A 55,895-nucleotide genomic window follows, 5' to 3' on the forward strand; every position below is an offset into this window, starting at 1 on the left:
GCTGTCGGCGGCAGCCTCGGCCGCGAGGCCCTGGTCGCCCCGGTGACCGGCGTGGTCAGTGCGGCCAATGCCGCCGTCGGTCAGGTGGTCGAGGCGCGGGAAGTAGTCTTCGAGGTCATCGATCCGCAGCGGCTGGCGGTCGAGGCATTGGCCTATGATCCCCTGCTGCTCGATGGACTGAGCAAGGCCAGCGCGCCGATTGCCGGCGGCGTGCTCGACCTCGCCTTTGTCGGCCTGGGGCGCAGCTTGAAGGACCAGGCCATGCCGGTGCTGTTCCGCGTCGAAGCGCCGAAAAATGGCGCGGGCGAACTCCCCGCCGTGGCCGTCGGCCAGACCCTCAAGGTCATCGCCCAGACCCGGGCCAGGCAAGCCGGCGTGGCGATTCCCGCCGCCGCTGTGGTGCGCAACGCGGCCAATGAATCGGTGGTCTGGGTGCACGAAAGCGCCGAGCGCTTCGTCGCCCGCAAAGTCAAGACCGCGGCGCTGGACGGCCATACGGTGGCCGTCACCGACGGCCTGAGCGGCGGCGAGCGCGTCGTCATCCAGGGCGCCGCTGCCCTGGCGCAGATCCGCTAAGGGGGCCGCGTGTTCGATTTCGTCATCAATGCGAGTCTCAAGCAGCGCCTGATCGTGCTCGGTGTTTCACTGTTGCTGGTCATTTACGGGGCGCTGACCGTGCGCAACATGCCGGTGGACGTTTTCCCCGACCTCAACAAGCCCATGGTCACGCTGATGACTGAAGCCGGCGGCATGGCGCCGGAAGAGGTCGAGCAATTGATCACGTTCCCCGTCGAATCGGCGATGAACGGCATGCCGGGCGTGACGCGGGTGCGCTCGGTGTCGGGCATCGGCCTGTCGGTGGTCTATGTCGAGTTCGAGTGGGGCAGCGAAGTCTACCGCAACCGCCAGCAGATCGCCGAGCGGCTCAACCTGGTCCGCGAACAGTTGCCGCAGGGAATCGTGCCCCAGATGGGTCCGATTTCGTCGATCATGGGCGAAATCCTGCTCATCGCTTTGCCGGCCGATCCGGAAAAAGCCAGTCCGATGCAGGTGCGCGAATACGCCGACTGGGTCATGCGGCCGCGGCTGTTGACCATCCCCGGCGTCGCTCAGGTCATCCCGATCGGCGGCCAGGTCAAGCAGTACCGCGTCGAACCCGACCCGGCCCGCTTGCAGGCAGTCGGCGTCACGCTGGCCGAGTTGGAAGCGGCGCTGAAGAACTTCGGTGGCAACACGGCCGGCGGCTTCGTCGATGCCGCCGGTCGCGAATACCTGATCCGCAACATCGGCCGGACGACCCGGCTGGTCGATCTGCAGAACCAGCCGGTGGCGACACGCAATGGCCAGCCCATCCTGCTGCGCCAGGTGGCTGCCGTCACCTTCGCCGCCGGCGTCAAACGCGGCGACGCCAGTTTCAAGGGCAAACCCGCCGTCATTCTGTCGGTGCAGAAGCAGCCGACGGCCGATTCGGTGGCATTGACGCGGGCCGTCGAACAGGCCTTGGCCGAGATGGGCAAGAGCTTGCCGCAGGGTGTCGACACGCCGCAGTTCCTGTTCAAGCAGGCCAATTTCATCGAGGCCTCGGTCAATAACGTCGAAGAGGCGCTACGCGACGGCGCGATCATGGTCGCCGTCATCCTCTTCTTGTTCCTGGCCAATTTCCGCACCACCTTCATTTCGCTGACTGCCATTCCGGTCTCCCTGCTGGTCACGGCGCTGGTCTTCAGCTATTTCGGTCTGTCGATCAACACAATGACGCTGGGTGGCCTGGCCATCGCCATCGGTGAGCTGGTCGATGATGCCGTGGTCGACGTGGAGAACGTGTTGCGCCGCCTGCGCGAAAACCGGACCTTGCCCAACCCCCGGTCGGCGCTGGAAGTGATTGCCGCCGCCTCGAAGGAAGTCCGCTCCGGGGTCGTCTATGCGACGCTGATCGTCGTGCTGGTGTTCATTCCGCTGTTCGCCCTGCCGGGAATCGAGGGCCGGCTGTTCACGCCGCTCGGCGTAGCCTACATCGTGTCCATCCTGGCCAGCATGGCGGTGGCGATGACCATCACCCCGGTGCTGTGCTACTACCTGTTGCCGAAGATGAAGCACATCGATCATGGCGACAGCGCGCTGGTCAAGAAACTCAAGGCCTGGGACGAACGCCTGCTCAACTGGTCGTTTGACCGTGCTCGCCCACTGCTGATCGGCGCCGTTGTCATCGTGGTCGTCGCGCTGGCCTCGATCCCCTTTTTCGCGAAATCTTTTTTGCCACCATTTAACGAAGGCACGCTGACCGTCAATGTCGTCCTCAACCCTGGCTCATCGCTGGCCGAATCGAACCAGATCGGTACGCAGGCGGAAAACATCCTGCTCGCCGTGCCGGAAGTGACCGAGGTCGGCCGCCGCACCGGTCGCGCCGAACTGGACGAGCATGCCGAAGGCGTCCATTACAGCGAGATCGAGGTCGATCTGAAGGCTTCCGAGCGCGACCGGGAGGCGATCATCGCCGACATCCGCCAGCGCCTGGCCGTCCTGCCCGCCGTGGTCAACGTCGGGCAACCGATTTCGCACCGCCTCGACCATTTGCTGTCCGGCGTCCGGGCGCAGATCGCGCTGAAGATTTTCGGCGACGATCTGGACACCCTGCGCGGCCTGGCCGGCGACATCAAGGAACGCCTGGCCAAGATTCCCGGCATCACCGACTTGCAGATCGAAAAGCAGGTGCTGATTCCCCAGTACAAGATCCATCTCGATTACGACGCCGCCGCCCGCTACGGCGTGGCTTCCGGCGAAGTGCTGCAACGCCTGGAACAATTGCTGGCCGGCGAGCGGATCGGCCAGGTCATCGAAGGCAATCGCCGCTTCGACCTGACCCTGCGCTTGTCGGAAGAAGCCCGCGGCGAGCGCGGCCTGGAAAATCTGCTGATCGAGACCTCGACCGGCCGCGTGCCGCTGTCGCTACTCGCCCGTATCGAGGATGGCGAGGGGCCGAACCAGATCGGCCGCGAAAACACCCGGCGCCGCATCGTCGTCTCGGCCAACACCGACGGTTCCGACATGAGCCGGATCATTGCCGACATCCGCGCCGAAATCGACAAGAAACCCATGCCGGCAGGCTATTTCCCGCTGCTCGAAGGGCAGTTCCAGGCGCAGGAACAGGCGGCCAAGCTGATCGCGCTGCTCGCTGTCGTTTCGTTGACGATGATTTACCTGGTGCTCTACAGCCGCTACCGTTCGGCGGTACTGACCGCCATCATCATGGGCAACGTGCCGCTTGCCCTGGTCGGCTCGGTCGTCGCGCTGTGGATTTCCGGCCAACCGCTGTCGGTCGCCGCTCTGGTCGGCTTCATCACGCTGACCGGCATCGCCACCCGCAACGGTATTCTGAAAATCAGCCATTACATCAACCTGTGCGCTTTCGAGGGCGAAGTGTTCGGCCGCAAGATGATCGTCCGCGGCTCGCTGGAACGCCTGACCCCGGTATTGATGACGGCGCTGGTCGCCGCCTTCGCGCTGACCCCGCTGCTCCTTTCCGCCGACGCGCCGGGCAAGGAAATCCTGCATCCGGTCGCCGTCGTGATTTTCGGCGGCCTGATCAGTTCCACCTTGCTCGATACCTTGCTGACCCCGGTCATGTTCTGGCTGTTCGGCGAGAAGCCCCTGCAACGCCTGCTCGCCGAAAAGGCGCAAGAGTCTTTCTAACTCCACACGATGAGGAAATATCCGTGAAACTCCCCCTGATTCCCAACCTGGTTTTATCTGCTGCATTGATCTTCGCCGGCAACGGTGCTTTCGCCCACGACGATGCCACGCTCGACAAAATGAAGGCCCCGAATGGCGGCCAGCTCCGCATGGCCGGGCCTTATCACTTCGAATTGCTGGTCGACAAAAACAATAAGGAAGCAAAAGACAGTCCGGTCACCGTCTATCTCACCGACCACGGGGCGCAGAAGATCCCGGCAGCCGGTGCAAGCGGCACGGCAACGATTCTGGCTGGCAAAGCGAAAGTGACGGTGCCGCTGTCGCCAGCCGGCGACAACAAACTGACCGGTGTCGGCAAGTATGTCTCCGATGCCCATATGAAGGTGGTTGTTTCTGTCGTGTTCCCCGACAAAAAGACCGAGCAGGCGCGATTTGCACCGTTGGCGGCAGGCCATGCCGACGACCATATGCACCATTGATCAACCCAGGGGCGCCTCAGAAAGCCGGAAAATAAAGCACGCTAAGCGCGGTTTGTTATCCGCAATATCCGCGCTGCTGCTGGATTGGCTGGCACTTCACCGAGCCAAACGAGCAGAACACGCAACAGTCACCCGGACTGGGGCGCAGCAGCGCGTGGCAGTTGCTGCACTCATAGTAAAACTGGCACGCGGGTGGGCAGGGTTTCGTGTTTGGCGAAGCCCTGCATTCGTAGTCGCCTGAATCAGCGCCTCCGGCTGGGTCTTGTCCAAGGCGAAGGTAACGATGGCCGTTTTCTTGTCGAAATCGCGGCTGATCCCTATTGTTCGTCGCCTCTGTAGCCTCCAACGTTGACGCTGTCAATGGGAATGGTTATCATTTGCATGGTTTTACGTTTCCGGCGAAACGTTACGCTCGTTTAATCCATCCCCAGCCAGCCAGCCGCAACCCTAGCGTCAAGCCAGCCAAATAACTGACGCAAGGAGTTTCAATGAACTGGCAGCCCCCCAGAAGACACGACAGCAAGAAATTCGGCAAGACCAAGTTGGCCTTGGCCATGGCCCTCGTGATGAATATCCCGGCCCAGCTTGTCGCCGCCGAAGTCGAACTGCCCGGCATCGACGTGGTCGGCAAAGGCGAGCAGGCGATCGCCAAGCTGCCCGGGGCAGTCGCCGTCATCAGCAAGGAAGATCTGGCGCTCCGCCAGCCGCTGTCGGTCCAGGATGCCCTCAAGGCGGTGCCGGGCATCGTGGTGCGGGAAGAGGAAGGTTACGGTTTCATTCCCAACATCGGCATGCGCGGCCTGGATCCCAACCGCAGCCAGAAACTGCTGGTGCTGGAAGACGGCGTGCCAGTCGCCCCCGGCCTGTTCCTGGCCAATGAATCCTATTACAGCCCGCGCATCGAGCGCATGGAGAGCATCGAAGTGCTCAAGGGGGCCGCCGGCCTTCGCTACGGCCCGACCACGATCGGCGGCGTGATCAACTACAAGACCAAGAAGCCGGAGGATGGCGTCAAGGTGACCGCCAAGGCGGGCTCCCATGGTTACTGGCTGCTCGGCCTGGATGCCGGCGGCGCCGCACCTTCAGGCGAGGCGATCGGCGGCATCAGCCTGGTCACCTCACAGGGTGACGGCTTCCGCCGCAACGCCTTCGACATGAACGACATCGTCGTCAAGGGCGGCATGGCGATCGGCGACAAGCAATGGGTTAGTCTCAAGTTCTCGCATTACGACAACGACATCAATACTTCCTATGTCGGCCTGCGGCCCAACGAATACCGCAACAATCCGACCAAGAATCCGGCGCCCGACGATTATTTCCTGAACCAGCGCAACGCGTTCGATTTCAATCATGAAATCGAGATAAACGAAGACGTCAAGCTTAAGACCCTCGTCTACTGGGCCCAACTAGACCGCGACTACTGGCGGCGCGACATCGCCGCGCGCAGCGCCGACGGCACGACGTTTGTCGCGTGCACGGGTGTCGCCTATTGCATGTCCGGTCGCAACCGCTCGTTCGAGATGGCCGGCATCGACAGCCGGCTGTTTGTCAATTTCAACGGCTTCGGCATCAAGAACGAGGCGGAGATCGGTATCCGTCTGCACAGCGACTTCCTGAGCAACCAGACCGTCCGCTCGAAAACCAATCCCAACGCCCGTTCCGGGGAACTGACCGGCGACGACTCGCAGGATGCCAAAGGCATTGCTTTCTACGGCCAGAACCGCTTCGTTATCAGCGAAACGCTGGCCACCACCGTCGGCTTGCGCATCGAATCGTATGACCAGAAGCGCAAGGACGAACTGAACGGCGTTTCCGGCAAGTCCAGCAATACCGAAGTGATGCCCGGGCTCGGGCTAACCTGGCAACTGATGCCGCAGGCGCAACTGTTCGCCGGGGTTTACAAGGGCTTCTCGCCGGCCATGGTGGCGACGGCGATCAGCGCCGGTGGCGTCGATCAGGAACTCGATGCAGAACGCTCGACCAATTTCGAAATCGGCGTGCGCGGCACGGCAAATCGCTGGAGCTACGAAGCGACCGCCTTCCGGATGGACTTTGCCAACCAGATTGTGCCCCAATCCGAATCCGGAGGCGTCGGAGCCACCGTCACCAATGCCGGCGAAACCCTGCACCAGGGTCTCGAAGGCGCGCTCGGTTTCGACATCGGCGGTGGCTGGAGCGTGGCCGCCAACGCAACCTATGTGCCGACGGCGAAGTACAACAGCACCAAGGTTGTCGGCGGCATCGACCGCAACGGTAACCGTCTGCCGTATGCGCCCGAGCTGACCGGGAACCTGGCGCTGAACTACCAGGCCGGACCGCTGAAGACCGGCGTCAGCGCCTACCACGTGTCCAGCCAGTACGTCGATCCGGAGAACACCGAGGCTGAAAGCAGTGATGGCCGGCGCGGCAAAATCCCGGCCTACACGACCGTCAACCTGAACGCCCAGTACAGTCTGAGCAAAAAGTGGAATGTGTTCGGCACGGTGCGCAATCTGTTCGACCGGAAATACATTGCCAGTCGCAACCCGGATGGGATCTTCCCCGGAGTGGAGCGCAATTTCGAAGTCGGTATGAGCTACAAGTTCTGAGACCGAAGGCTCTCTCAGCCCGTGGTGAGTCGCTCCAACCTGAAGACCGGAGCGACTTACCGCCGGTGGTGCTGACCCCGGTGCGCTTTCACTGAGCCGCCTGCCGAGTGGCCAGAAAGGGAATGCTACGGTCGACCGGGAAAAATGGTCGAAAATGAAAAAATGGCGCGAATTGAATTCACGCCTTTTTTTTCGACATCCGGTGGCAAGCGAATCTCGGCATCGAATTAATTCCGGGTTGATCAAACCGGGGTTGCTGTTAAAAATTACCGAAATGTAATCTTATGGTCAGTGTTTTGTTGGTCTTGCATGGCCATACTGCCCTCAATCAATTGAACGAGGAGTGATTTCCATGGTAAAGCCGATAACTGTTCTGCTGACACTGTTTGCCCTTGGCGCGGTGGTCAGTCTGCCGGCCGGCGCGGTTGATGCGGTCGACGTCTATAAAAGCCCCAATTGCGGATGCTGCGAGAAATGGGTCGAGCATTTGCGCCAGGCGGGTTTCGCGGTGCGCACCCACGACGTCAATGACGTGCCGGCGGCTCGCCAGCGCCTCGGCATGCCCGAGCGCCTCGGTTCCTGCCATACCGCCAAAGTAGGCGGCTATGTCGTCGAAGGGCACGTCCCTGCCGCCGACATTCAGCGTCTGCTCAAGGAAAAACCGAAAGCCATCGGTCTGGCGGTGCCTTCGATGCCGCCCGGCTCTCCCGGGATGGAGAGCCCCAAGCCGGTTCCCTACAGCACGCTGTTGGTCCGAACCGGCGGCGAAATCACGGTTTTTGCCAAACACTGATCCCTGATCCACCTAAAGGAAAAACTCATGAAAGCACTGATTACCTCGACCCTGATCCTCTTCGCTTCCCCGGGCGCTGTTGCCGCCCAGGCGGCTAGCGACCATGCCGGCCCCAGCATGGCGAGCCAGGCCGTGGCTGCGACCGAAATGCAAATGGTTGATGGCCAGGTCAAGAAAGTCGACAAGGCAGCCGGCAAGGTGACCTTGGCGCATGGTCCGCTGGTCAATCTGAGCATGCCGGCGATGACCATGGTTTTCCGGGTCAAGGATGCGAACTGGCTTGATCAGATGAAGGCAGGCGACAAGATTCGCTTCATGGCTGACAATGTCAATGGCGCGGTAACCATTGTGCATTTCGAACCGACCAAATAACAACGAGGGCGATGGCATTACGGGGTAAGCCACCCGGAGTGCCCATCGCTTTGTGAAGTCGCGTTTCACAGGGAGGTCGTATGCGACGATTCAGGCTTGCCCCCATTTTCGCCGTGCTAATGGCCATCGGCTTGGGCATGCCCGCACTGGCTCAGGAACCGGCTATCGGCGCTTCGGTCGATAGCCTGCTCGATTTCGCCAGGACGCGGAACCCCGAGTACGCGGCAATGCAGGCGGAAGCGGAGGCCTCCGGCCAACGCATTACATCGGCCGGGGCGCTGCCCGACCCCAAATTTCGGGCCGAGTTGCGGGACATTACCCGCATGGGCGAGCAGAACGCCACGCTGTCCCCAAGTCGCGTCGGCAGTACCAAATATCTGTTGATGCAGGATATTCCCTGGTTCGGCAAGCGCGACCTGAAGCGAGAAATTGCCGAGTTCGAGGCCGAAGGTGCCAAAGGGCGGGTTATGGGGACATGGGCCGACATCGCGGGCCGGATCAAGGTCAACCATGCCCAGTTGTACTACCTCTACGGCAGTGAACGGCTGACCCGCGAAATCCTCGACCTGATGATCCGTCTGGAAAAAATCGCCCAGGTCCGCTACGCCGGCGGCCTGGCCGCTCAGCAGGACGTCATTCGCGCCCAGGTTGAACAGACCACGATGCGCAATGAACTGATCGCGCTGGAAACCGAGCGTCATCACCTGCATGCCCGCCTGAACGCCTTGCTGGCCCGGCCGACTCGGGCGCCACTGGCCGAGCCAAGCCAACTGCGGCCACTGCCCGCACCAGCCAGACTCGACTATGTCGCCCTCGAAGAGCGCGTCCGCGCCAGGAATCCCCTGCTATTCGCCGACGAGTCGCGGATCAAGGCTGCGGAAAAAACCCGCGATCTGACCTACAAGAATCGCTATCCCGATGTAACGCTCGGCGTCTCGCCCATCCAGTACCGGAACGAGGTCAAGGAATGGGAGTTGATGCTGGAAATGAACATCCCGCTGCAGCAGTCCTCGCGCCGCGCCCAGGAACGGGAATCCGAATCCATGGTAAATGCGGCCAGGGCGCGCAAGGAAGCGACAGCAAACCAGGTGGTCAGTGACCTCGCGGAAAGTCTGGCCGGCATCGAAGCCGCCCGCCAGACCGAAAATCTGCTGAGCAACAGCCTGCTGCCGCAGGCCGAACTGACTTTCCAGGCCGCCATTGCCGGTTACGAAACCGGCAAGGTCGATTTCGCCACGCTGCTCGATGCCCAGCGGCAAATCCGCCAGGCCAGACAAAATCGGATCAAGGCACAGGCCGAGGCGCAAATGCGTCTGGCCGAAATCGAACGACTTTTAGGGGAAGACTTATGAACAAGGGTGCAGGACTGACCATCGGCGTCATCGCGGTCGCCATAGCAGCCGGCGGCGGTTATTGGCTGGGCGGAAAAGGCGGCACCTCCCACGGTGAAACAGCAGCACCGGCGGCAGCCACTTCCCCAGAGCCGGCCAAGAAAGAAAAGAAGCTACTCTTTTACCGCAATCCGATGGGGCTGCCCGACACCTCCCCGACGCCCAAGAAAGACCCGATGGGGATGGACTACATCGCCGTCTATGAAGGCGAAGCGGACGACGAACCGGCGACCGCAAATCAGATCAAGATCAGTACCGACAAGGTGCAGAAACTGGGTGTGCGGACCGAAGCCGCCCAACTCCGCGCCCTCGACAAGGTGGTGCGCGCATCCGGCCGAATCGAGCCGGACGAGCGCCGCCTTTACGCGATTTCGCCCAAGTTCGAGGGCTATGTCGAGCGCCTGCATGTCAATGTGACCGGCCAGCCGGTCGGCAAAGGCCAGCCGCTGTTCGAGGTCTATAGCCCGGAGCTTGTCTCCGCCCAGCGTGAATATGCGATTGCCGCCCAGGGTGTCGAATCGCTGAAAGAGGCCGGCGGCCCGGCGCGGGACGGCATGAAGCAACTGGCCGATTCCAGCCTGCTGCGCCTGAAGAACTGGGACATCTCGGAAGAACAGGTCAAGGCCCTCGCCAAATCCGGCGAAACCAAGCGGACGATGACTTTCCGCTCGCCGGTGGCCGGCATCATCACCGAGAAGAAAGCCGTTCAGGGCATGCGCTTCATGCCCGGCGAGGCGCTCTACCAGGTGGCGGACCTCTCCTCGGTGTGGGTTGTCGCCGACGTCTTCGAACAGGATATCGGCCTGGTCAAATCCGGCGCCAAGGCCAAGGTCATGATCAATGCCTATCCGGGCAAGACTTTCGAAGGCACGATCAGCTATGTCTATCCGACCTTGAACGCCCAGACCCGCACGGTGCCGGTTCGCGTCGAACTGGCCAATCCGGGGCTGCTGCTCAAGCCGGCCATGTTCGCCCAGGTCGAACTGCCGGTGGGCGCCAAAGGCCAGGTGGTCACCGTGCCGACCTCCGCCGTCATCGACAGCGGCGCCCGCCAGATCGTGCTGATCCAGCAAGGCGAAGGCCGCTTCGAGCCGCGCGAGGTCAAACTCGGCGCCCGCAGCGACAACCATGTCGAAGTGCTGGAGGGGGTCAAGGATGGCGAGCAGGTGGTGGTCGCCGCCAACTTCCTGATCGATGCCGAGAGCAACCTCAAGGCTGCGGTCGGCGGTTTCGGCCACGCCGCCCACGGCGCCGCCCCAAAAGAAGGGCAAGCGGCGGCACCCGGACAGCCAGCCACCAAAGGAGCTAGCCACCAGGCCGAAGGCACGGTGGATGGCATCGACGCGACAGCCGGCACGATCAGTCTCAATCACGGCCCGGTCGCCAGCCTCAAGTGGCCGGCGATGACCATGGAGTTCACGGCCGCCAATGCATCGCTGCTGCAAGGGCTGAAACCCGGTGCCAGAGTCGCTTTCGAGTTCGTCGAACGGCAGCCCGGCGAATGGGTGATAACGGCCGTCAAACCGCTGCCGGCAAGCCAGGGAGCCGGAATGCCGGCCGCCGGTGCCAACCCGCACGCCGGTCACTGACCGAGAGCCACGGAGAGTCGCCCCATGTTGGCCAACATTATCGAATGGTCGGGCCGGAACCGCTTCCTGGTTCTGCTCGCCACCCTGTTCATCACCATCGGCGGCATTTATGCCGTGTTGCGCACCCCGATCGATGCCTTGCCCGACCTCTCGGATGTCCAAGTCATCGTCTATACCGAGTATCCGGGGCAGGCGCCGCAGGTGGTCGAGGATCAGGTCACCTATCCGCTGACCACAGCCATGCTGTCGGTGCCGAAATCCAAGGTGGTGCGCGGCTTCTCGTTCTTCGGCGCCTCCTTCGTGTACATCATTTTCGAGGACGGTACTGACATCTACTGGGCTCGCTCGCGTGTGCTGGAATACCTGAATTTTGCGTCCAGCCGCATGCCCAAGGGCGTCACCCCCTCGCTCGGACCGGATGCCACCGGCGTTGGCTGGGTCTACCAGTACGCGCTGCTCGCCAAGGACAAGACTCTGGCCGAACTGCGCACCATCCAGGACTGGTACGTCCGCTATCAGTTGACCAAGGCGCACGGCGTCGCCGAAGTCGCCTCGATCGGCGGCTTCGTGCAGACCTACCAAGTAACCGTCGACCCGGTGAAACTGCGTTCCTACGGCATTCCGCTGATGAAGGTGGCGCAGGTGATCCGCGACTCGAACCGCGATGTCGGCGGCCGTGTCGTCGAGATGGCTGAAACCGAGTACATGGTGCGCGGCAAGGGTTACCTGCGCGGTAAGAGCGACCTCGAAACTCTGGTCGTCAAGAGCGAGCAGGGCACGCCGGTGCTGATCCGCGACATCGCCCGCGTCGAACTGGCGCCGGACGAACGGCGCGGCCTGACCGAACTCAACGGCGAGGGCGAAGTGGTCTCGGGCATCGCCATGGCGCGCTATGGTGCCAACGCGCTGGAGGTCATCCACAACCTGAAAGCCAAGATCGACGAAATCGGCGGCGGCTTGCCGGCCGGCGTCACGGTGCAAACGGTGTATGACCGTTCCGAACTGATCCATCGCGCCATCGATACGCTCAAGCGCACCTTGCTGGAAGAAGCGGTCATCGTCGCGCTGGTCTGCATCGTGTTCCTGATGCACGTGCGCAGCGCCTTGGTCGCCATCCTGATGCTGCCGGTCGGCGTGCTGATCGCTTTCATCGCCATGCGCTCGCTGGGCATGAACTCCAATCTGATGAGCCTGGGCGGCATCGCCATCGCCATCGGTGCGATGATCGACGCCGCCATCGTCATGATCGAGAACGCCCACAAACACCTGGAGCGCCTGCCCGAGGAGCACACCAAAGCTGAGCGTGCCGACGCCATGCTCGCCGCCTGCAAGGAAGTCGGCCCGGCGCTGTTCTTCTCGCTGCTCATCATCACTGTTTCCTTCCTCCCAGTGTTTGCCCTGGAAGGCCAGGAGGGCCGGCTGTTCTCGCCGCTGGCCTTCACCAAGACCTTCTCGATGGCCGGCGCGGCGCTACTTTCGGTGACCCTGGTACCGGTCCTGATGATGCTGTTCATCCGCGGCAAGGTCATGCCGGAATCGAAGAATCCGGTGAATCGTTTTCTGATCTGGGCCTACCGGCCGATCATCGCCGGCGTCATGCGCTGGAAAAAGCTGACCATCGTGCTCGCCGTGCTGGCGCTGGGGGTCTCGGTCTACCCGGCATCGCAACTGGGTTCCGAGTTCATGCCGACGCTCAACGAGGGCACGCTGCTCTACATGCCGGCTTCGCTGCCCGGCATGTCGATCACCAAGGCCGCCGAGCTTATGCAGACCCAGAACAAGATCATCAAGAGCTTCCCCGAGGTCGCTTCGGTTTATGGCAAGGCCGGGCGCGCCAACACGGCGACCGATCCTGCGCCGACCGAGATGTTCGAGACGGTGATCAACCTGAAGCCGGAATCCGAATGGCGCGCCGGCTTGACCACCGACAAGCTGATCGCCGAACTCGACAAGGCGCTGCAATTCCCCGGCGTCGCCAATGCGTGGACGATGCCGATCAAGGCGCGCATCGACATGCTGTCTACCGGCATTCGCACGCCGATCGGCATCAAGGTCTTCGGCAAGGATCTGGGCGAGATGGAAAAAGTGGCCAAGGAAATCGAGGCCGTGGTCAAAGCTGTCCCCGGCACGACCAGTGCCTTCGCCGAGCGCATCACTGGCGGCTTTTATCTCAATATCGAACCGGACCGCGAGCAACTGGCCCGCTACGGCCTGGCCGTCGGCGACTTGCAGGATGTGATCGGCACAGCGCTGGGCGGTGAGATGGTGACGACCACGGTCGAGGGGCGGGAACGTTTCGGTGTCACCATCCGCTATCCGCGCGAACTGCGTTCCGATCCGCAGCAGATCGCCCGCGAGGTGCTGATCCCGACCATGGATGGGGCGATGATTCCGCTCGGCCAATTAGCCAAGGTCGTCGTCGCCAAAGGCGCGCCCAGCATCCGCACCGAAAACGCCTTGCTCTCTGCCTACATCTATGTCGACATCCGCGACCGCGACATCGGCAGCTACGTCGCTGACGCCAAGAAAGCGGTTGCCGAACAGGTCAAATTCCCGCCGGGTTACTACGTGACCTGGAGCGGCCAGTTCGAATACATGGAGCGGGCCATCGAGAAGATGAAAATCGTCATCCCGGTCACGTTGCTCTCGATCTTCCTGCTGCTCTATCTCAACTTCAAGCGCATTACCGAGACGCTGATCGTCATGCTTTCGGTTCCTTTCGCGCTGGTTGGCGGCATCTGGTTGATGTGGTGGCTCGGCTATAACCTGTCGGTCGCCGTGGCGGTTGGCTTCATCGCCTTGGCCGGGGTGGCGGCCGAAACCGGTGTCATCATGCTGATCTATCTCGATCATGCCTGGGAGGAACTGAAGGCCAAGCGGCGTGCCGAGGGCCAGGTGCCAAGCCTGACCGATCTTTACGAAGCGATCATGGAAGGCGCCGTCGAGCGCGTCCGGCCGAAAATGATGACCGTGGTGGCGATCATGGCTGGCCTGCTGCCCATCATGTGGGGTACCGGTACCGGTTCGGAAGTAATGAGCCGGATCGCGGCGCCGATGGTCGGTGGCATGGTCTCGTCGACGGTGCTCACCCTCGCCGTGATTCCGGCGATCTATGCGCTGGTCAAACAATGGCGCCTGCGCCGGGGTATCGAGGACTGAATCGAGCAGTCCATGCGTCTGCTCTGTCCGCTGATCTGCTTCTGCGGCCAGGGCGGGCGTGGCCGAAACGACGTTATGTTTGTTGCCGCACAGACGTCGATCTGTAGGTCAGCGCAAAGTAGCCTGAACTTGCGCGTGGAGAAGTTCATGAAAAACTTGCTTGCGATCACTGTTGGTATGACGTCTACGTTGCTCATCGACAGCGCGTTGGCGCAGAACGGCAACATGATGAACGGTGGTATGTCGGGCGCTGGCTGGATGGGTGGTTACGGTTGGGCATGGGGTCCGATCTCGCTTCTGATCGTTGTCATCGGCCTCGTTGTTTGGGTTCTCCAGCGAAAAGGCAAGTGAGTGAGATCGAAATATCTGATCACGCCTTGGCTGCCAGCAGTAGGCAGTACGGAAACATTGATTTACCCACCCTTAAAGGAAAAGCCACCATGAAAATCTCAATACTGCTTGCCGCAATCCTTAGTGTTGCCCTGTCTGCACCTATTGCCTCCGCACAGGAAACATCCACGCCCGCCAAGCCGGCGATGGGCATGGACATGGACATGGACAAACAGATGCCGCAGATGCAGGGGAACATGAAGAAAATGCAGCAGCAGATGGAAAAAATCCGGGCGACCAGCGACCCGAAGGAGCGCCAGAAGCTGATGCAGGAGCACATGCAGACCATGCAGGAAAACATGAAAACAATGCACGGCATGGGCGGCCCGATGATGATGGGCGGCGGTCAGCGTGGCGGAAAAATGATGGCGGACAAGAAAGGCGGCATGGCGGAAGGCGACATGATGAAGCGCCACGAAATGATGGAAAAACGCATGGACATGATGCAGATGATGATGGACCAAATGATGCAGCACAATCAGGCCATCGAGTCGATGCCCGGCAAATGACGTCGAATCCTCGGTCGGCGTTTTGAACAAGGAGTCAATTCATGTACGGATTCAGTACTCAACTAAAGGTACCGTTCGATACCGCAATCGCGAAAGTCACCGAAGCCCTTAAAAAGGAGGGATTCGGCGTACTAACCGATATCGATGTCAAAGCGACGCTGAAAGCCAAGCTCGATATCGAACACCGGCCGTATCGCATACTTGGCGCATGCAACCCGCCGCTGGCACACCGCGCGATCGAGGCTGACCCCGACATTGGCTTGTTGCTACCATGCAACGTGGTCGTGCGCGAAGAAGTCGATGGCGCCATAACCGTCGCGTTCATGGATCCCGAGATCGTTTTGCGGTTGGTCGACAACCCGGCAGTGCATGCGCTTGGCACGGAAGTTCGGGCCCTTCTGCAACGGGTCTGCACGAGCCTCAAGTAATGGTGCGTGCCGGCCTCTGGTCGGCGCTCGCCTTTGTTTTGAATCTGGTGTGGAAATCGCACAGGTCAGGCTGTACACGATCTGGATGCGGCAGCGAGTGATAGCCAGGATGATTCAAGAGGCACGCAAGGGACTGAGCGCTTCGGCCGAACTTGCTTGCTGGATTGCGGGCCAATCCCCGGATTCTCACGGAAGGAAATTCGATGAAAACCAGTGTTGGAAGTTGCGACCGCTTGATCCACAGTCTGATTATGGCGGCAACATTTTCCCTTCTGTTAGCCGGATTCGGCACGCTTCAGGCCGCCGCTGAAACGAGCGGTGGGCTACGCGTCTATGGCCCTGGAGGCCCCGCACCGGCAATGAAGGAGGCAGCAAAGGCATTTGAACAGAAAACCGGAACACCCGTTGCTGTAACGGCCGGGCCTACTCCGGAGTGGATCGAACAGGCGAAAAACGATGCGGATTTGATCTACAGCGGGTCAGAAACCATGATGACCGACTTCGCCCAAGCGATGGAGGCTAAATTCGATGAGACCCGCGTTGAGCCACTCTATCTGCGTCCTCTTTCGATCCTGGTGCGCCCCGGAAACCCGACGGGCATCAAAGGATTGCGTGATTTGTTTCGTCCTGGCCATCGCGTCATCGTCGTGAATGGAGCGGGTCAGAATGGCGTATGGGAGGATGCAGCCGGTCGTCAGGGGGATATTGAGTCCGTGCGCGCACTGCGTAAGAACATCGTGAAATACGCCAAAAACAGCGCTTTGGCCAAACAAGCCTGGATCGAAGACCCGTCATTGGACGCTTGGCTCATCTGGAATATCTGGCAGGTGGCCAACCCTGCCTTGGCCGATGTCGTACCCGTTGAAAAGGAATATGTAATCTACCGGGATACCGGCATCGTCGTTACCAAGAAGGGGGATCAAAGCCCGGCGGCGCAGCAGTTCATGCTCTTTTTGAAATCTCCGGACGGCGCAGCGATATTCCAGAAATGGGGTTGGATGACAAGCGCAAACAAGCGGGTGTCCCAAAAATAGCTTAAGGAAATGCCGGCCAGATCGGCGCCGCTGCACACAGGCCGTTGGCTGATTTTGGGCATGCGCTGCCTGACGCAGCAATTGATTCACCACTCTGTTCCCTGGCGAACAGAGTGTTCGCGGCAGGGTGATGAAAATGAGGGTGGCGAATATCCGTCACTACCCGGGAGAACCCATGATGCGTCCAACGGAAACCGAATGCCTTAGCGCTTGCAATGCGTGTGCGGCGGCCTGCCTTCAGTGTGCATCTGCCTGTCTTCAGGAGGACGATCCAAAATCGATGGCACAGTGCATCGCACGGGATATGGAATGCGCTGATGTTTGCCGACTGGCCGCAGCGTCAATCGCACGCGGCGACCAGAATATGCAGGCGGTGTGTTCGCTTTGTGCGGACGTCTGCGACGCCTGCAGAACGGAATGTGCGAAGCACACGATGGACCACTGCCAACACTGTGCCGAGTCCTGCCAGCGCTGCGCCGACGCTTGTCGTAGCATGGCTCAATAGCTCCCCGACGCACACCAAAGGAAAAACCAATGAAACGCGAAACATGCAAATCGATCAGGGCATTATGTCTTGCTCCCGTCACTGCGCTTTATCTTGTGTCAGCTTCAGCACAGGCGCAAACCGCTCCAGCAGTTCCTCCTTCTGCCGGCATGCACCAGGAACACATGCAGAAAGGCATGGGTGGGTCGGCTGATATGAAGCAGTCGATGATGACGGGAATGGACAGCATGCAGAAGATGCCGATGTCCGGCGACACCGACAAGGATTTCGCGATGATGATGAAAATCCATCATCAGCAAGCCGTGGACATGGCGCAAATGGAACTGGCGCACGGCAAATCACCGGCGATGAAGGCAATGGCCAAGCAGATCATCGCGGCGCAGAAAAAGGAGATCGCCAAGTTCGATCAGTGGCTCGCCAAGCAGAAGTGACTTCGCCAGCGGCGGGATACCATGCGCCGCATTGCCTCGAAACACGAAGTGCCAACCAAGGCCTGTCTACCGTGAGTAACAGCAAAGGTCCTGCTGTAAAAGAGAGTCCCCTGGCGGGCAAGCCGGCCGCGCCGGCAATGCTGGTCGACGTACCCGGTCTGGTTACGGCCTACTACACGGGCGTGCCTGATTATTCAGTGGCGGAGCAGCGGGTTGCCTTCGGCACTTCGGGGCATCGCGGTTCCGCCTTTGAAAACACCTTCAATCAATGGCATGTTCTGACCATCAGTCAGGCGATTTGTGATTACCGCAAGCGGCAGGGCATCGGTGGCCCGCTGTTCCTCGGCATTGACACGCACGCGCTGTCCGTGCCGGCTCGGGCCAGCGCACTCGAAGTGCTGGCGGCCAACGGCGTAGACGTGATGCTTGCGGAACACGACGAATACACGCCAACGCCCGCTGTTTCGCACGCCATACTGAGCTGTAACCGCGGGCGCAGCGCCGGCTTTGCCGATGGCATCGTCATCACGCCGTCGCACAATCCGCCCGATAGTGGCGGCTTCAAGTACAACCCGCCGAACGGCGGGCCGGCCAATGCCGACGTGACCGGCTGGGTCGAAGCGCGGGCCAATGAGTTTTTGAAAAACGGCTTGCAGGGCGTGCAAAGAATTCCTTACGCGACCGCCCTGCGCGCCAGCACCACCCACCGCCACGACTTTCTCAACGCGTACGTCAGCGACCTCGGCAAGGTGCTCGATATGGAGGCGATTCGTGGCGCCAAAATTCGCATGGCTGTCGATCCGCTCGGCGGCGCGGGCGTCCACTACTGGCCTGCTATTGCCGAGCGCTACGGCCTCGATCTGACCGTGGTGAACACGGAAATCGATCCGACGTTTCGTTTCATGACGCTTGATCGGGACGGCCGGATTCGCATGGATCCGTCCTCGTCTTACGCCATGCGGAATCTGGCGGGCTTGAAGGACCGCTTCGACATTGCCTTCGCCTGCGATCCCGACCATGACCGGCACGGCATCGTTACCCGCAGCGCGGGATTGCTCCCGCCAAATCACTATCTTGCCGTTGCCATCGACTACCTGTTCCAGAATCGGCCAAAGTGGGGCAGGCATGCCGCAGTGGGCAAGACCGTGGTGAGCACCGGAATGATCGATCGCGTGGTCAGCAGGCTCGGCCGGAAGCTTTACGAGGTGCCGGTCGGCTTCAAGTGGTTCGTCGATGGCCTGTTTGACGGCTCGCTCGGTTTCGGCGGCGAAGAGAGCGCCGGCGCAACTTTCCTGCGCCTCGATGGCGCTGTGTGGACGACCGACAAGGACGGCATCGTTCCGGCGCTGCTCTCCGCGGAAATCACTGCGCGGCTGAGCCGCGATCCCGGCGAGATCTACCGCCAACTGACGCGCGAGTTCGGCGAGTGTCTCGCCGACCTGGTCGATGCAGCCGCCACCCCGGAACAAAAACGCTTGCTGTCGCGACTTTCGCCGCAACAGGTAAGCAGCAAGGAACTGGGTGGTGAACCGATCTTGAGCATACTCAGCCGCGCACCCGGCAATGACGCGCCGATCGGTGGCTTGAAAGTGATTGCCGAGAATGGCTGGTTCGCCGCGCGTCCATCCGGCACGGAGAATATTTACAAGATTTATGCCGAGAGCTTTCGCGGCGAACAACATCTGCGCCGCATCGCAGAGGAAGCGCAGTCGATTGTCGATACGGCTTTGGCCGCGGGTGCTCAGGCCGGCGATGCCGCGATGGAAGGTACATGAGCATGACAACAGGTAGCCCGCCACTGACGCAACCTGCGCCGTAGCCGCGACGAAAATGTGCCTGTTGTGAAAACCGATGCCGATCCGGAAAAACTGCAACGCGAAACATTCGGCTATTTCTTGCATGAAACGAATCCCGCCAACGGTCTCGTGATCGACAAGACCGCGGCGGATTGGCCGGCGAGCATTGCCGCGACCGGCCTGGCGTTAGCCTGCTATCCGGTCAGTGTCGAACGCGGATTCATGCCGCGCGCGGCGGCGGTGGAACGTACGTTGAATACGCTGCGTTTTTTCTGGAACAGCCCGCAAGGCCCCGAACCCGATGCCACCGGCTATAAGGGGTTTTACTATCATTTTCTCGACATGCAGAGCGGGCGGCGCGCTTGGCAATGCGAGCTGTCAACGGTAGATAGTGCTTTCCTGCTGGCCGGTGCGTTGACGGCAGGAATGTATTTTTCCGCCGCTACGCCGGACGAACATGAAATCCGCACGCTTGCCGACGCGCTCTACCGCCGCGCCGACTGGCCGTGGGCGCAAAACCAGGGGGCAACGGTGACGCACGGCTGGAAGCCGGAAAGCGGCTTCCTCGACTACCGATGGGAAGGCTACGACGAGGCCTTGCTGCTGTATATCCTGGGGCTGGGCTCGCCGACGCATCCGCTGTCCGGGCAGAGCTACACGGCGTGGGCCGCGACGTACCGGTGGGAACACGCTTACGGTCAGGACTATCTTTACGCTGGGCCATTGTTCACGCACCAGCTCTCGCATGTCTGGATCGACTTTCGCTGCATTCAGGACGCCTTCATGCGCGATAAGGGCATCGACTATTTCGAGAACAGCCGCCGTGCAACTTATGTGCAACAACAGTACGCGGTCGATAACCCGTTCAAGTTCGAGGGTTATGGCCGTCATTGCTGGGGAATCACCGCCAGCGAGGGGCCCGGCCCGGGCGCCGGCGAAATGAAGGGCATTGAGCGCCAATTCTTCGATTACGTGGGGCGCGGCGTGCCATACGGCCCCGACGACGGCACACTCGCGCCGTGGGCCGTGGTGGCGTCGCTGCCCTTCGCGCCAGAAATCGTGCTGCCCGCGCTTCAATATTGCATTCATCAGGCCAAGCTGACTCAGTTCAACGCCTACGGCTTCAAAGCATCGTTCAACCCCTCGCACCCGGGGAATCCTGGCAATCCTTATGGCTGGTGGGTCTCGCCGTGGCATTACGGGCTCAATCAAGGGCCGATCGTCCTGATGATCGAAAATTATCGTAGCGGCTTGTTGTGGCAACTCACGCGAAATTGCCCGTACATCGCCGGCGGCTTGCGGTGCGCAGGTTTCACGGGGGCTTGGCTGTGAAGGGTGCGGTGACGCCGTCGATCGTTCCCGCTGGACGTCATCAGGGCGCAACCCGATCTGCGGGACTGACAGTCGTTTTTGGTTGTGTGCCCTGGGGCACAGACTGTTTTTTGACGGCAGGCTACAAGTTCCAGACGGAATACAAATCGGCGGCGGGTTAGCGGCCAGCCTGCACGAGGTGTTCGTTTGCAACGACGGAAACGCGGCAACGCTCTCCTGAACTGCCGGCACCATTTCAAGACTTGAACGGCGGTTGTGCAGGTTCCGGGATCAACCCGCTAATTTTTGGAGAGATCCCATGCGCAAATTATGGCCAATTCTGGCTACGTTGATTACGTTAAGCCTCGCCGGCTGCGGCTACAACACATTGCAGGGCAACGACGAGCAAATCAAGGCAAGTTGGTCCGAAGTTGTGAACCAATACCAGCGCCGTGCCGATCTAGTACCCAACCTTGTGAATACCGTAAAGGGCTTCGCTGCGCACGAAAAGGACGTCTTGCTTGGTGTCACCAACGCCCGCGCCAAAGTCGGCGGGATTCAGCCGAGCCCGGAACTCATCAACAACCCTGAGGCATTTGCTAAATTCCAGGCCGCCCAGGGAGAGCTGTCTAGCGCCCTCTCCAGGTTGCTGGTGGTGTCCGAGAACTATCCGCAGCTGAAGGCCGACGCCAGCTTCCGCGACCTGCAGGCGCAACTGGAAGGCACCGAAAACCGCATCACAGTGGCGCGCAACCGCTACATCCAGTCGGTACAGGTGTTCAACGTGACGGTGCGCTCCTTCCCCTCCAATCTGACCGCGATGGCGTTCGGATACAAAGCGAAGCCCAACTTCGCGGTGGAAAATGAAAAGGAAATCGCCAAACCGCCCAGCGTAGATTTCGCACCGGCGCCGGGCAAACCCCCGGGCGCGCCTCAAGGAGCCGCCAAGTGACGGCGATGCGCACGGCAAGAGCGGTATTTCTAGCATTCACGCTTTGCTGGTCTTTCATCGCTGGGGCACAAATCGCCGTCCCGCCGTTGAGCGGACGTATCACCGACCAGACTGCCACGCTCACGACTGAGCAGAAAACAGCCTTGGAGCAAACTCTGCAAGCGTTTGAAACCAGAAAAGGCAGTCAGCTCGCGGTTCTCATTGTTCCCACCACTGCGCCGGAAACGATCGAGCAATATGCGTTGCGCGTCGCGGAGCAATGGAAACTGGGGCGCAAGAAGGTGGATGACGGTGCGATCCTGGTTGTCGCCAAGACCGACCGCGCCCTGCGCATCGAAGTGGGCTACGGCCTGGAAGGCGCACTCAATGACGCCACGAGCAAGCGCATCATCAGCGAGATAATTACCCCGCGCTTCAAGCAGGACGATTTCAATGGTGGCATCGCCGCCGGGGTCGACCAAATCATCCGCGTAATCGATGGCGAGCCGTTGCCGCCAGCCAAAGGACAACCTGCCGCCGGTATCGCTGATATCCAGCAGTATGTTCCGGTCATTTTCATTCTTGCGCTGGTGGTGGGCGGGGTGCTGCGCTCCGTGCTCGGCAGATTTCCCGGGGCGCTGTTAACCGGCGGGGCGGTGGCTGTTGCCGCTTGGTTGTTTGCCGGCGCACTGTCCATTGCGTTGGGTGCCGGCATCCTCGCGCTGTTGTTCACCCTGCTCAGTGGCGGCATGGGCGGACACGGCATCGGCGGTCATCGCGGAGGGTTTGGTGCAGGAGGTTTTGGCCGCGGTGGCTTTGGTGGCGGCGGCGGTGGTTTTGGCGGCGGCGGCGCGTCGGGACGGTGGTGACGATGAATATCAAGCGCATCGCGAAGCATCTTCTGCGGACCCGGCGGCAGGTCGACCGGGTTTTCCCCCAGCAAACGATGGTCGCCATCGAGCAGGCCATCAAGGCCAGCGAGACCGCTCACCTCGGAGAAATCCGTTTCGCTGTGGAAGACGCACTGGACGGTACGCCGCTCTTCAAGGGGCTGTCCGCGAGACAGCGTGCGATCGACATGTTTGCGCAATTGCGCATATGGGACACCGAACAAAATAACGGCGTGCTGATTTATCTGTTGCTTGCCGACCGGGATGTCGAGATTGTTGCCGATCGCGGGATTCACGCGAAAGTGGGTGCGCAGGAATGGGAAAAGATTTGCCGCACGATGGAAACCGCCTTTAAACAGGCCAACTACGAAGACGGCGTGGTCAGCGGAATTCAGGCGGTGGCGCGGCATCTGATCGAACATTTTCCCGCTGCCGGTGCCGGGCAGAATGAATTGCCGGACGAACCGGTGGTGCTATAGCTCAACCAACATCCGCCGTACGTGGCACCTGACTCAGCCACCTCGAATGAGTCGGCAACGTCCACACAGGAGAGCAACATGACGATGACGAATGTTTCGCAAGGAAGCGCCGATGCTTTGCCACCAGCGCTGAGAACTGCCCAGGAGGCGATCCATCTTCCCGAAGTTCAGGAGATGCTGCGCAGACTATCTGCATACCGGCTCGGCATCTTCATGCCGCACATGCACGACGAACAAACCGGGGAATTCCAGGCGCTTCCCGATGCAGTCATGCAGGTGGAATCCGGTCTGAAAGTGTCCTTCCAGCCAACGGAAGAAATCGCCAAGCAGACCGATCGCTTTCTCCCTGTGGGCTGGTTTTGGCGTGCTGGTGCATCGACACCCATGGCCGTGTGCGAAATGGTTCGGGATGAAAGCGCGGGCGCTACGCAGCGCTACGTCAAACACAAGATGGTTGAAGGAGGCTAGTTTCGTTTTTTCAACCCTTTGGAAAGAGGCGCCACCATGCAAACTGAACTTTTGAAAGTAACGGGAATGACTTGCGGCGGCTGCAGCAGCAAGGTAACTAAAGCGCTGCAAGCGGTCTCCGGCGTTGATGTCGTAGCCGTGTCGCTCGCGAACGGCGAAGCCACGGTGCAATACGACGAGCGGCTGACCTCGCCCGACCAACTGAAATCGGCCGTGAAGGGCGCGGGCTATGGCGTGGATACCACCGACGCTGCTCAGAAACCGCAAAGCAAAAGCGGCTGCTGCGGCTGATTCGGCCGGATCTGAAAATCGTGTTCGCACACGATGTCGCAGACCTCGATAACGAGTCGCCGGCAAAGTGATCCGAGATGATGTATCAATACCTGTTGAACCGAGATCCATCAAGGAGCTGTCATGAAAACGAGTGTTATGGAAGTACACGACCTGCTCTCGGTATTGACCGTTGAGCAAGTGGAACAGCGATTTTGCGAGGTGCCGGGTGTCGCCAGCGCGACAGTGAATTACGCTGCGGGAAACGTCACCGTCCGCTACGACGAAACCCTTCTCGAAGCAGCTGATATCAAGGTGATCGTGCACCAACGCGGGCAGCAGTCCGCAGGAGACTCACCCGACAACGAGGTAAGCGGAAGCAAGCCTGACCATAAGCCTGCGGTAAAACAAACGCCGGCAGCAGCGCCAGCCTCCGCTTCACCGTTACAACCGGCTGTAGCCAAGACTGGCCCGACGGCGCCTGGCGCCATGCCCATGCCGGCCGCTTCGCCAGTTGAAGATCACGAAGGCAAGCCGGCGCCGGAGGCGCCGCCTTCTTCCGCAGCCGCTGCGCCCAATGCTTGAACGATCAGACTGGCCGACCGCAGCAGCGAAAGTTCCCATGACATTTCCAATCGGCTATTACAGCCTCCAGATACGCTTGTTCAAAGGGGGGTACGATGAAAACGAGCGTTATTGACATGCGCAACATGCTGTCGGTATTGACCGTGGATGAAGTGGAAAAACGAATTCACGGGGTGCCGGGTGTCGAAAGCGCGACGGTGAATTATGCTGCGAGAAACGCCACGGTACGCTACGACGAAACCCTGCTCGAAGTCGCAGATATCAAAGTACTCGTGCGCCAACGCGGAAAGTCGCCCGCAGACGATGGACAAGAGGAGAAAGCGGTGCCGGACGGGCTGCCGTCCACGCTGGTTGCAACTGCACTGGAATCACCTCAGGACGCGCCTGTCCCGGTGCCCGCGCCAACCGCTGCAGCAGGCGGCGGGAAAAGCGAGCAAGCGCTGCCGAACGCGCCGCAATCAACACCCGTTGCCGCTGCGCCGAAACCTCCCGCGGATGTTTCAGCCGCCACTCCGGGGTCCGCACCGGCCGCCCCTCCAGCCAACGAGCACAATGACCTTGAGGAGCCAGGAGCGCTTGACGGGATAAGCGCTTGGCTAAAGGATACCTTTGCCGGCGAAGACAAAGGCCGGGGGGAGCCCGACGCGCAGACATCAACGCCCACAGTCGATGCGCCGAAAACAGCGCCAGGCGCGGCCGCTGCAACAGAACACGGGTCGGCCGCTTCGGCAGGCGGCCACACCGGTCATGAGGGTCACAAAGGTCACGCGGCGGCGGGTGCGCCGCCCGCCATGTCGGCGGATATGGCGCACGAGATGGGCCATGATGGCAAGGATCTGCCGGCCATGGTGCGCGACATGCGCAACCGTTTCTGGATCTGCCTGGTCTTTGCCGTGCCGATTTTCTTCTACGCACCGATGGGACTTTTTACGCCGCCCGCGCCGCCATTCGGTATCGACCTCGACCTGTGGTTGTTTGGCTTGGCTTCGCTCGCCATCGTCTACCCGAGTTGGCCGTTTTTCGTCTCGGCCTGGCGCGCGCTGAGGAAGGGCACCCTCGGCATGGCGGCGTTGATCGTGTTGAGCGTCGGTACCGGGTATTTATTCAGCGTTGGCAGTACTTTTTTCTTTGACGGAGGCGGACAGTTTTTCGAAGCCGTCGCCGTTCTTCTGGTTTTCATCCTGCTCGGCCACTGGCTGGAAATGCGTGCCCGCGCGGGTGCGTCGTCCGCCATCACGGCGCTGATGGATCTCACGCCGGCCAAGGCCTCTGTTATCCGCAACGGCGCCGAGCTTGAAGTTCCGACGGCGGAAGTATTGGCGGGCGAAATTGTCGTGATCCGACCGGGCAACAAGATTCCGGTCGATGGCACGGTGGAGACCGGCGAATCACTGGTCGACGAGTCCATGCTCACCGGCGAGTCGATGCCGGTCCAGAAGGGGCCGGGCGCCACGGTGATCGGTGCGACGATCAACAAGAGCGGCAGCTTTACCTACAAGGCGACCAAGGTCGGGGCCGACTCGGCGCTGGCGCAGATCGTGAAATTGGCACAGGAGGCGCAGAACTCGAAGGCGCCGGCGCAACTGCTGGCGGACAAGGCCGCGCAATGGCTGGTGATCGCCGCGATCGTCATCGGTCTGGCGACCTTTGCGGTGTGGTTCTGGTGGATCGGTGAGCCGCTGCTGTTCGCGGTGACGCTGACCATCACAGTCTTCGTGATCGCCTGCCCGGATGCGTTGGGGCTGGCGACGCCGATGGCGGTCATGGTGAGTACCGGCTTGGGTGCCAAGAACGGCATTCTGTTCAAGAACGCCTCGGCGCTTGAAGACGCGACCAGGCTCAACGTCATCGTCTTCGACAAGACCGGCACGCTCACCGTCGGTCAGCCGGAAGTCGTGGAGATCGTGACGGCGGATGGAGTCACCGAGGACGTGGTGCTGAGCGCCGCCGCAGGCGATCGTGCGCCGGGCGGCGAATCTGACGGTCGTCGCGCCAACCGGATTCGAAAGCCTGGACGGCATGGGTGCTCGCGCCGAGACCGCTGGCGGAACGGTGTTCCTCGGCAACCGGCTGCTGATGGATACGCAAAAGCTCGCGCTCGGTCAACTGGAGGCCGAAGCCACTCGCTTGCAGGGGGATGGCCGCACCGTCGTCCATGTCGCTCAGGCCGCTCGCGTGATTGGCCTGATCGCCATCGCCGATGCGATCAGGCCTACGGCCAAGGCCGCGGTAGCCAAGCTGCGCGACCAAAAAATCGAAGTGGTGATGCTGACCGGCGACAACGTGGCGACGGCCAGACGCATCGCCGCCGATCTGGGCATCGACAGCGTGCTGGCCGATGTGCTGCCGGGCCAGAAGGCCGACAAGGTGAAGGCGCTGCAGGCCGCGGGAAAAAAGGTCGGGATGGTGGGCGATGGCGTCAACGATGCGCCTGCGCTGACCCAGGCTAACGTGGGTTTTGCCATTGGCGCCGGCACTGATGTCGCGATGGAAAGCGCCGATGTCGTGCTGATGAAGAGCGATCCGTATGACATCGTTGCGGCGATCGCGCTGTCGCGCGCAACGGTGCGCAAGATGCACCAGAATCTCTGGTGGGCGGTGGGCTACAACGTAATCGCGTTCCCGCTTGCAGCAGGCGTCTTGTATCCATTCGTATTGAGTCCGGAGGTCGCAGCGCTGTCAATGTCCGGCAGCACCCTCATCGTGGCGATCAATGCGCTGTTGCTGAAGCGCACCAAACTCGAAGGCATCAAACATGCGCGATTGCAAAGTGCACCGCTAGCCGACGCGCCGGTTTCCTCGGGAGGTGCAGCATGAGCGATTCACTGTACAGCGCGGGCGTGACGTCACGGCCCGTCCCACAGGTGAACTGCCGAGCGGCGAATGCTGTTGCGCTGCTGAGTGCAGTCGTGTACCTCCGCTTCGTATTGCGCCGGACCAGACGCAGCAGGCCGCGTCACATGTTCGGAGCCGTCGTGCCGGTTCGCTCATCCGGGAGCAGTTTTTCTGATCATCATTGATAGGAGATTTTAAAAATGAATACACGAGAGATGACAAAGGCCTGCAAGGTCGGCCGGGGCGTCGCGTCGTTGTTGGCGTCCGTTCTGCTTGCCGCCGGGCCGGCTTTTGCTGCTCCAGGGAAGGTCGTATGTTGATGCCTCGGCTGTTCCGCAGACCCCTGTGGATGGTCTAACTTGAGTGACCTCGCGCAGACTGCAGGAGACGTGCCCCGTGCCACCATGGCTGCACTCGTGTTTGCCGTGTTCACGGTGTCGGTCGGTTTTGGCGTGGTGCTTCCGCTTCTGCCCTACCTGATCGAGCGGCTCCTGGGAGCAGGAGTGGACGTTGCGCAAATTTCCCGACATACCGGGCTATTGACCGCCGTCTACACCTTCTCGCTATTTCTTTTTGCTCCGATGTGGGGGCGACTGGCCGATCGACACGGTCCGCGTGGCGTGCTGCTGGTTGGGCTACTCGGTTTCAGCGTAACCACGCTAGTCTTCTCGTTCGTCGAGAGCCTCGTCGCGATCTACGCCGAGCGCTTTTTGAGCGGCATGTTCGCCGCGGCGGTGACGCCGGTGGCGGCGGCGGTGATCGGCAAGTTTGCGACGACCGAACAGGGGCGCGCCCGCCGGCTGGCGTTCGTCAGCATGGCGGGCATTACCGGCTTCCTGCTTGGACCGATGCTGGGTGTGTTCGTGACGCGCTTTGCAGCGGATTTCTTCGCCCTCGCCATGCCGGCCGGATCGCTCGCGATTCCGCTCGCGGCGACGACATTGCTCGCCATTCTAGTGGCCGGCGCTGTCGCGCTTGCCGTACCGAGCAGCGCGGGCCACGAGCGGCCAGCGCAGACGGCGGGCGCCTCGCTTGATAAGAAGACATGGCTTATGCCGAGGTTGCTCATTCTCACCTTCATCGTTTCGGCCGGCGTCGGGGTCTTTGAGGTCGGGCTTGCACTGCGTGGCCAGCAGGAACTCGGCTTGACTTCGTACCAGATCGCGCTGATGTTCACCGAATGCAGCCTGGTCATGTTTGTCATGCAGGCCATCGTGTTCTCGCCCTGGTTCAAGCCGGACACGACCCGCTGGCTCATCGCGCCCGCGCTGTCCATGTTTGCAGCCGGTCTGTTTCTCGTGCCGTGGGCGTCTGATTTTACGTTGATGTTGCTCGTGATAGGTACGGTCGCGGCCAGCGCGGGCATCCTCTCGCCGATCCTGACCTACTGGATATCGGCCAGAGCCGGGAGCGCGCAGGGTTGGGAACTCGGCAAGCAGACGGCAGCCGCCAGCCTCGGCGTTTCCCTGGGTTCGGCGGCAGGCGGGCTCCTCTACAATGTTGCCGTTTTGCCGGGTGCCTCCTTCGTTCTGACTGGGGGACTCGCCGTCCTGGGTTTTTTGCTAAGCCTCGGGTTGCCGCATTTGCTCGCACTCCCGATTCGTGGCCACGTCCGTGCTTAGCGTGCAGCAGGTGAAATCATAAGGAAATCGAGGTAAGGCGATGGCAACTGATCCGGTATGTGGCATGCAGGTCGACGAGCAAAGCACGGCAGGAGGCAGCATGTTCGGAGGGCGCAATTATTACTTCTGCTACATCGCTTGCAAGAAGAAATTCGACGAAACTCCCTCTTTGTATGATGCCCGGCAAATGACGGCCCATCCTGATTCCGTGTTTGCCCTGCGCGTGAACATGATGTGCAAAACGAGTACCCGGCCCGGCCTTAGAAAGCTGACAACAATGTAATCTAGCCGTCATTCTGGCGACAGGTGCGACGACGCAGACTGGGATTGTCGGGCCTTCCCACAGGACCGGAGCGGCAAAGGGCACGCCATCCGCTGCCGATGACGCTCGATTCTTACGGTCCATCACTTCGAGGAGTCGCCATGGAACACGAGCATGATGTTCACAGCGACGCCAGAAGTCGCTCAAAGGCCAACATTGCCTTGATCGTCTTCCTGGTTATCGCCGCGTTTTTTCTGATTACCGAGCATCAAGCGCACCTCGCCGGGTGGTTCCCCTATTGGCCCTATTTGCTGCTGCTGGCCTGCCCCTTGATGCACCGCTTCATGCATGGCGGCCATGGTCATCGGTCGCATGGCTCGCGCGACGCAGCGAACGAAACCGCCAGGGAGCAAAAATAATGGATGGCAACGCCGCTCCGGCCTACGGGCTATGGTCGCAGGTGATCATCAACTCGCTGGTGTTCATCATCTTTGCCTTCAGCTTCGCCAAGCCGCAATCGCCGCGCGACTGGCGTTCGTTCGGCGCGTTCTCGGCGTTTCTGGTCGCTTTGTTTGCCGAGATGTACGGCTTTCCGCTGACCATTTACCTGCTCTCGGGCTGGCTGTCGACGCGCTTCCCCGGCATCGACTGGCTGTCGCACGACTCTGGGCATCTGCTTGAAACGATCCTCGGCTGGAAATCGAATCCTCATTTCGGCCCGTTTCATCTGATCAGCAACCTCCTGATTGCTGCCGGTTTCTGGCTGCTTGCTTCGGCATGGAAGGTCTTGTATGCGGCACAGCGCAATCACCGCTTGGCGACCAGCGGAGCGTACGCACGCCTGCGCCATCCCCAGTATGCGGGCTTCATTCTGATCATGAGCGGTTTCCTGTTTCAGTGGCCGACCCTGGTGACGCTCGCGATGTTCCCGGTTCTGGTATTTATGTACGTGCGTCTGGCGCGGCGTGAGGAGCGGGATGCCCGCACGGAATTTGGTGAGGCCTACGCCCGTTACGAAAGAAATACGCCGGCATTCTTTCCCCGGTTCGGTAAGAAAGCGCAGGCATAAGCGGTGGCACGCCGTATTTTTGCGCTCGTCGGTCTCTGGTCAGTGCTTGCCTTTGCGCTAAATCTGCTCTGGGAGATCGCGCAGATCAGGCTGTATACGATCTGGCTTGCGGCAGATCAATGAGCATCGCATGGGCGCTGCTGCATTGCACGCTGGGCGACGTCGTGATTGCCCTCGCGCTGTTCGCACTGGCCGGCGTGTTGCTCCGGTGCGCGGACTGGCCGGTGTTGCGCCCATGGACTGGCGGGGCAATTGTCATGATTGGCGCGATCACTTATACCGTGTGGAGCGAGTGGTTCAACGTCTATCGCGCCGGTAGTTGCGGCTATACCGCGAGCATGCCGATGATTTTTGGTATCGGTCTTGCCCCCCTCTTGCAGTGGTTGATCTTGCCGCCAGTGATGGTCGGCGCGTATCGAAGGCTAAGATCGGCGTTGTTTTCCGCCAAGGCCGAGTCAACTCATGACTGACCCTCGCCGCGGTGATTCCCGCCATCTACGCCCTGGTTAAGCAATGTCGCCTAAATCGGGGCTTGAGCAATAAATCAGTTTTCTAACGAAAGGAGAATGTGATGTCTAAAAAGCTTTTGGTGGTTGCCGTGACAGTGCTCCTCCTGGGAGGCTGTGCCAGCAGTGGATACGGAAATGGTTCCGGAAACGACCCGCACGCCGGCCACTCTCACTAACCTCCTTGATCGGCACGGAAGGCTGTGAGCCAAGGGCAAGCCAACATCAAGCTTCTCCTGCGGCACCACACGGTATTCAGGCGTTAATCAAAAGAGCGAGGAGCCAAACCATGCGTTCAGAATCCAAGAATCAACCAAATGAGTCGTGGTATCGGTCTCGTGGCACGGTCATCGTTGCCATGATCGCTGTCATCCTGGGGTTCTTCATCATTCGGGAGCATTGGGAACATCTGACCGGACGGTGGATCTATTTACTTCTTCTGCTATGTCCGGTGATGCACTTCTTCGGCCACGGTGGGCATGGCGGTCATGGCAAGTCAGAAGGAAGCAATGAACAGAATTCGTAGGCAACGGTTCGCCGCTGGGCTGATCGCATTGGTCAGCCTGTCGGTGCAAGCTCAAAGCTGGCAAGTGCCCAAACCCAGTCCCGGCCTGATGCCCAATCCGGCAGCCGGCAAGACGCTAGTCGCGAAACACTGTGCTACCTGTCACGGTGCGGACTTGAAAGGCTCAGACAAGGGGCCTCCGCTCCTGCACCGTATCTACGAGCCCTCGCATCATGCCGATGCTGCTTTCCAACTCGCCACGAAGAACGGCGTGCGCGTCCACCACTGGAAATTCGGCGATATGGCACCGGTGCCGCAAGTAACACCCGACGACGTGGCTCACATCACGGCCTATGTGCGCAGCGAGCAGCGCAAGGTCGGCATCGACTAAGGAGCGAATCATGGCTACAGCGATTCCGGAACAGCAGCACGAGCAGCGTCACTCACGATCTACCCCAGCACCGGACAGTGCACCGAACACCCTCACCGATCCGGTTTGCGGCATGACCGTCAAACCGGAATCGCCCCATGCGACGGATCTGGAAGGCGTTCATTACCGCTTTTGCAGCGCCAAATGCAAAACGAAATTCGACGCGGAACCGGCGCGTTACCTTGCTCCGCAGCCGGCGGAGCCCGCCATTCCGGATGCCGAATACACCTGCCCGATGCACCCGGAAATCCGGCAGATCGGTCCCGGCAACTGCCCCAAGTGCGGCATGGCTCTCGAACCGCTGCTGCCCGATTTAGAAAAGGACGAGGACAACACCGAGTACCGGGACTTCCACCGCCGTTTCTGGCTCAGTTTGCCGTTGACCGTAGTAGTGGTCGTCCTGGCGATGGCCGGGCACCGGCTGGAAGGTCTGTCGCCAGCGGTCCGCACTTGGGGTGAACTGTTGCTCAGCCTGCCCATCGTGCTCTGGGCCGGCGCGCCGTTCTTCGTGCGTGGCTGGCAGTCGCTGGTCCAGCGCAGTCCCAACATGTGGACACTGATCAGTCTCGGTACCGGGGCGGCTTTCGGTTACAGCGTGGTGGCGGCGCTGGCGCCTGGCCTGTTTCCCTCATCTTTCGTGGCCCACGGCCGCATCGGCGTCTATTTCGAGGCGGCGGCGGTGATCATTTCCCTGACCCTCCTTGGTCAGATGCTGGAACTGCGCGCCCGTTCGCAAACCTCGGCCGCCATCAGGTCGCTGCTCGGCCTCTCACCGAAGACGGCCCGCCGCATTAACCCGGACGGAATAGAGGAGGATGTGCCGCTGACTCATGTCCATCTCGGCGACATGCTGCGCGTACGGCCTGGCGAGAAGGTGCCGGTAGACGGCGCAGTGATCGAAGGTTCAAGCGCCGTCGATGAAGCGATGCTCACCGGCGAGCCGCTACCTGTAACGAAACGCCCCGGCGACCAGGTGATCGGTGCCACCATGAACACCGCCGGCAGCCTGGTCATCCGTGCCGAACAGGTCGGCGCCCGGACCGTGCTCGCCCAGATCGTCCACATGGTCGCCCAGGCCCAGCGCTCGAAGGCGCCGATGCAGCGGCTAGCCGATGTGGTGGCCGGCTATTTCGTGGTCGTCGTGGTCGCTATCGCGCTGACCAGCTTTTTTGCCTGGGGTTTGTTCGGTGGCGAGCAGGGCTGGGTCTTCGGTCTGATCAACGGCGTTTCGGTGCTGATCATCGCCTGTCCCTGCGCCCTCGGGCTGGCGACGCCGATGTCGATCATGGTCGCCACCGGCAAGGCGGCGACGCAGGGCATCCTGTTCCGCGACGCGGCAGCCATCGAACGGCTGCGCGACGTCGATACCCTGATCGTGGACAAGACCGGCACCCTGACCGAAGGCCGCCCGGCCTTCGAACGTGCGGTTGCAGCGCCGGGTGTTGGCGAGGACGAGGTGCTGCGCCTGGCCGCCAGTCTCGACCAGGGCAGCGAGCATCCGCTGGCCGACGCCATCGTCCGCGCCGCCCGCGAACGCGGGCTGGCCCTGGACAAGGCCGAACAGTTCGAATCGGCGACCGGCAGCGGCGTGCGCGGGCAGGTCGGCGGCCGGCGGCTGGCCCTCGGCAACGGCGCGCTGATGGCGGCGGACGGTGTCGATCTCGGCGCCCTCGCCGGGGAGGCGGAAACCCTGCGCCAAAGCGGCGCCAGCGTCATGTATCTGGCGGCCGACGGTCGCCTGCTCGGGCTGCTGGTCGTTGCCGATCCGATCAAGGCGAGTACCCGCGAGGCGCTGACGATCCTGCGCCAGGCCGGGTTGCGCATCGTGATGGCGACCGGCGACGGCCTGACCACCGCCCGGGCGGTGGGTGCCAGCCTGGGCATCGACGAAGTGCATGGCGAGGTCAAGCCGGCCGATAAACTGGCGCTGGTCGAGCGCCTGCAACGGGAGGGACGCATTGTGGCGATGGCCGGCGACGGCATCAACGACGCCCCAGCGCTGGCCAAAGCGGATGTCGGCATTGCGATGGGCACTGGCACCGACGTCGCCATGAACAGCGCCCAGCTCACGCTGGTCAAGGGCGACCTGCGCGGTATCGCCCGCGCCCGACTGCTCTCTGTTGCAACGGTCGGCAACATGGGCCAGAATTTGGCCTTCGCCTTCCTCTACAACGCCCTCGGGGTGCCGGTCGCGGCTGGCATCCTCTATCCCTTCTTCGGGCTGGTGCTGTCGCCGGTGATTGCGGCCGCGGCGATGAGTCTGTCGTCGCTCAGCGTGGTCGGCAATGCGCTGCGTCTGCGCGGGCAACAATAAAACAGAGATCTGCTGATGTCCTCACGATTGCCTGACATAACCACCCAATACGAATGGCGCGATTGCTACAGCGTCGGGAACGCCATCATCGACCAGCAGCATAAAAAGATGTTGCTACTGTGTGCGGAGTCGGAGAAATGCTTGGAGAGCGCCGGTCCCGAAGGTTGTGAAAAATTTCATGATCTGCTCCACGAAATGGCTGTCTGTGCTAGAGAGCATTTTGCGAAGGAAGAAGAATTGCTGCTGGCGCACCATTACCCAATGCTGGCCGAGCACGCTGAAGAGCATGAACAATTCCAAATCGTGCTAACCGATTTCCTATTCGCAGCACTGGAAGGCAAACAGGACCGGCTCGGGGTGTTCCGTTTCCTGTCCGAATGGTGGATTCACCATATCCTCGTATCGGATTTGGACTGTAAGCCGTATCTCGTAGAAAGTTGAGCCCTAGCGGGGATACCCCTCGACGTCAGATTATCGCCGGGAGTTTCCTGACAAGGATGTAATCAATAAGTCATCCAGATGACAGCTACAAAAGCGCAGACTACTTGGTGTCAGCGATTCAGACATTGCCCACCACTCTCCTGGAGAACCATCATGAAACTGCAATCCACGCTTTCAGCAATCTTGTTCGCCACCACCGCGCTATCCTTGGGCGCCCAAGCCGCCGACGCCGACAAAGCACCTCCTGCCGCAGAAATGAAGATGGAGCAAGGCACCAAGCCCGCCAAGGCCGTCAAGCCGCACTCGCACGTTGAGGAAAAATCCGGCGTTCCGCAAAAGGCGCCGGCCGCCGTTGATCCCGACAAGAAGAATGCTGCGCAGGACAAGAGCAAGCACTACCATCCCCGGGATATGAAATAACGGATTTCCGTTACCAATCTGTTTGCAGAAGCCTCCACAGCCAGGCTGCCTCGGTAGGCGGCTTGGCACTGATTGAGATAGCGCCAAGCCGGGAGGGAGAGCGACCATGATAAAAGCCATGACCACAAGCCGCGACCCGGTATGCGGCATGGCTATTGAGGTGGCTCGTTCCTCGCGCTTCATCACCTATCGCGGCATGCGCTACCACTTCTGCTCGGCCCAATGCCTCGAACGCTTTAATGACATCCCGGCCCTCTACACCGGCTCACAGCGGATTGCCGATATCCTGCCTATCCCGAAACGACGCAAACTGCGACTGGCGAACGGCAACGAATCGGACATCCAACGCGCCGCCCAGCGTGTCGGCGAAATGATCGGGGTAACCTCGGTTACTACAGAAAAGACTCACCTGCTGGTCGAATACGATTTGAGGAAAACCATTCTCTCGCAAATCGAAACGGTGGTCACCGCCGAAGGCTTACAGTTCAAGGAAGGGCTCCACGGCTTCAGACGACGCCTTTGGACGCTGACGGAAGCCAGCGAGTTGGAAAATGCCGCCCACCCCGGACCTGGAGCCTGCTGCAACCGGCCTCCTACCAGGTTGCGCTGAGCGAAACCGCGAAACGAGGGCGTCTCCCCTTTCCCGGACAACTGTCGAATTCCACCTGCGCCGAGTGCTGCGGGCCAATGCCTGCGATGCGACTTCAGGCTGCATTGAGGCGTCGCGAAAGCCCGGATTTATCATGACATTTCGCCAACTGTTTTGTAATTCGATGGTTATGTTGTCGACAGTCGCCGGGTCGCACACTGGATACACCATTACAAGCAGAGGAGAAGATCATGCGTATTGCACTCGCTCCAATTTTTGCCGGGATTGCCTTTCTGGCCCTCACGGCATGCACCTCGGTCCCATCGGTCGGTGAGATTCCGGCAAGCATCGCCAATGCCACCACAGCCGCCGAGCACCAGCAAATAGCTGCCTATTTCGCGGAGAAAGCGGCCAGCTACGATGCGGAAGCAGCTTTGCACGAAAAAATGGGGCGCTCATACGCCAGCCGCCCGAAAGGCGATCTGGCGGCGATGCAATCTCACTGCCGTTCGCTGCAGGCGCAGTTCACCAATGCCGCCAAGGATGCGCGCACCCTGGAACAGGCACACCGCCAATTGGCCGGCAGTTCCGGTAAATAGATGCCGATACGGCAGGCAATCGGTTGCCCGAAACGTTCGCGTCGCGTAATCCGAAATGAATAGCGCGCCGCCACTCTCAACAGCCACAAGGGTAGGGCCCACAAATTGCCGAAGGAAACAAGGAAGAAGGCGACACCTGACAAGTTATCGCCCTTTTGATTGAGTCAAACCAAAGTTCAAGGAGATTTTCATGGCTATCGATTCCATTAGCCGCAATACCATCACCAGCGCTGCACGCCAGCCTGTCGAGAGTCCGCTAACCAAAGAGCTACAAGTCGAACGCCAGGAAGCCAGGGCGCAAGAGGTCTCACAGCGCAAAGCAGAGGAAGCGTTACCGCCGGTTGTGAATGTTCAGGGTCAAACCACCGGGACGCTGATCAATATCGTCGCCTGAATTGGGGAACGTGTTTGGGCAAAGAACACCTGGGCCGACAGTTTGGCCAAAAACGGTTCTAGCCCGCTATGTTGTTTCATCTGACATTTGAATGACAAACTTGTAACCGGGGGTTATGTATGCGTCAGTCTCACCGACGCATACTGCAATTATTCAAGATCTTGGATAAAGGAAGAAAAAATGCTGGAAGCTGCTGATCGTTTGAAAAACCAGTGTCAGTCACAACTTGAACTGACCTCGGATCTTTGCAATTTGGGGCTGGGATGCTGCGAGCGCCTGACTGAAATCAACGGACAGTTTGCCCGCGGACTTCTGGCTCACGCCGGAACCGATAGCCAGTCGTGGCTGCGCGGCGATGCGAGCGGTTTGATGGTGGGAACGGGGCGGACCATCCTGGATCATTGGGCCTCGATGCTCGCCTGTTGCACTGATTTTCAGCGTCAGGTATTGACCGGTTTGGCAAAGAAATGACCCCTTGTTCGGTAGCGGGGCGTCGCTCCGGCACCCAACGCTCGGATAAGCACTAGCCGGCCCGCTAGTAGAGTTCGCGCGCGTCAGCAACTAAAGCCCCAATGCCGCGGATCGACGCCATCGCCAATTCTCCACCCCTTCAGCCTCCGGTCGATGGCGGCCATGCCAATCATGGCGCCACGGGTAATGCTCAGCACGGTGGGAATGGTGGTAGCCTGACCTCATCGAGTGGCGAGCCGCACCCGCAGCATGTTCCCTTGTCCAGCCAGGCACAGGGCGGAAAAAAACATGACGTTCAGGATATGGCCCTTGGCGTGCGCGCCTATCGCCAGCAGTTGATTGCGTCCAATATCGCCAACGCCGATACGCCCGGCTACAAGGCGGTGGACATCGATGTCGCGGAAGCCATGCGCATCGCCCGATTGGCCTCCCAGGCGCCACCGACAACGCTGGCGACGACCGGCAGCGGCCATATTTCCGCAACTGCTGTTTCCGCCCAGCCACCTTATCCCCTCAAGTATCAGGTGCCGAGCCAGGATAGCGCGGACGGGAATACGGTTGATATGGATGTCGAGCGCACCAAGTTTTCCGATAACTCGTTCATGTACCAGTTTTCGGTCGATCGGGTTAGCGGCCACTTCAAGATGCTGATGGAGTTGTATCAGTCCTTGAAATAAATGACATCGCCTTTCCATGGAACTTCACAAACCTCCTGAACATGGTGATCGCTGCACCTGTCGTATGCTCGCCGTGGCCGTCGGTTGCAATCCCAAGACTTTGACTTATAACTATTGTCGAACGGTGCTGCAAAAACGTTGGTTTGTGGAGTGCAATCACGGTTGCTGCAACGAGCAGGAAACCGCCGCGCCCCGTGATGCATGGCACGATCTTGGGCCCATCGACCCGATCAAGGCTATCCTGATCATCAACGAGTGATCGATCAACTCATGTCCATCATTAATGCCCAAACCGGCTTTTACACCGCCAACCCGGAAGGCGCCCGCCCAAATGAAAAACGCAACCCTACCGCAAACTCCCCGGCAACTGCGTTGGATGCTGGCCAGCAAGTTGGGAGCCACCTCGATCGTGATCGGACTGGCGGCAGGAGGGGTCTCCTACCTGCTCGAAACGTCGAGGACCGAGCAAGCGGCACTGGATCGCGCGACGACCAGCGCCCGCCACTTCGAGTCGCCGGCCATGCAAATGGCCTTTGATGGAAAAGCACAGGAGGAGCACGGTACACTCAACCGCCTGCTGGATCGAACCCGGTTTGTCGGCATTCGCGTATTCAACTCGAGTCGGATGCTGATTTACGAGACTTGGGGCGATATTCCGACCGCACTCGTCGCCGCCGCCAAGTCCCGGCAGCATGACTGGCCTGAACGAGGTCAAAGTCACCAAAACTGGATCGAGGTGTCAGGCGAACGGCTGATCCAAGTCGTCTTGCCGTTGTTCGGGAGCGATGGTTCGCTGGCCGGCTATGTGGAAGGCGTCAGCCGCTTCGATGAGGAAAGCTTGCTGGCTCAGCGGGAACAAGTCCGCGCCGCAGCCCTGACCGCCACCTTGTCTGTCCTGCTCACCGCGCTGCTACTCTATCCCTTGCTGTTGGCCATGCTGAAACAATCGACCGGGCTGTCCCGACGCCTGCTGGACTCCAATCTCTCCCTGATGCACTCCCTCGGCAACGCCGTTGCCAAGCGGGATTCGGATACAGATACCCACAATTACCGCGTCACCTACTATGCCGTCGCCCTGGCCGAGGCGATGGACCTGCCGGAAAATGAGATTGCCGATTTGGTAGTTGGCGCTTTTCTGCACGATGTCGGCAAGATCGGCATTCCCGACCGCATTCTGCTCAAACCCGACAAACTGACCGCCGAGGAATTCGAGGTCATGAAGAGCCACTCCCTTCTCGGCACCGAGATCGTCGCCGGTAACTATTGGCTGGCGGGCGCGGCGCAGACCATTCGCCATCACCATGAGCAGTTTGATGGCACCGGTTATCCCGATGGTCTGCGCGGCGATGCAATTCCCCGTATTGCCCGTGTCTTTGCGGTCATTGACGTCTTCGATGCGCTGACCTCGGAACGCCCCTACAAGAAGCCGATGGCGCTCGCCGAAGCGCTGAGCATTATCGAAGGGGATGCCGGCCGATATTTCGACCCGGCGGTTGTTGCGGTTTTCATCAAGATTGCGCCTTCCCTATACGCCAGGGCAGTTCAGGTGGGCGATGCGGAATTGCGGCTGGGAATGCGCGCGTTGCTTTCTCGCTATTTCAAAACAGAAGCGGCCCCCTGACGGAGGCCGCTTTGCGCTCTGGAGAGTCGATCGATTAGCCTCCCTCGTGCCCCTTCTTGAGCAGAGAGTCGAGACGCATGACTTCGTCGCCGTGCATGATGATCTTCTGACCATCCTTGGTTTCCATCACGGTGTCTTTTTTCATGCGCATGGCGCGACCGACTTTGTCTTCCATGGCCATTTTCCCGTCCTTGAAGATGTAAACCGTAGAACCATCTTTCAACTCGATCACTTGCTTCGCTTCAGCACGGGCAGCATCGCCAGCGAATGCAGTAGCGGTAACGGCGCTCATCGCGACCACCATCAATAATTTTTTCAGCATTTCTTTCTCCTCGGATGTAATGAACTTGCATCTCAGATACTACCTACAAGAACCTGTCAGTTCCCCAACGAGGCAATGACATTGGTGTCATCGCCTCGTAATCTTTCACTCAGCCGCCGGTGTAGGCCGGGTTCTCGGTGACATACACCGTCACGCCCTCAGCCCCCGGAATAACCTTGGCAAGCGGAAACGACGCAGTGCCCAGCGTATCGAATGTCCAGGTGACGCTCTTGCTGCTAACATCGATTCGAACGGTTTCGAGCCGCGTGACATTCAGGTATTTGGTGCCGCTGTCGATATTCACCACCCGTGCGGCCGCGTTGGACGTTGCGTAACCGTAGGGCGCGAGTTGGTTGGTGGTCGGCTGACTCTTGGATTCCGAGACATGACTCAGCCAATGATTGGTGCCCGCCTCTGAGTAATCCTCGTGGGCATAACTAGTTCCTGTGGCAGCAAAGGCAAGTGCAACGACCAGGATAAGTTGGGAAGTATTTGCTTTCATGATTCTCTCCTTGTTAATCGTGTCGGACCTATTTCGTCCAACCGTGATGTCATCTTAGGAGTGCGATACCAACAGGAGGCTGACCTGGAGATTACGTTTGCGTCATCGGCATCGAAAGCTGATTTATCGCAAATATCTTTATGCTCCTTGACCCATCGTTGCCGTCGCTGTTAAAACGGGCGTCATAATCTGAGCAGGGGAAAATATTGAAGACAGCGCTGATGCCGATCATCGATCGGTACAAGCAGGATCCGGAATCCGTCTACAACACGTGGTTCATCGGCAACGACGAGCGCCTGAAGGCGTTTCGTAGTATCCGGCGTGGTGTTGCCGTCGTGGTCGATGACATCAAGCATGGGCGCTTCCCCAACGACTTCAAAGGGTCATCCCTGGAATTCGTGCTTAGCTGCATTTCCGAACAAAAGCAGGTGTTTGAAGGGGCGGCACATCCGTTCTACTGGAAACCGAAGCTGCGCATCCCAGATATCTACGAAAACGAAGGCAACAAGCAAGCGTTTGGTGAGTTCCTGTATGCCTGCCTGGGCACCGCCGAGGCTCGAAACATCGAGCGGGAAATATTGCGGCTGGCCGCCCGGGGGATCAAGGGCTTGGGACCGGCGGTCGGTAATATCCTGTACTTTCTTCACCCGACACTGTTCCCGCCGTTCAACACGGCAATGGTCAATGGTTTCAACATGCTCTTCCAGACCAAAATGAAGCTGGGTTCCTGGGAAAGTTACTTGGCGATGCGGGAAACGATTATCGAAGCCAATGCCGCGCTGGGCGTTCTATCGAAGGATCTGGGGGCTTTTTGTGGCCTGCTTTTTGAGGTCGGTGTTGGACGCGTATCGCCCGAAGTTGACGGCCACGACAACTTGGTGGTCGAGCGCGAAAAAGTGGAAGCGGTTCGCCGTAAGCGCCATGCCCAGGTCGACAAGGACATCGCCGAGGAGCGGGTGCATACCAAGGTTCAAGCGCAGCTATCCAATGTGGGACGCGCCCTCGGCTACGACGTGTTTGTCGCTCGCAACGACCGAAATGCGATGCACAACGGCAGCCCCCTGGGCTATCGCTGCCTGGAACATTTGCCGAATCTGAGTCTCTCTCCGGAAGTGCATGCCACCGCCGAACTCATCGACGTACTTTGGCTGTATCGCGGCGAGCCCAGAATCGCGTGTGCCTTTGAAGTCGAAAAGAGCACATCGATCTACTCGGGCATATTGCGACTGACTGACATGGCGCTTTCTATTCCCGGGCGGGAAGATCATCTCTATCTGGTGGCGCCTGCCGTTCGGGAAAAGGAAATTATCGAACAACTCAAGCGACCGATGTTCCAGCGGCCAGATGATTTCTCGCTGGGCTATATCCTGTTCGAGGATTTGGAGCAGCATTTCGATTCCCTTTGCAAACTCGGGGAGGACCACCGAATCCTGGAGAAACTTGCCAGTCGCTGTTGCGCCTGAAGTTTGATGCAGTCTAACCATAGAGGCAGAAAAAGCTTTTCCATAGAATTAGTGGCGTGGTGTCATTTTCTCGGGCTGCCCAATGCCTCGATACGGGATTCCTTTCGCTTTTGCCATGGCTATGCGGTGACGGATTTGTAACCGACCGGGTGGATTCCCGTCAGCTTCCTGGTCGCATACTGCTTGCATGAACCAACTTCAATAGGAGGAAATCATGCGCCACAGCAAACTTGCCGTTGGGTTCTTGAGCCTGAGCCTGTTGGCCGTCTCGGCTTGCACATTGGTTCCGCAAACATCTGAGGTTCGCGACGCGGTCGCCACTGCAGCAACCGCCTCCGATCACCAGAAGTTAGCTGACTATTTTGCGCAAAAGGCCACCAGTTACGAGGCCGAGGCCGCTTCCCACGAGCAGTTAGCAAATTCCTATGGGGGGTACCGGGGACCGATCGTGTTTGTCTCCCATTGCCGTTCGCTGCAGCAGGGATTTGCCGCCGCTGCCAAGGAAGCCAGGGCGCTAGAGCAGGCGCACCGGCAACTCGCTGACAGCATAGGCAAGTAACGGGGCGCAATGCTTTCCTTGCTGAGGCCTAAGGCAGGGACGTAGGACGGAATTTCCAGGGAGATAGGAGATAAAGTTATCTACGGGTACATGAATTCCCGTTACCAGCAATGCCATTTTCCATCAAAGTGCACATGCTCTATAGCTGATTACGGTCGATTACATCAAGGCCGTGGGGAGCGTACTTCGTACCCATTGCCGTCATTGTCTTCTTCAATGGTTAAGCGGCAGGTGCCAGAGCGGAGCAGTCATTCTGGATAACCCAAGTGAGTTCGTCGCCATCACTAAACAGATACGAGGTATTTTTTGCTTGCAAGCGTCGTTCCGAGGCCGTCTTGACCGTTACATTTTGAGTTCTTGGAAGGCCAGGCTCAAGGCGGTGTCATCGAAATTAGTTGGATCGAATGAGGCACCGTACCACTCACGCATTTGTTGGTGCTCGGGATGGTTGGTGTTGGCGATGGCAAAGACGAAATCCGCGAAGCCGTATACGCCACAGACATCTTCGGGCGGTGCCGCATTGGCACCGCCGAGACACAGGGCGTGGTTAGACAGTTCAGGGGCGCCGGGCAACTTCTTCTCGACCTTGATCCGGTGTTCCCAGTGGTCGCCAAAGTCATAGATGTACTTGAAGGACGTAATGTCACTCTCGCCCCAGTCTGCTGGACTGTTTTCTGGCGGTAATTACCACACGGTAAGCTAAAAAACCAACACCCGCCAGTATGGTTACATCCCGGTAATCTCTCTGATGGTTTTGCCTGAAAGGCATCGGTTTCGTAGCGCCGCCGTTCTTGAGTTTTCTTGCCGGAATAAACAATTTCTTTTTTATTTCATGGCATTACAGCTTGTGTGTGATGCATGGCCCGCTTTATGCTTTGTCCTCTGGCAATAATACGGGGGGCGAACATGGCCATGGCCTTGGCTCAATTGACCAGCAGACAATCCAGCGCAGGGGCTGTGCTCGGGAGCGGCATGCCTTGGTGCATCCAGATCAATGGCTCCCCGGCCGGACGGCGCTCAGCGCATGGCCGGTGCGAGCAAGCCCGGGGGCGGCCGGGCGTTACTTGGGCGGACTGGCCGTCGCCCGTCCATTACCCGTTGGTAAGCACAACTTGAACCGCCCATTCAGGACGACGTTTGTCGCCCGCGCCGGCCACCTCGACGAATGGTCGATCCGAGCCTGGCCAGGCCGGCCCGGCAAACCAGATTACAACCCCATCTTGAGTGCAAGTCCGAACGGTAGCAATAACTTAGCGGGAGGAACATCTGATGAAACTGCTTGATAATCAACTAACCCGGCGCGACTTTCTTAAAGTTTCCGGGAGCGTCGCGGTATTGACGCAAATCCAGCCGGTAAGTGCCCAGGAGTGGGTGACCCAGATGGGCAAGGCGGGTTCCCGACCGGACATGGTCGGCGCTGACGCCAAACTGGTGCGCAGCGTCTGCCTCATGTGCCACAGCGGCTGCGGCATCCAGGGCACGATCGTGGGCGGCGAGCTGGTCAAGCTCGACGGCAACCCCTATCACCCCAACACTTACGACTACGTGTCCAAGGGCGACATCGTCGAGGAAAGCGATCTCGATGGCGGCATCGGCGGCAAGGACGTGGGTACCCTCTGTGCCAAGGGGCAGGCCGGCGTTTATGCGCTGTACAGCCCGGCACGCCTGAAGCACCCGTTGAAGCGCGTCGGTCCGCGCGGCTCCGGCAAGTGGAAGACCATCAGCTGGGAGCAGGCACTTGCCGAGATCTGCGATGGCGGGGTGCTATTCAAGGATGTGCCGGGCGAGGAAACCCGGATGGTCGAGGGGCTCAAGGCCATCCTCAACAACGACCAGCCGATCGGTTCCGAGGACTCCGACTACCTGGACGAAGCGCCACCCGAGGGCTACGGTCCGAAGCGCAACCAGTTCGTCTGGGCCCATGGGCGCAACGAGCAGTCACCGCTGACGCCGCGCTTCGTCGCCAACGCGGCCGGTGTGCCGCACATGCTGAACCACTGCGACCGTTGCGCTGGCACCTTCTACAACGTCGTCGAGCACTGCCTGAACGTGCCGCCCTACGAAATCGGCGCCTATGCCGACTACGAGTACTGCACTTATCTGATGAGCGTCGGTTCGAACGTCACACACGCCGACTACCCCGGCCAGACCAAGGCACGCTATCTGCAGAAGTTTGCCAAGCGCATGGGCCCTGACGCCAAGCAGTTCAAGCACGTCGTCGTCGATCCTTGGCTCTCACCCGCTGCCGCGAAAGCGCTACAGTCCGGCAAGGGCGAGTGGATTCCCCTGAAGCCGGCCTCGGACGGCTTCTTCCTCCTCGGCATGATCCGCTGGATGCTCGACAACAAGGCCTACAAGGCGGAATACCTCGCCCTGCCTAACGAACAGGCGGCGAAGAAGACTGGGCGCCGCAACTGGACCGACATGACCTATCTGGTGCGCACCCAGGAGCCCAAGTTGTACCTGACCGGGCGGGATGCGGGCCTCGGCCAGGCCGACTATGTGGTGCTAGTAGGCGGCAAGCCGACCCTGTTCCACGAGGTGGATGGGCCGGCTGAACTGGATGCTGAAGTCGAGATCAAGGGCGTCACCTACAAGACGGTGTTCCGCCTGCTGCGCGAGCGTGCTCAGGAGAAGTCTCTGGAGGAATGCGAGCAGGTCTGCGACATCCCGAAGGGGACGATCGCCCACCTGTCCAAGGAATTCTCCAGCGCCAAGAAGCCGGTGATCGAGATGTTCCGCGGTCCGATCCAGCAGTCCAACGGCTGGTGGAATGGCCAGGCGCTGTGCACCATCAACATCCTGATGGACAGCATCGACCGCAAGGGCGGCTTCATTCCCGGCATGGTGTATTTCGGCGGCGAGGTCCATACAGCGAAGGACGTGCGCAAGCCGAAGGGGGTTTCGATCGAGCGCAGCAAGGTCAAGTATCAGGGCAAGAAGCCCACATCGACGCGGCCGTGGTATCCCCTAGCGCTGCGCACCGTGGCGAGCGAATTCTTCTCGTCGGTCCGCACGGGCTATCCCTACCGCATCAAGGCCTACCTGAATTACTTCAACGATCCCGCCTACACCCAGCCGCTCAACTGGACGGTGATCGAGGCCATGTTGGATACCAAGGCGATGCCGCTGACCATCAGCATCGACGCCTACATGGGTGAGACCAGCGCTCTCTGCGACTACGTCCTGCCGGACACGGAATACCTGGAGCGCATCGGCGGCTTCAAGACTTATCCGCCGGTCAAGACGCGCGTCGCCGGCCTGCGCCAGCCGATGGTGGGCACCCTCGATCCGAAGACCAAGAACTACCGTGGCATCCATCCGGACGTGCAGACAGCGGACGACACCCTGATTCAGATCGCCCAGCGCTGCGGCCTGCCCGGCTTTGGCAAGGACGCCGGCGGCCCCGGGGTGGACATCTTCAATTCCTGGCAGTTCTGGAACGAGTACTACAAGCAAAAGGACTTCAAGGGTGAGCCGGGCCTCGATCCGGACAGCCGCCTGGTCAAGCTCGGCGGCAAGTTCCAGAACCCGGGCGACCAATACGACAAGGAGCGCAACGAGGAATACATCAACTTCTCGGGCGGGCGCAAGGTGCGTGGCCTGTTCGCCTACGCCAGCCATGTCGCGGCGAACAAGAACAGCATGACCGGCAAGCACTTCGATGGTCTGCCGCAGTACCGGACCATCATCGACTGCAAGGAGGATCCGCTCGATCCGGCCCTTTGGAAGGAATATCCGTTCCAGCTCCACACCCACAAGGACGCCTGGCATACGCAGTCGCGCACCATGAACAACTTGTGGCTAGCCTCCATCAAGCCGCAGAACTACGCCGAAATGAATCCGGGGGATGCCCAGAAGCTCGGCGTCGTGACTGGCGACTGGATCAAGGTCAAGTCGCCGTCGAGCAAGCATGTCCCGCTGCTGGACGTTTCGCTGGGCGACGGCTGGTACAAGATGCAGGTGCGCGTGACCAGCCGCATCCGGCCCGGCGTGTTCTCGGTGAGCCATGCCTACGGGCGCTGGGGCGCCGGCGGCAAGGCTTGGGCTGCCGACGGCAAATCGCAGTACCACGACAAGCGCATCGCTGCCGGCTTCACTGTCAACCCGCTCTACATGGCCGACCCGGTGCTGGGCGACCGCATCCTGATCGATCCGGTCTCGGGCGGCACCCAGAGCAACGGCACCCCGCTGCGCATCGAAAAACTGTAAGGAGACCGTCATGACTGAAAGAAGCCCAATCATTCCCCGCGACGTCATCGACCGCTCCTTCGCCAAGGAGGGGCCGAAGCAATACACGCTGTGGGTCGACCTCGAGCACTGCATCGGCTGCAACGCCTGCACTATGGCCTGCAAAGCCGAGAACAACACGCCGGTCGGCGTCGATTTCAACCGGGTGATCGAGATCGAGGAAGGCGATTTCCGCGATGCCCAGAAGACGCCCAACGTCGGCGTCACCTTCGTCCCCATGCCCTGCATGCACTGCGGGCGTCCGGCCTGCCAGGCGGCCTGCCCGGTGGGGGCCATCACCAAGCGCAAGGAAGACGGCATCGTCCTGATCAACAAGGACAAATGCATCGGCTGTCGCTACTGCGCCTGGGCCTGTCCCTACGGCGCGCCGCAGTTCAACGCCGAGGCCCGGGTCATGGAGAAATGCACGCTGTGCGTCCATCGCCTCGAGAAGGGGCAACAGCCGGCGTGTGTGACGACTTGCCCGGCCAAGGTGCGTTTCTTCGGCGAGCTCAACGAGCTCACGCCGCTGATACGGGAAAAGCGGGCACGCAGCGTCAACATCGCGGTCGTCGGCGCCGACACCAAGCCCAGCGTGCAGTACACCAAGTAATCGTTCGCGGACTAGGCCGAGAGCATGGACAAGTCAATCAACTTCCAACCGGAGGCGGCGGTGCGTGTGGAGAGCACCCTATGCGCCCGCTTCCGCTGCACGAAATCGCATTGTGACGCCTGCACCATCGTCTGTCCGGTGCCCGGTGCGGTGCTCCTCTCCGACGAGGGCGCCGCTATCACCGCCGCATGCGTTGGCTGCGGTGCCTGCGTCTCGGCCTGCCCCAACGGGGCCCTCCGGCCGCAGGAGAACGATGCCCGACTGGTGGAGCGCATACGCGAGCGAATCCAGCCGGGGCGGTGTTCCGCATTGCCTGCAATCGGGCACAGGGCGAGGCCGAGCTGGTGTTGCCCTGTCTCGCGCGGCTGACCGAGGCACTCGTCCTGGAGCCCATCCGGGCCGGGGCGCCGCAGGTCGTTCTGATGGAGCCGGGCTGCTCGTCCTGCGGACTGGTCAAGGCGGCACCGCAGTGGGAAAAGGTGATGGCTTTCGCCGATGCGCTATGCACGGTGGCGGGCCTGGCGCCCGAACGGGTGGTGCGGCTGCGGGTGGCACGGGGGAAGGCGGCCGAAACGCGTCGGTCGGCACTAGCTCCCAACCCGCGCCGAGCGATGTTCCGGGCTATCGCCGAACGCTGGAAGGCGAGCGCCGAAGCTGCTATCGCACCGGCTGGCGAGGCCGAATCGGTGCCCGCGGAAGCCTTCCGCGACATCGTGCAACGGCATGCGGCCAATCCCAAGCGGACGGACCTGCTGCAGGTGCTGGCGACCCTGCCCGGCGCCAAGGTTGCGTCGAAAGTGGTTCTGGCGGCCGCGGTCCCGCTCGCGCAACTGACGGTGGACAGTCGCTGCGTCGGTTGCAACGTCTGCGAAACGCTTTGCCCCGTGGGCGCCCTCGAACATCGGATCGAGGGCGGCACCTACCGCCTCGAGCTCGATGCCGCACGCTGCACCGGCTGTCGGGTGTGCGAGGTGGCCTGCTACCACCAGGCGCTGCATCTCCGGGAGACGGTGGACCTTTCGGTGCTGTTCGAACCGCGCCGCATCACGCTCGTTTCCGCTACACAGCGCACCTGCCGCGGCTGCCAGGAAAGTTTCCTGGACGATTCGGCCGAGTTCTGCCCGGCGTGCCGGGTCAGCGGCGAACGCCGCGACGCAATTGCCAGACGCTTCTTCATTGGAGGGAATCAAAATGATCGATCCTAAGGAAATGCACAACGTCGCCGTTGGGCGAACCAAGACTTACGCCCTCCTGGCGGCGCTCTACTCGGCGCCGCCAACAAAGGAGCTGGTGGCGATGATCTGTGCCGGCGATATCACCACGGACGGCAGTGAAGCCCTGAATTCGGCCGCCAGCGAACTGACGGCGTGCTTTCAGCGCGCCGCATCGGCTGGGTCGATGGACAGCGACGTGGTGGCCGAATACACCCGGCTCTTCGTCTTGCCTTCCGGCGTGATCCCCAACGAATCGTTCTATGCGGATGAGAACCGGCGGATCGGGGGCCATGTGACCGTCGAAGTGCAGCAGTTTTATGAGGCTGCGGGAGCCCAACTGACCGGCGACTGCCTGGAACTTCCCGATCACATCGGGGTAGAGCTGGAGTTCATGAAATTTCTCTGCGACATCGAGGCTCAGCTCTGGTTGGCGCCCGACAGCGCAGGGCTGCGGCAGTGCCTGGACTTTCAATGTGATTTCCTGGCCGACCATCTTTTGCAGTGGCAGCGCGCTCTGTGCGATCGGATTCGGAATGAATCCGATATGGACTTGTACCGGGCACTCGCCCGCCTCACTGCCGATTTCCTCGAGGCCGAGTGGGTATTTGTTCCGGAATTGGCTGGTGGAGTCTGCTCCGAAGGGAGAAAATCATGCGAACCCGTATGTTGAGCCTTGTCTTGCTGGCACTTACCCCGGTGGTCAGCTTGGCGCAGGAGGTCCAATCGCCCATCGACTGGCCGCCCAAGGCTGTGGCCAAACAGCAGAAGGGTAATGTCCCCGATTTCAAGAGCAAGAACGAAGTCTGTCTCGATTGCCACGGGGAAATCATGGAAGTGAAGGCAGCGCGCAAAAACATTCCCAACTTGCACCGCCTGCACCTGGAATCGAAAAAGATCGCCTACGAGGGCAAGAACCGTGACTGCCTGACCTGCCACGAGATGGTCATCCCGTCCGAGACCAAAGCGAAGAAGAAGGAAGGCTGGTTCGTGAAGGGTGACGTCTACCACCCGAACTGGCTGCAAGCACCCCGGGATGTTTGGAAGAAGCAGATCGTGCGGGGCGGCGAGGGCAGCGAATATGCCCATATCAATACGCTGCGGCCGCTCGATCCCTATCCGTACAAACCCACCCTGAAGCGCTTGGTCTGTGCGGAATGTCACGGCCCGGACAGCAAGATCAAGACCTTCTACGGATCGCCGCAGGCGGGCAATTAACGCCGGAATCACCGGCAACAACTAATGGGAGTATGCATCGTGCGGCAACGGAGTGACATCAAGCGCAGCTTCTCGGCCTGTGCCATCGTTACGGGATGCGCCCTGCTCGGCAGCGGCGCGCCCTCGCTGGCGGAAGCTGCGCCGGCGCCCAAGAAAAACACTGTGGCACAAGGGCGCGTGGGCGAAAGTGAAGTACTGCGCCGCTTGCAAGACCTGGAAGCGCAGGTCAGCCAGTACCGCGAAGAGACACAGCGGCTGCGGGCCGAGTTGGACAAGCGCCCACCGTCTGCTGCAGCCGCACCCACTGTGGCACCAGCCAAGGCAGCCTCGGCTGGCGGGGGCGAATGGGATGAGCCCGAGGTGGAGAAAAAGCCTGAAGGGCGCGATGAGGAAGCGCGCCGCCGCCTGCTCGTTCTGGAAACCCAGTCCCGCAAGAATGCTGCCGAGGTGGCCAAGCAGGTGGAAGAACAGAAGGACAAGTTCAAGTTCGAGTTCTCCGGCAAGTACAAGGCGCGGTTCAACTCGCGCAACAACTTCAATCTCGACAACCCCAACCAGAAATGGAAGTACGACAACGCCGCCTTTTTCGACCAGCGCTATTCGCTGCAGATCGACGCCAGCTATGAGGCGCTGCTCGCCCGCGTGGTCCTCGACAAGGGAAACTTCACCACGGACTGGAAGGAAGACAGCGAAGGCACGATGGAGCGCTGGGGCGAGTTCCAGACCCTCGGTTCACAACTGGTGCGCGAACTGTTCCTCCAATACACCGGGCCCTTCATGGTCAGGGCGGGGCGGCAGAGCTGGGACATTGGCCAACGGATCGTTCTGGAGGGGCCGATGGATGGCCTGCGCCTGCGCTATCCGCTCGGCCAACTGCCCTGGGGCCAGACCTCACTGTCACTCGGCTACATGGCGGTGGCCGGCGGCTGGGGCAGCTACACTAATTTCAACGCCACGGGCGGCCGCCTGGGTGGCAATCGCCAAGAGGTGTTCGGTGCCTCCAACAAGCTGGACGCCTACTACGCAGACCTTGACATTCGTGCCTCGCGCTCCTTGCGCCTCCAACCCTATGTTTTGAAGGTGGCCGATCGCGGCGGCTCAGGCGATGCCGACCTGAATCTGGACCGTGATTTCAACGCGACCACGACGCCGCGTGACGGCCACTTCCAGCCATTGTGGACGGGCATCAGCGCGTCACTGGATCTCGACAAGTGGAAGTTCGACGGCGAAGCCGTGCTGCTCTCCGGTGACTACGCGGCAGGCCGCGAGCTGCGCGCCAATGCGCTCGTACTCAAAGGCATGCGTGATTTCGGCAAGGTCGGCGCCCTCGGGAATCTCTCCGCCGGATTGCAGTTCGGCCGCGGCTCCGGCCTCGGCACCAGCGATCCGGACAGCGGCACCATGCGCAACTTCAGCGCCCTCTTCATGTGCCGGGAACGCAACAAGTTCGGGAATATCTTCAGCGAGGACATTCGCGCCGGCTACTACTTCTTTGACAGCAACCTCGCCAATATCACTTACCTGCGCCTCGATACGACCTTGCAGCCGTACCCAGGCCTGAAGATCACCCCCTCGGTAACCAAGCTATGGACGACAAAGGAGGTATTCGTTGGTCGCGGTCCGGTCCTCGACTGGAGCCAGGGTGCCGCCACCTCCACGGCCACGACCCGGGATGTCGGCTGGGAGGCCGATCTGGCGGTCAGCTATCCGATCTACAAGCACCTCGATGGATTCTTCTCACTCGGCTACTTCCAGCCCGGGGCAGTCTATGCCCTGCCTGACGGCAGCAAGCCCGGGCCGGCCTGGGAACTCGTACTCGGGGCAGAGGTGAAATTCTAGCCATGAAAGCGATCGCCCTCGCTGCAATCCTGCTGTCCGGTTGTGCGGCCAATAGCGCCGTAGCGCCGGCAGGGCGACCACTCGACGAGCCCGCGCTGGCCATCGTCGCCAACTATCGGCATACCGCCACGCCACCGGTCATCGTGTCTTTCCAGGCGGTGACGGAGGGGCTGGTGGAGCCGCTGAAATACCACTGGAACCTGGGCAATGGCAAGTACTGGAGCGGTCCGGCGCCGTTGCCACAATCCTACGGTGTTGGCCGCTACGACGTCATCCTGACTGTGACCGAAGGCGATGGGCGCATCCAGCGGGCGAGCGTTGCCATCGACTCCCAGTCGCACGGTTGCGGATTCTGAAAACGTTTTTGATTACAAGGTGGAAAGCATCATGAAAAAGCTCTTAACCCTAGCCCTGTTGATGTGGGGCGCCCTGGTCCAGGCTGAGGACGTGTCTGCCGTGCGCGTCACCCAGGCCGACGGCAGTATCGAGATTCGCAAGAGCGGCGCCCAGAACTGGCAGCCGGCCAAGGAGGGCGACGTGCTGGAGCGCGGCGACCGCATCAAGGCAGGCGACAAGTCCGCTGCGGTGCTGATGTGGTCCAACGGCAGCATGGCCAAGCTCTATCCCGGCACCGAGGTCGGACTAGCGGGCGTGAGCTTCGACCTGGAAAAGAAGATGGAGAAAAGCTTCCTCGACCTGGACAAGGGCCGCGTGTTCGTCAAGGCTCAGGTGCCCGAGCATTTGTTCATGGAGATGAAGATTCGCATGGCGGGTCTCGAAGTGCGCAGCCAGGGTGCCGAATTCGCCCTGGCCTACGACGCCGAGAAGAAGAGCTACACGGCGTGGACACTGTTGGGACGCTTGGTCGCGGACGTCGGCGGCGGGTTCCTGCGCATCGACGATGGGCAGCAGGCGAGCGCCGCCAGCGGTAGCAAGGCGGCCAAGGATGACGTGAAACCCATGGATGACAAGATCAGGCAGTCCCTGACCAAGGTTTCCAAGGAGTTGGGCGGCAGCCTGCTGACGGAGGAGGTCGGCGCCACGGGCGGCAAGCTCGTCGCCAAGATTGGGGGGGTCGCCAATCGTCGCGGTAATGCCCCCTTCAAGGTGAACTTCAAGGCGCTCGCCGGCGGCGGGAGCGGGAAGGTCAAGGCCATTCACTGGGATTTCGGTGACGGTGAATCCGCCGCGACCAGGGAGGCCGAGCATGTCTTTACCCAGGGACTGTACGTCGTGATCCTGCGGGTTGAGGACGAAAACGGCGAGAAAGCGTCGGCCCAGACGGGTATCTCGGTAGAAACCGACTGCGGATGTTGAAAGCAACGATATTCATTGATCGAACAAGGGGAATGAGAATGAAAAAAGTTCTACAGCAAATTCTGGGCACCATGTTCCTGGCCTGCCTGACGCAAATGGCAACTGCCGCGACCGAGTATGCTGGCGTCAAGACATGTACCAAATGTCATGATGTTCAGGGTGAGTCCTGGGCGGGGACAGCCCACGCCAAATCCTTCGACTCCCTGAAGGCCGGCGCCAAGGTCGAGGAGAAGCAGAAGGCCAAGCTGGACCCCGCCAAGGACTACACAAAGGACAAGGATTGTGTCGGCTGTCACAGTACCGGCTTCGGTCAGCCTGGCGGCTATGCGCTGGGCGCCGACCCGGGCGGTCAGAAGAAGCTGGGGGCGGTGGGCTGCGAATCCTGCCATGGAGCGGGAAGCGGGTTTCGCGATCTGCACGGCAAGGCGGAAAAGAAGCTGAAGCAGACCTCGGAGGCGACGCCGCGCAAGTCCCTGGTCGCTGCCGGACAGAATTTCGACTACGAGAAAGCCTGCGCCAACTGCCATCTCAACTTCCAGGGGTCGCCCCATAAAGGCGCGAAGGCGCCCTATACGCCCTTCACCCCCAATGTCGATGCCAAGTACAAGTTCGAATTCGACAAGGCGGTGCGCACCAAGGCTCTGCACGAGCATTACAAGCTGAACGGCGTGTTCAGTGGCGAACCGCTGCAGGCGATCCGTGCCGAGTTCCAGAAGACCGCGAAGGAGATTCCGGAATGAGCGAACAGACACCGCGTGTCGGCAAAGGGGTGGTCGGCCGCTGTTGGGCCGCCCTGCGCCGACCGAGCGCCCGGTATTCCCTGCTCAGTCTGCTGGTTGTCGGCTTTTTTGCCGGTGTCATTTTCTGGGGCGGCTTCAACACCGCCCTGGAGGCCACCAACAGCCTGGAGTTCTGCATTTCGTGCCACGAGATGCGGGACACGGTCTATCAGGAATACAAGCAGACCATCCACTACTCGAACCGCACCGGCGTGCGTGCCGTCTGTTCCGACTGCCACGTGCCGAAGGACTGGGTGCACAAGATGGCACGCAAGGTCCAGGCTTCCGGCGAAATTTACGGCAAGTTCATGGGCACCATCGACACACCGGAAAAATTCGAGGCCAAACGCCTCGAACTGGCCGAGCACGAATGGGCACGCATGAAGAAAACCGATTCCCGCGAATGCCGGAACTGCCACAGTTTCGATGGCATGGCCAAGGACGCGCAAACACCAACCGCCTGGCGCCGGCACCAGGGTGCCCAGAAGAAGGGTGAAACCTGTATCGACTGCCACAAGGGGATCGCCCACAAGGAACCGGGCGGCATGAAGAAAGAGGAAGAATAGCCATGCTGGTGGATGGATTCGGGCGGCGCATCGATTACCTCAGGCTATCGGTCACCGACCGCTGCGATCTGCGCTGTACGTATTGCATGCCGAAAGGTTTCAAGGGCGATGAGGAACCGCAGCAATGGCTCAATTTCGATGAAATCGAACGCTTGCTGGCCATTTTTGCCCGCCTCGGGTTGAAGCGTGTCCGGCTGACCGGCGGCGAGCCCCTGCTGCGGAAAAACCTGCCCGACCTGGCGCGGCGCCTGGCAGCACTGCCGGGCATCGACGACCTCTCCTTGTCCACCAACGGCACGCAACTGGCGAAATATGCATGCCAGTTGCGCCAGGCCGGGGTTTCGCGGCTCAACATTAGCCTTGACTCCCTGGACCGGAGCCGCATTCTCCAACTCACCGGGCGTGATGTTCTGCCGCATGTTTTGGAGGGGCTCGAAGCGGCGAGCGCGGCCGGATTCCGGATGATCAAGATCAACATGGTGGCAACTGCGGGTATGAGCGAACCAGACATCGATGCCATGGTTGGCTTTTGTGCCGAGCGGGGATTCGTGCTGCGCCTGATCGAAACCATGCCCATGGGCGAGGCCGGCAGGAAGGCCGGGTTTGTCGATTTGCAACCGATCCGGGAAGGTCTGCGAGAGCGCTTCGGCCTGATCGACGGTGTCGTGCCGGGCGGCGGCCCCGCACGCTACCTCGTATCTCCCGACCGCCGCCTGCAAATTGGCTTCATCACCCCGATCTCCCAACATTTCTGTGAAACCTGCAATCGCGTGCGCCTGTCCGCCGACGGCATCCTGTATTTATGCCTGGGGCAGGAGGCTGCGGTCGACTTTCGTACACCATTGAGAAATGGCTGCAGCGACGCCGAGATTGCTCAGCGCATCGGGCAGGCCCTGCTCGCCAGGCCGGCCCGCCATGAATTCCGGGAACTGCCCGGGCGCAGCGTCCGCTTCATGTCGTCGCTGGGGGGGTGATGCGCCACGCTACGGTACAAGCCCCCGGCGAGCCTCCCCGGTGGCAGCGCAACGACGGCTCGTCAGTGTCGTCCGTGGAGAGGGTGATCCTCGACAAAAACTTCCGGGAACTTCAGCGCATGGCCCAGGACACCTTGGATGACGCGGTCTTGATCGGCTGTAGCGAAGCACAAATACGCGAAGCCTTTCACCGAATGGTTGACGCATTGGCCAATTCATATGGCCGTCCCCACCGCAACGCGACGCCGGAAAACCACCCTCTCGCCATAACCGAGGGCTGACCGGTCGAGCCGCGAGGTCATGCGGACGTTCGCTTGTCTGGCTTGGCGATGTCGTGCTTGCGCATCTTCTCCCACAGGTTCTTGCCGCTAATCCCCAGCGTTTCGGCGGTTTCACCGATGCGCCAGGTGTGGGCAGCCAGCGTCTGTTCAATGTAATGCTTCTCGCAGGCGTCGAGGTGACTACCCAGGGTGCCGCCGGCTGGGCCGCCGACGGCAGCGGGCATTGGCATATCGCCGAGCAGCGCTTCTGGCCCGAGTTGCGGATGATCTCCGAGGATGCAAGCGCGCTCGATGCAATGCTTCAACTCCCGCACGTTACCGGGCCAGGGGTGGGATAACAGGATGCGTTCAGCCGCGGCGGTAAACGAAAATGGCGTACCGCCCCGTTTGGCGGACTGTTCTTCCAGAAACCGCCGGGCCAGCCAGAGGATATCGTCGCGGCGCTCCCGCAACGGCGGGATCGGAACGTGGATGACGTTGATCCGATAATAGAGATCCTCCCGGAAACTGCCGGCGATCACCAGTTGGCGCAGATCTTCGTGGGTGGCGCAGACCAGGCGGACATTGATGCGGATGGGCGATTCGCTGCCGATCCGGGTCACCGTGCGTTCCTGGATGGCACGCAGCAGTTTGACCTGCATGGTGTGCGGCATGTCACCTACCTCGTCGAGGAACAGCGTGCCGCCGTCCGCTTGTTCGAAATAGCCGCGGCGTTCCTTCATCGCCCCGGTGAATGCGCCTTTTTCAAAGCCGAACATCTCGGCTTCCAGCAGGGTATCGGGGATTGCTGCGCAATTGACCGGTACAAACGGCCGTCCATTTCCCCCTTCCCCCAAGGCGTGCAGGCGGCGCGCCACCTGCTCCTTGCCAACGCCCGACTCGCCCGTGATGAGGACGGTGCCATCGGCGGTGGCAAGCCGCCCGAGCATTTGTTCGATGCGCCGCATGCTGGTGGACATACCGAGCACGCAGTTGTCCGGTGTCGCCGGATCGAGGGCGATACCCAGTTCGCGGATGCGCCGGATCAGGGCATCCACGTCGAGTGGCTTGGGTAGATAGTCGGCGGCCCCCAATTTCAACAGTTGGACAGCCTGGTCGATGGCACCGTGGCCGGTCATGAAGAGGAAGGGGGGGGTGGCGGTTTTCGTCTGGCGCAATTCGGCAAACAAGGCGTCGCC

General features: G+C 60.6%; 59 protein-coding genes and 2 pseudogenes (2 of these 61 cut by a window edge). 56 read left to right on the forward strand and 5 right to left on the reverse strand.

The annotated features are described in order from the left end of the window. The 3 genes in view from NQE15_RS12935 to NQE15_RS12945 are tightly spaced (at most 23 nt apart) and all read left to right on the forward strand, a layout consistent with a single transcriptional unit that may run on beyond the window. Positions 1-576: the final stretch of an efflux RND transporter periplasmic adaptor subunit gene (locus NQE15_RS12935; protein WP_265941911.1), read on the forward strand. The gene continues 603 nt to the left of window position 1, outside the view; 576 of the gene's 1,179 nt are visible here — the last part of the coding sequence; its start codon lies beyond the left edge, outside the window; the stop codon is at positions 574-576. 9 nt (positions 577-585) lie between these two features. Continuing rightward, a complete protein-coding gene (locus NQE15_RS12940) occupies positions 586-3,690 on the forward strand; it encodes an efflux RND transporter permease subunit (protein WP_265941913.1) in 3,105 nt (1,034 codons plus the stop codon). Between the two features lie 23 nt (positions 3,691-3,713). Beyond that, positions 3,714-4,169, forward strand: a complete 456-nt coding sequence (locus NQE15_RS12945) for a hypothetical protein (RefSeq protein ID WP_265941915.1) — start codon at positions 3,714-3,716, stop codon at positions 4,167-4,169. Positions 4,170-4,224: 55 nt separating this feature from the next. On the opposite strand, the pseudogene NQE15_RS23890 reads toward NQE15_RS12945, so the two are convergent. Further along, a pseudogene (locus tag NQE15_RS23890) lies at positions 4,225-4,396 on the reverse strand (GDCCVxC domain-containing (seleno)protein). Positions 4,397-4,657: 261 nt separating this feature from the next. Here NQE15_RS23890 and NQE15_RS12950 point away from each other — a divergent pair. From NQE15_RS12950 to NQE15_RS13135, 38 genes and pseudogenes are all read left to right on the forward strand, one after another. Continuing rightward, positions 4,658-6,757, forward strand: coding sequence for a TonB-dependent receptor family protein (locus tag NQE15_RS12950; RefSeq protein WP_265941917.1), 2,100 nt, complete (start codon positions 4,658-4,660; stop codon positions 6,755-6,757). Positions 6,758-7,109: 352 nt separating this feature from the next. After that, complete coding sequence (locus NQE15_RS12955) at positions 7,110-7,550, forward strand: DUF411 domain-containing protein (protein WP_265941919.1); 441 nt, start codon at positions 7,110-7,112, stop codon at positions 7,548-7,550. A 27-nt stretch (positions 7,551-7,577) separates the two neighbouring features. After that, positions 7,578-7,922 (forward strand): copper-binding protein, encoded by a 345-nt coding sequence (locus NQE15_RS12960; protein ID WP_265941921.1) that lies wholly within the window; start codon positions 7,578-7,580, stop codon positions 7,920-7,922. An 80-nt stretch (positions 7,923-8,002) separates the two neighbouring features. Then, complete coding sequence (locus NQE15_RS12965; RefSeq protein WP_265941923.1) at positions 8,003-9,274, forward strand: TolC family protein; 1,272 nt, start codon at positions 8,003-8,005, stop codon at positions 9,272-9,274. Then, the gene (locus NQE15_RS12970) at positions 9,271-10,902 is read left to right on the forward strand and encodes an efflux RND transporter periplasmic adaptor subunit (RefSeq protein ID WP_265941925.1); all 1,632 of its coding nucleotides are present in this window, start codon (positions 9,271-9,273) and stop codon (positions 10,900-10,902) included. The genes NQE15_RS12965 and NQE15_RS12970 overlap by 4 nt, the downstream gene beginning before the upstream one ends. 24 nt (positions 10,903-10,926) lie before the next feature. Then, the gene (locus NQE15_RS12975; RefSeq protein WP_265941927.1) at positions 10,927-14,061 is read left to right on the forward strand and encodes an efflux RND transporter permease subunit; all 3,135 of its coding nucleotides are present in this window, start codon (positions 10,927-10,929) and stop codon (positions 14,059-14,061) included. 147 nt (positions 14,062-14,208) lie between these two features. Next, positions 14,209-14,412, forward strand: coding sequence for a hypothetical protein (locus tag NQE15_RS12980; protein WP_265941929.1), 204 nt, complete (start codon positions 14,209-14,211; stop codon positions 14,410-14,412). Next, entirely contained in the window at positions 14,409-14,960 is a 552-nt protein-coding gene (locus NQE15_RS12985; protein WP_265941931.1) for a hypothetical protein, read from the forward strand. The genes NQE15_RS12980 and NQE15_RS12985 overlap by 4 nt, the downstream gene beginning before the upstream one ends. A 41-nt stretch (positions 14,961-15,001) precedes the next feature. Further along, on the forward strand, positions 15,002-15,388 hold the full coding sequence (locus NQE15_RS12990; protein ID WP_265941933.1) for a DUF302 domain-containing protein: 387 nt from the start codon (positions 15,002-15,004) through the stop codon (positions 15,386-15,388). Between the two features lie 203 nt (positions 15,389-15,591). Next, positions 15,592-16,422 (forward strand): substrate-binding domain-containing protein, encoded by an 831-nt coding sequence (locus tag NQE15_RS12995; protein ID WP_265941935.1) that lies wholly within the window; start codon positions 15,592-15,594, stop codon positions 16,420-16,422. A 534-nt stretch (positions 16,423-16,956) separates the two neighbouring features. Next, a complete protein-coding gene (locus NQE15_RS13000) occupies positions 16,957-17,358 on the forward strand; it encodes a DUF305 domain-containing protein (RefSeq protein WP_265941937.1) in 402 nt (133 codons plus the stop codon). Positions 17,359-17,429: 71 nt separating this feature from the next. Next, positions 17,430-19,133: a phosphoglucomutase (alpha-D-glucose-1,6-bisphosphate-dependent) gene (gene pgm, locus NQE15_RS13005; protein ID WP_265941939.1), complete on the forward strand. Its 1,704-nt coding sequence runs from the start codon at positions 17,430-17,432 to the stop codon at positions 19,131-19,133. A gap of 66 nt (positions 19,134-19,199) precedes the next feature. Beyond that, positions 19,200-20,486: a glucoamylase family protein gene (locus tag NQE15_RS13010; protein ID WP_265941941.1), complete on the forward strand. Its 1,287-nt coding sequence runs from the start codon at positions 19,200-19,202 to the stop codon at positions 20,484-20,486. 298 nt (positions 20,487-20,784) lie between these two features. Beyond that, the gene (locus NQE15_RS13015; RefSeq protein ID WP_265941943.1) at positions 20,785-21,417 is read left to right on the forward strand and encodes a LemA family protein; all 633 of its coding nucleotides are present in this window, start codon (positions 20,785-20,787) and stop codon (positions 21,415-21,417) included. A gap of 5 nt (positions 21,418-21,422) precedes the next feature. After that, the gene (locus tag NQE15_RS13020; RefSeq protein WP_265950270.1) at positions 21,423-22,265 is read left to right on the forward strand and encodes a TPM domain-containing protein; all 843 of its coding nucleotides are present in this window, start codon (positions 21,423-21,425) and stop codon (positions 22,263-22,265) included. A gap of 2 nt (positions 22,266-22,267) precedes the next feature. Beyond that, positions 22,268-22,765: a TPM domain-containing protein gene (locus tag NQE15_RS13025; RefSeq protein ID WP_265941945.1), complete on the forward strand. Its 498-nt coding sequence runs from the start codon at positions 22,268-22,270 to the stop codon at positions 22,763-22,765. Positions 22,766-22,843: 78 nt separating this feature from the next. Next, on the forward strand, positions 22,844-23,233 hold the full coding sequence (locus NQE15_RS13030; protein ID WP_265941947.1) for a hypothetical protein: 390 nt from the start codon (positions 22,844-22,846) through the stop codon (positions 23,231-23,233). 36 nt (positions 23,234-23,269) lie between these two features. Continuing rightward, complete coding sequence (locus tag NQE15_RS13035; RefSeq protein ID WP_265941949.1) at positions 23,270-23,524, forward strand: heavy-metal-associated domain-containing protein; 255 nt, start codon at positions 23,270-23,272, stop codon at positions 23,522-23,524. 123 nt (positions 23,525-23,647) lie between these two features. Then, a complete protein-coding gene (locus NQE15_RS13040) occupies positions 23,648-24,088 on the forward strand; it encodes a heavy-metal-associated domain-containing protein (RefSeq protein ID WP_265941951.1) in 441 nt (146 codons plus the stop codon). 125 nt (positions 24,089-24,213) lie between these two features. Continuing rightward, positions 24,214-25,944 (forward strand): annotated as a pseudogene (locus tag NQE15_RS13045) (heavy metal translocating P-type ATPase); the annotation flags it as partial. Positions 25,945-26,047: 103 nt separating this feature from the next. After that, a complete protein-coding gene (locus tag NQE15_RS13050; RefSeq protein WP_265941952.1) occupies positions 26,048-26,905 on the forward strand; it encodes an HAD-IC family P-type ATPase in 858 nt (285 codons plus the stop codon). 377 nt (positions 26,906-27,282) lie between these two features. Continuing rightward, entirely contained in the window at positions 27,283-28,545 is a 1,263-nt protein-coding gene (locus NQE15_RS13055) for an MFS transporter (protein ID WP_265941954.1), read from the forward strand. 40 nt (positions 28,546-28,585) lie between these two features. Next, on the forward strand, positions 28,586-28,828 hold the full coding sequence (locus NQE15_RS13060; protein ID WP_265941956.1) for a YHS domain-containing protein: 243 nt from the start codon (positions 28,586-28,588) through the stop codon (positions 28,826-28,828). Positions 28,829-28,968: 140 nt separating this feature from the next. Further along, a complete protein-coding gene (locus NQE15_RS13065) occupies positions 28,969-29,226 on the forward strand; it encodes a DUF2933 domain-containing protein (protein ID WP_265941958.1) in 258 nt (85 codons plus the stop codon). Beyond that, positions 29,226-29,876 carry a methyltransferase family protein gene (locus NQE15_RS13070; protein WP_265941960.1) on the forward strand — a complete coding sequence of 217 codons (651 nt, stop codon included), beginning with the start codon at positions 29,226-29,228 and terminating at the stop codon, positions 29,874-29,876. Before NQE15_RS13065 ends, NQE15_RS13070 begins: the two co-directional genes overlap by 1 nt. Positions 29,877-29,995: 119 nt before the next feature. Next, positions 29,996-30,346 (forward strand): hypothetical protein, encoded by a 351-nt coding sequence (locus NQE15_RS13075; RefSeq protein WP_265941962.1) that lies wholly within the window; start codon positions 29,996-29,998, stop codon positions 30,344-30,346. A 325-nt stretch (positions 30,347-30,671) separates the two neighbouring features. Continuing rightward, positions 30,672-30,908 carry a DUF2933 domain-containing protein gene (locus NQE15_RS13080; RefSeq protein ID WP_265941964.1) on the forward strand — a complete coding sequence of 79 codons (237 nt, stop codon included), beginning with the start codon at positions 30,672-30,674 and terminating at the stop codon, positions 30,906-30,908. After that, the gene (locus NQE15_RS13085) at positions 30,892-31,278 is read left to right on the forward strand and encodes a c-type cytochrome (protein ID WP_265941966.1); all 387 of its coding nucleotides are present in this window, start codon (positions 30,892-30,894) and stop codon (positions 31,276-31,278) included. Before NQE15_RS13080 ends, NQE15_RS13085 begins: the two co-directional genes overlap by 17 nt. A 10-nt stretch (positions 31,279-31,288) precedes the next feature. After that, positions 31,289-33,631: a heavy metal translocating P-type ATPase gene (locus tag NQE15_RS13090; protein WP_265941968.1), complete on the forward strand. Its 2,343-nt coding sequence runs from the start codon at positions 31,289-31,291 to the stop codon at positions 33,629-33,631. 15 nt (positions 33,632-33,646) lie between these two features. Next, positions 33,647-34,072, forward strand: coding sequence for a bacteriohemerythrin (locus tag NQE15_RS13095; RefSeq protein WP_265941970.1), 426 nt, complete (start codon positions 33,647-33,649; stop codon positions 34,070-34,072). Between the two features lie 153 nt (positions 34,073-34,225). Next, positions 34,226-34,492 carry a hypothetical protein gene (locus NQE15_RS13100; RefSeq protein WP_265941972.1) on the forward strand — a complete coding sequence of 89 codons (267 nt, stop codon included), beginning with the start codon at positions 34,226-34,228 and terminating at the stop codon, positions 34,490-34,492. A 106-nt stretch (positions 34,493-34,598) separates the two neighbouring features. Further along, on the forward strand, positions 34,599-35,102 hold the full coding sequence (locus tag NQE15_RS13105) for a YHS domain-containing protein (RefSeq protein ID WP_265941974.1): 504 nt from the start codon (positions 34,599-34,601) through the stop codon (positions 35,100-35,102). Between the two features lie 230 nt (positions 35,103-35,332). Beyond that, positions 35,333-35,680, forward strand: a complete 348-nt coding sequence (locus NQE15_RS13110; RefSeq protein WP_265941976.1) for a hypothetical protein — start codon at positions 35,333-35,335, stop codon at positions 35,678-35,680. A gap of 190 nt (positions 35,681-35,870) precedes the next feature. Next, entirely contained in the window at positions 35,871-36,074 is a 204-nt protein-coding gene (locus NQE15_RS13115; RefSeq protein ID WP_265941978.1) for a hypothetical protein, read from the forward strand. A gap of 180 nt (positions 36,075-36,254) precedes the next feature. Continuing rightward, positions 36,255-36,545 (forward strand): hypothetical protein, encoded by a 291-nt coding sequence (locus NQE15_RS13120; RefSeq protein WP_265941980.1) that lies wholly within the window; start codon positions 36,255-36,257, stop codon positions 36,543-36,545. Between the two features lie 101 nt (positions 36,546-36,646). Next, the gene (gene flgB / locus NQE15_RS13125) at positions 36,647-37,222 is read left to right on the forward strand and encodes a flagellar basal body rod protein FlgB (protein ID WP_265941982.1); all 576 of its coding nucleotides are present in this window, start codon (positions 36,647-36,649) and stop codon (positions 37,220-37,222) included. A 16-nt stretch (positions 37,223-37,238) separates the two neighbouring features. After that, a complete protein-coding gene (locus tag NQE15_RS13130; protein WP_265941984.1) occupies positions 37,239-37,481 on the forward strand; it encodes a hypothetical protein in 243 nt (80 codons plus the stop codon). A 117-nt stretch (positions 37,482-37,598) separates the two neighbouring features. Beyond that, entirely contained in the window at positions 37,599-38,843 is a 1,245-nt protein-coding gene (locus NQE15_RS13135; RefSeq protein ID WP_265941986.1) for an HD-GYP domain-containing protein, read from the forward strand. Positions 38,844-38,877: 34 nt separating this feature from the next. Here NQE15_RS13135 and copK read toward each other — a convergent pair whose 3' ends face one another. Both copK and NQE15_RS13145 read right to left on the reverse strand, forming a co-directional pair. Further along, positions 38,878-39,165, reverse strand: a complete 288-nt coding sequence (copK, locus tag NQE15_RS13140) for a periplasmic Cu(I)/Cu(II)-binding protein CopK (RefSeq protein WP_265941988.1) — start codon at positions 39,163-39,165, stop codon at positions 38,878-38,880. 109 nt (positions 39,166-39,274) lie between these two features. After that, positions 39,275-39,667 (reverse strand): CzcE family metal-binding protein, encoded by a 393-nt coding sequence (locus NQE15_RS13145; RefSeq protein ID WP_265941990.1) that lies wholly within the window; start codon positions 39,665-39,667, stop codon positions 39,275-39,277. A 206-nt stretch (positions 39,668-39,873) separates the two neighbouring features. On the opposite strand from NQE15_RS13145, the gene NQE15_RS13150 reads away from it, so the two are divergent. Together NQE15_RS13150 and NQE15_RS13155 are read left to right on the forward strand one after the other, a co-directional pair. Next, on the forward strand, positions 39,874-41,130 hold the full coding sequence (locus NQE15_RS13150; protein WP_265941992.1) for a hypothetical protein: 1,257 nt from the start codon (positions 39,874-39,876) through the stop codon (positions 41,128-41,130). A 214-nt stretch (positions 41,131-41,344) separates the two neighbouring features. Continuing rightward, positions 41,345-41,689, forward strand: a complete 345-nt coding sequence (locus NQE15_RS13155; RefSeq protein ID WP_265941994.1) for a hypothetical protein — start codon at positions 41,345-41,347, stop codon at positions 41,687-41,689. A 342-nt stretch (positions 41,690-42,031) separates the two neighbouring features. On the opposite strand, the gene NQE15_RS13160 is transcribed toward NQE15_RS13155, so the two are convergent. After that, positions 42,032-42,331: a plasmid pRiA4b ORF-3 family protein gene (locus tag NQE15_RS13160; protein ID WP_265950271.1), complete on the reverse strand. Its 300-nt coding sequence runs from the start codon at positions 42,329-42,331 to the stop codon at positions 42,032-42,034. A gap of 627 nt (positions 42,332-42,958) precedes the next feature. Between NQE15_RS13160 and NQE15_RS13165 the strand changes: the two genes are divergently transcribed. The 13 genes from NQE15_RS13165 to NQE15_RS13220 all read left to right on the forward strand — a co-directional run bounded on the left by NQE15_RS13165 (position 42,959) and on the right by NQE15_RS13220 (position 54,717). Continuing rightward, positions 42,959-45,901, forward strand: coding sequence for a molybdopterin-dependent oxidoreductase (locus NQE15_RS13165; RefSeq protein WP_265941996.1), 2,943 nt, complete (start codon positions 42,959-42,961; stop codon positions 45,899-45,901). Positions 45,902-45,911: 10 nt separating this feature from the next. Continuing rightward, complete coding sequence (locus NQE15_RS13170; RefSeq protein WP_265941998.1) at positions 45,912-46,532, forward strand: 4Fe-4S dicluster domain-containing protein; 621 nt, start codon at positions 45,912-45,914, stop codon at positions 46,530-46,532. Positions 46,533-46,556: 24 nt separating this feature from the next. Beyond that, positions 46,557-46,901 (forward strand): 4Fe-4S dicluster domain-containing protein, encoded by a 345-nt coding sequence (locus NQE15_RS24075; protein WP_416336464.1) that lies wholly within the window; start codon positions 46,557-46,559, stop codon positions 46,899-46,901. Further along, complete coding sequence (locus NQE15_RS13175; protein WP_265942000.1) at positions 46,832-47,737, forward strand: 4Fe-4S dicluster domain-containing protein; 906 nt, start codon at positions 46,832-46,834, stop codon at positions 47,735-47,737. The genes NQE15_RS24075 and NQE15_RS13175 overlap by 70 nt, the downstream gene beginning before the upstream one ends. Next, positions 47,724-48,416: a TorD/DmsD family molecular chaperone gene (locus tag NQE15_RS13180; protein ID WP_265942002.1), complete on the forward strand. Its 693-nt coding sequence runs from the start codon at positions 47,724-47,726 to the stop codon at positions 48,414-48,416. Before NQE15_RS13175 ends, NQE15_RS13180 begins: the two co-directional genes overlap by 14 nt. Beyond that, on the forward strand, positions 48,398-48,961 hold the full coding sequence (locus tag NQE15_RS13185; protein WP_265942004.1) for a hypothetical protein: 564 nt from the start codon (positions 48,398-48,400) through the stop codon (positions 48,959-48,961). Before NQE15_RS13180 ends, NQE15_RS13185 begins: the two co-directional genes overlap by 19 nt. Positions 48,962-49,000: 39 nt before the next feature. Further along, entirely contained in the window at positions 49,001-50,800 is a 1,800-nt protein-coding gene (locus NQE15_RS13190; RefSeq protein WP_265942006.1) for an alginate export family protein, read from the forward strand. A gap of 2 nt (positions 50,801-50,802) precedes the next feature. Further along, positions 50,803-51,156 carry a PKD domain-containing protein gene (locus tag NQE15_RS13195; protein ID WP_265942008.1) on the forward strand — a complete coding sequence of 118 codons (354 nt, stop codon included), beginning with the start codon at positions 50,803-50,805 and terminating at the stop codon, positions 51,154-51,156. A gap of 31 nt (positions 51,157-51,187) precedes the next feature. Next, positions 51,188-52,117, forward strand: a complete 930-nt coding sequence (locus NQE15_RS13200) for a PKD domain-containing protein (protein ID WP_265942010.1) — start codon at positions 51,188-51,190, stop codon at positions 52,115-52,117. Positions 52,118-52,155: 38 nt separating this feature from the next. Beyond that, positions 52,156-52,857 (forward strand): cytochrome c family protein, encoded by a 702-nt coding sequence (locus NQE15_RS13205; protein WP_265942013.1) that lies wholly within the window; start codon positions 52,156-52,158, stop codon positions 52,855-52,857. Continuing rightward, the gene (locus NQE15_RS13210) at positions 52,854-53,462 is read left to right on the forward strand and encodes a NapC/NirT family cytochrome c (protein ID WP_265942015.1); all 609 of its coding nucleotides are present in this window, start codon (positions 52,854-52,856) and stop codon (positions 53,460-53,462) included. Before NQE15_RS13205 ends, NQE15_RS13210 begins: the two co-directional genes overlap by 4 nt. 2 nt (positions 53,463-53,464) lie before the next feature. Beyond that, positions 53,465-54,436, forward strand: a complete 972-nt coding sequence (gene moaA, locus NQE15_RS13215; protein WP_265942018.1) for a GTP 3',8-cyclase MoaA — start codon at positions 53,465-53,467, stop codon at positions 54,434-54,436. Positions 54,437-54,519: 83 nt separating this feature from the next. Beyond that, positions 54,520-54,717, forward strand: a complete 198-nt coding sequence (locus NQE15_RS13220; RefSeq protein ID WP_265942020.1) for a hypothetical protein — start codon at positions 54,520-54,522, stop codon at positions 54,715-54,717. Between the two features lie 17 nt (positions 54,718-54,734). On the opposite strand, the gene NQE15_RS13225 is transcribed toward NQE15_RS13220, so the two are convergent. Then, positions 54,735-55,895 carry the 3' portion of a sigma-54-dependent transcriptional regulator gene (locus tag NQE15_RS13225; protein ID WP_265942022.1) on the reverse strand. The gene runs 189 nt beyond the window's last position, so the window shows 1,161 of its 1,350 coding nt (coding positions 190-1,350); its start codon lies beyond the right edge, outside the window; the stop codon is at positions 54,735-54,737.

Origin of the sequence: Dechloromonas sp. A34, from assembly GCF_026261605.1 — a bacterium.
In the GTDB taxonomy this organism is placed as follows: domain Bacteria; phylum Pseudomonadota; class Gammaproteobacteria; order Burkholderiales; family Rhodocyclaceae; genus Azonexus.

What these genes read in the sequence shown, in the direction of transcription:
- NQE15_RS12970 (WP_265941925.1), top strand. Translation starts at nt 9,271, where the DNA reads ATGAACAAGGGTGCAGGACTGACCATCGGCGTCATCGCGGTCGCCATA.
- NQE15_RS12975 (WP_265941927.1), top strand. Translation starts at nt 10,927, where the DNA reads ATGTTGGCCAACATTATCGAATGGTCGGGCCGGAACCGCTTCCTGGTT.
- NQE15_RS13110 (WP_265941976.1), top strand. Translation starts at nt 35,333, where the DNA reads ATGCGTATTGCACTCGCTCCAATTTTTGCCGGGATTGCCTTTCTGGCC.
- NQE15_RS12980 (WP_265941929.1), top strand. Translation starts at nt 14,209, where the DNA reads ATGAAAAACTTGCTTGCGATCACTGTTGGTATGACGTCTACGTTGCTC.
- NQE15_RS13015 (WP_265941943.1), top strand. Translation starts at nt 20,785, where the DNA reads ATGCGCAAATTATGGCCAATTCTGGCTACGTTGATTACGTTAAGCCTC.
- NQE15_RS13120 (WP_265941980.1), top strand. Translation starts at nt 36,255, where the DNA reads ATGCTGGAAGCTGCTGATCGTTTGAAAAACCAGTGTCAGTCACAACTT.
- NQE15_RS13090 (WP_265941968.1), top strand. Translation starts at nt 31,289, where the DNA reads ATGGCTACAGCGATTCCGGAACAGCAGCACGAGCAGCGTCACTCACGA.
- NQE15_RS12995 (WP_265941935.1), top strand. Translation starts at nt 15,592, where the DNA reads ATGAAAACCAGTGTTGGAAGTTGCGACCGCTTGATCCACAGTCTGATT.
- NQE15_RS13060 (WP_265941956.1), top strand. Translation starts at nt 28,586, where the DNA reads ATGGCAACTGATCCGGTATGTGGCATGCAGGTCGACGAGCAAAGCACG.
- NQE15_RS13155 (WP_265941994.1), top strand. Translation starts at nt 41,345, where the DNA reads ATGCGCCACAGCAAACTTGCCGTTGGGTTCTTGAGCCTGAGCCTGTTG.
- NQE15_RS13095 (WP_265941970.1), top strand. Translation starts at nt 33,647, where the DNA reads ATGTCCTCACGATTGCCTGACATAACCACCCAATACGAATGGCGCGAT.
- NQE15_RS13200 (WP_265942010.1), top strand. Translation starts at nt 51,188, where the DNA reads ATGAAAAAGCTCTTAACCCTAGCCCTGTTGATGTGGGGCGCCCTGGTC.
- NQE15_RS13025 (WP_265941945.1), top strand. Translation starts at nt 22,268, where the DNA reads ATGAATATCAAGCGCATCGCGAAGCATCTTCTGCGGACCCGGCGGCAG.
- NQE15_RS13000 (WP_265941937.1), top strand. Translation starts at nt 16,957, where the DNA reads ATGAAACGCGAAACATGCAAATCGATCAGGGCATTATGTCTTGCTCCC.
- NQE15_RS13085 (WP_265941966.1), top strand. Translation starts at nt 30,892, where the DNA reads ATGAACAGAATTCGTAGGCAACGGTTCGCCGCTGGGCTGATCGCATTG.
- NQE15_RS13145 (WP_265941990.1), bottom strand. Translation starts at nt 39,667, where the DNA reads ATGAAAGCAAATACTTCCCAACTTATCCTGGTCGTTGCACTTGCCTTT.
- NQE15_RS13080 (WP_265941964.1), top strand. Translation starts at nt 30,672, where the DNA reads ATGCGTTCAGAATCCAAGAATCAACCAAATGAGTCGTGGTATCGGTCT.
- NQE15_RS12950 (WP_265941917.1), top strand. Translation starts at nt 4,658, where the DNA reads ATGAACTGGCAGCCCCCCAGAAGACACGACAGCAAGAAATTCGGCAAG.
- NQE15_RS13185 (WP_265942004.1), top strand. Translation starts at nt 48,398, where the DNA reads ATGCGAACCCGTATGTTGAGCCTTGTCTTGCTGGCACTTACCCCGGTG.
- NQE15_RS13105 (WP_265941974.1), top strand. Translation starts at nt 34,599, where the DNA reads ATGATAAAAGCCATGACCACAAGCCGCGACCCGGTATGCGGCATGGCT.
- NQE15_RS12990 (WP_265941933.1), top strand. Translation starts at nt 15,002, where the DNA reads ATGTACGGATTCAGTACTCAACTAAAGGTACCGTTCGATACCGCAATC.
- NQE15_RS13040 (WP_265941951.1), top strand. Translation starts at nt 23,648, where the DNA reads ATGAAAACGAGTGTTATGGAAGTACACGACCTGCTCTCGGTATTGACC.
- NQE15_RS12955 (WP_265941919.1), top strand. Translation starts at nt 7,110, where the DNA reads ATGGTAAAGCCGATAACTGTTCTGCTGACACTGTTTGCCCTTGGCGCG.
- NQE15_RS13135 (WP_265941986.1), top strand. Translation starts at nt 37,599, where the DNA reads ATGCTGGCCAGCAAGTTGGGAGCCACCTCGATCGTGATCGGACTGGCG.
- NQE15_RS24075 (WP_416336464.1), top strand. Translation starts at nt 46,557, where the DNA reads ATGGACAAGTCAATCAACTTCCAACCGGAGGCGGCGGTGCGTGTGGAG.
- NQE15_RS13035 (WP_265941949.1), top strand. Translation starts at nt 23,270, where the DNA reads ATGCAAACTGAACTTTTGAAAGTAACGGGAATGACTTGCGGCGGCTGC.
- NQE15_RS13075 (WP_265941962.1), top strand. Translation starts at nt 29,996, where the DNA reads ATGAGCATCGCATGGGCGCTGCTGCATTGCACGCTGGGCGACGTCGTG.
- flgB (WP_265941982.1), top strand. Translation starts at nt 36,647, where the DNA reads ATGCCGCGGATCGACGCCATCGCCAATTCTCCACCCCTTCAGCCTCCG.
- NQE15_RS13070 (WP_265941960.1), top strand. Translation starts at nt 29,226, where the DNA reads ATGGATGGCAACGCCGCTCCGGCCTACGGGCTATGGTCGCAGGTGATC.
- NQE15_RS13205 (WP_265942013.1), top strand. Translation starts at nt 52,156, where the DNA reads ATGAAAAAAGTTCTACAGCAAATTCTGGGCACCATGTTCCTGGCCTGC.
- copK (WP_265941988.1), bottom strand. Translation starts at nt 39,165, where the DNA reads ATGCTGAAAAAATTATTGATGGTGGTCGCGATGAGCGCCGTTACCGCT.
- NQE15_RS12960 (WP_265941921.1), top strand. Translation starts at nt 7,578, where the DNA reads ATGAAAGCACTGATTACCTCGACCCTGATCCTCTTCGCTTCCCCGGGC.
- NQE15_RS13030 (WP_265941947.1), top strand. Translation starts at nt 22,844, where the DNA reads ATGACGATGACGAATGTTTCGCAAGGAAGCGCCGATGCTTTGCCACCA.
- NQE15_RS13210 (WP_265942015.1), top strand. Translation starts at nt 52,854, where the DNA reads ATGAGCGAACAGACACCGCGTGTCGGCAAAGGGGTGGTCGGCCGCTGT.
- NQE15_RS13165 (WP_265941996.1), top strand. Translation starts at nt 42,959, where the DNA reads ATGAAACTGCTTGATAATCAACTAACCCGGCGCGACTTTCTTAAAGTT.
- NQE15_RS13100 (WP_265941972.1), top strand. Translation starts at nt 34,226, where the DNA reads ATGAAACTGCAATCCACGCTTTCAGCAATCTTGTTCGCCACCACCGCG.
- NQE15_RS13065 (WP_265941958.1), top strand. Translation starts at nt 28,969, where the DNA reads ATGGAACACGAGCATGATGTTCACAGCGACGCCAGAAGTCGCTCAAAG.
- moaA (WP_265942018.1), top strand. Translation starts at nt 53,465, where the DNA reads ATGCTGGTGGATGGATTCGGGCGGCGCATCGATTACCTCAGGCTATCG.
- NQE15_RS13170 (WP_265941998.1), top strand. Translation starts at nt 45,912, where the DNA reads ATGACTGAAAGAAGCCCAATCATTCCCCGCGACGTCATCGACCGCTCC.
- NQE15_RS12965 (WP_265941923.1), top strand. Translation starts at nt 8,003, where the DNA reads ATGCGACGATTCAGGCTTGCCCCCATTTTCGCCGTGCTAATGGCCATC.
- NQE15_RS13130 (WP_265941984.1), top strand. Translation starts at nt 37,239, where the DNA reads ATGGAACTTCACAAACCTCCTGAACATGGTGATCGCTGCACCTGTCGT.
- NQE15_RS13020 (WP_265950270.1), top strand. Translation starts at nt 21,423, where the DNA reads ATGCGCACGGCAAGAGCGGTATTTCTAGCATTCACGCTTTGCTGGTCT.
- NQE15_RS13195 (WP_265942008.1), top strand. Translation starts at nt 50,803, where the DNA reads ATGAAAGCGATCGCCCTCGCTGCAATCCTGCTGTCCGGTTGTGCGGCC.
- NQE15_RS13180 (WP_265942002.1), top strand. Translation starts at nt 47,724, where the DNA reads ATGATCGATCCTAAGGAAATGCACAACGTCGCCGTTGGGCGAACCAAG.
- NQE15_RS13115 (WP_265941978.1), top strand. Translation starts at nt 35,871, where the DNA reads ATGGCTATCGATTCCATTAGCCGCAATACCATCACCAGCGCTGCACGC.